The organism is Pseudomonas koreensis, assembly GCF_012986595.1.
GTDB classification, from domain to species: Bacteria; Pseudomonadota; Gammaproteobacteria; order Pseudomonadales; family Pseudomonadaceae; genus Aquipseudomonas; species Aquipseudomonas koreensis.
Window position 1 is genome coordinate 458023 of sequence record NZ_JAAQYM010000006.1, and the last position, 55071, is coordinate 513093.

Genomic DNA, 55071 nt, shown 5'->3' on the forward strand with positions numbered 1-55071 from the left:
TGCGGTAGTGCTGGGCCCTGGTGCTAACGGCAGCTTTAAGTTTGAGATTGGTTATGAGGCGGTAGTTGATATCATCAATTTGTACCGTAAGGAACTTCACAAGACTAAAGGTCGTAAGGTCGAGTGGATGGATCCTGAAGCGAGTGAATATGCGTCAGCGCTTAATGCATTGGGTGCTGCCGGGTTGAACGTAGCGATGGCGTATATGATGCGTTGGGATGTTGTGATGAGCCTATATGAATCATTAACACGTAGTGGCAAGGGCGGACCAATTGCGGATGCGATTATGGTTTACGGCGATGAACAAGCCCTTGAAGAGTGGTGTATCAATGCTATTCCTGACGCTTTGGGGCCATTACTTCGAACACTTAGTAGTCCTCCAGAAGCTTTTACGATCAAAGGATTTTCCTCTGAAAGTTCGAACAATGGTCAATCTCGCGATTATGATCAACCTCAAGCATATGCTCTCCAGCAAAAAGCCATCGCACGAATTTTAGGATGGATTGTTAATAACGCAAAAAAAACCAATACCATTGACAAAGCTCAGCGTCAATTTGAGCTAGCCTGCATGTCAATGAATGAATTTGGCGTAAAAGAAGCGAATGCAGATTTAAATTATTGCAAAAATCGCTCAATTCTTGATTCCTTTATGGCCGAAAAATCTCGAAATTTATTTTCCGACACAAGCAATACCGCCCGTGAAAACTACAGAGCTTACGTGGCACTACTTGGTGCAAATCTTTCTGATTTCTGTCAAAAAAATTACCGACCAACTCCAAGCTATTCACCTAGTGGCGCAACGGCCTACTTGAAAAGCTACTAATTGACGGCATTTTAAAATGAACGCTAAACGAACGTATTTTTTTCACATTACAGCCTTGCTAATCACATTTATATGCACTGATATGCCGGCAGCCTCCGCCTCAGTAAACTCCGAACAAAAGCCTGATGGCATTACTCTTTACAACCAACTAAAAATAAACTCCGCGATACCTCAATTAAAAGCTGAAGCAGAGAGTGGTAATTCGGAATCGCAGTATTACCTCGGGGAAGCTCTAAGAAAAAAAAATCGCTACATGACACCGGAAGCGCAACATTGGTATGAAGCGGCAGCAGAACAAGGAAACATATACGCAATGATCCAGCTAGGTCGAAGCAGTCGCGACCTCTGCCAACAAATGAACAACTGTCCTCCAACCGAAAAAAAACCTTCTGAGTGGTTTGAGAAAGCCAAAGAACTGACACTTCCGATGGCTAAAGAAGGCAATCCAGAATCTTTGTATTTAATGTATGAAATAACATTAAATCGTGAATGGCTGGAGAAGTCTGCGCACGCCGGCTACCCTCTTGCGCAATACTGGATGGCAGTGGGAGAGCGTCAAGGTAGAGGATACTTTTTTATCCCCGGAAAACGGGACGAGTCTGTTCGAAATTGGCTAAAGCTTTCTTCTGAGGGTGGTTATTCGAAAGCGATGAACGCTTACCTTGAGATCCTATACGAGGATGGAAACATGGAAAGTGTTCGTCACTGGCTTAAGGTCGCGGCTGAAACTGGCGACCAAGAAGCAGTAAGCAATTATGGTGCATACATTTCACATACTCCGGACAAAGTTGGCTATCCATTGGACCTCGTAAAGGGATACGCTCTTTTTACCCTTCTCAAAGAATTAGACGGTAATGGTGGAGTTAGAGAGTATGCCGAACAGAAAATAGAAAAAATTGCCGAAAAAATGACACCAGGACAAATAGAAAAGTCTAAAAGTGTGGCCGAAGAGTGGAAGAAAACTCATCCCCCGCTTTCTTTTTTTCCCGAAAAGCTGGGAAATTAACTCAGATAGCCAGTGCCCCTTCAAAGGCGTTATGGGTTGTCGACTGCGAGTTTATTTACTTACGGTCTACAACCATCTCCATCGCCCTATCCAGCAAAGTTTGGTGCAGTTTAAAAAAATGAAATTGAAGACCATTGTGCCAACCGTGTTAGCCCTAATATCCGGCCAGTCCTTTGCGCTCACGGAAGAGCAATTCCAAGCAAAAACCAAAGGCATACATCTCTACAATCAATATAAGGCCACTTCTGCGATTGAGCACTTGAAAATTGCCGCAGACGGCGGAGATAGTGAAGCACTTTACTACCTGGGAGAAGCAATAAGAAAAAACAATAGATACATAACTACAGAAGCACACAAGGCGTATGAAGAATCTGCCAAACAAGGCAATATCTATTCGATGATTCGACTTGCATGGGCGAATGAAGATTTGTGTGTCGTTATGAAAAACTGCTCTCTTACTGAACGCTCACCCGAAGAGTGGATGAGTCAAGCAAAACAACTGGCAACCGCACAAGCTTCACAAGGCAATGCTGAATCTATGTATCTGTTATGGAAAATAACGGGTGACGATCATTGGTTAGAGAGGTCAGCAGAAAATGGATTTTCTCTCGCTCAGTTTCGCTTAGCTACCAAATATCAGGAAGGAGGTGGATGGTTTTTACTACCCTCCTACAGAAAAGATGCTATCGAGCGCTGGATAAAAGCATCTGCAGAAAATGGTTACCCGCCGGGCATGATGGGCTTTGCAGCAGCCAGGATTGAAAAAAATGATTTATCGTCCTTCAGATTTTGGAATGAAAAAGCTGCGTCCTCAAGCTATGTATCAGCAGTTTTTGGCTACGCGTTATACATCGGCGGGATTGAACCTACATACGGATTCCCATCAGATCAAGTGAAAGCACATGCCCTACTATCAAACCTGATGGAGCTTGATGGTGGTGGCAACGTAATACGCAACGTAAACGATACGTTGCCCGACATAGAAAAAAACATGTCAAAAGAGCAAATAGAAAAAGCCAAAGAACTTTCAATAACTTGGAAGAGCTCCCATCCGCCTCTTTCTTTCTTCCCTGACAAGCTAGGGTATTAATTTTAGTGAGCGTATATTTTCGGATCTTAGCGATAGTTATTTCTGCCTTCGCTGAAACATGCGCGGCCGCAACACAAGAAAACGGATTGACCACGGGAATAGCTTTATACAACCAGCTAAAAATAGACTCCGCCATATCTGAACTGGAAAAAGAAGCACAGTCTGGGATCGCGGAATCACAGTACTATTTAGGGGAGGCTCTTCGAAAGCGCAACAGCTACATGACTCCAGAGGCACTTCACTGGTATGAGTCCGCAGCAGAAAACAACAATGTATATGCAATAATCCAACTGGGGCGATTCAAAAGTGAAACCTGCCAAAAAATACGCAACTGCTCACCATCAAAAAAAACACAAGCAGAATGGTTTAAACTAGCTAATGAGCTAGTTTTACCAAAAGCACAGAAAGGTGATCCTGAATCCCTGTACCTAATGTATGAAATCACTCTTAATCGTGAATGGCTGAAGAAATCCGCAAATTCAGGATATGCGACTGCACAATATTGGATGGCTGTAAGCGAACGCCAAGGTGAAGGTTTTTTCTTGATTCCTGGAAAACGTGAGGCCTCTGTAAAAAGATGGCTGCTACTTTCTTCTGAGGGCGGACATCCAAAAGCGATGATGGATTATCTACAAATTTTATTCGAAGAAGGAGATGTCGTAGGCATGCGCCACTGGCTCGAAACTGCGGCAGCGACCGGCGATCAAGCTGCCATAAGCAATTACGGCGCCTACATAGCGCATACACCAGACAAAATAGGTTATCCACTAGACTTGGTCAAAGGTTATGCGCTATTCACACTTCTTAAAGAGCTTGAGGACAGTGGCGGAATCGGAAGATATGTTGAGAGAAAAAGTGAAGAAATACGCGAAAAAATGACATCAGAACAAATTGAAAAATCACTAGAAGTGGCAAAAGACTGGAAAGCCACTCATCCAACGCTTTCTTTCTTTCCAGACAAGCTTAGCAATTAATTCAGAATATATTCAAACTCGTCGAAGTATTTATGGATTGTAGGCTGCCAGCATTTTCTGCCAACTTACAATCCTTATTTTTTATAGCATCCTTTTTAGCAACCTAATCCAGCTCCAACCCGACAATCTGGAGGAGCAAAACAAGATGCCGCATAGAAACCTCATGTCAACTAGAATAATATTCACTTTATTGATGTCGCTCTCAATTAGTTCCCACGCGAATACCGAGACAACGCCAGAACAAAACTCCGCAAAACAAAAAGGCATAATTTTATACAACCAATACAAAGCCACTTCTGCAATTCCGTTTTTAACAACAGCTGCAGAAGCGGGCGACCACGAAGCTCAATATTATTTAGGGGAAGCTCTTCGTAAGAAAAATCATTACATGAACAAGGAGGCTAAGAAATGGTATGAAGCGTCAGCAGGTCAGAACGATCTTTATGCCATGATCCAACTGGGCCGTATTGAGCATGATATGTGTGAAATTTCCAGCGACTGCCCTCCTTCTCAGAAGCAACCAATAGAGTGGTTAAATCAAGCAAAAAAAATAGCTCAAGAAAAAGCCGAGGCTGGAGACGCGAAGGCAATGTACATAATGTATGAAATCACGCTAGATGATACGTGGCTCGAAAAATCCGCCTCTGCGGGAAATGCATTTGCGCAATACTGGATGGCGGTCTCTATCAAGCAAGGCGATGGTTTTTTCCTGCCTTGGAAGCGAAGCGAAGCATTTGAAAAGTGGTTTAAGCTTTCGGCTGAAGGTGGCTACCCGAAGTCGATGATGGAATATGCTGCAATATTATATGAACGTGGCGATATAGAGGGCTTTCGCAACTGGAATGAACAGGCGGCGCTAGCAAGTTATGCAACTACTGTTTTCGGATACGGTTCTGACTTAGCACATGAGCCTGATACGTTCGGATATCCCCTCGACCTTATTAAAGGCTATGCACTTATATACTGGCTGTCCGAGCTAGACGGGGGTGGTGGCATGAAGGAAAACGTTGAATATACGCTACCTCGAATCGCCGCAAAAATGACCGCCGAACAAATTGAAACGGCCAAAAAGTTTTCTAAAGAGTGGGCTGCGTCGCACCCTCCCCTCTCTTTCTTTCCTGATAAACTTAGCCGTTAGCTTGTTTTATTCGAATAACAATGGCACATGAATCATACAAACGGGAGGAGTAGATGGCGTGGGGGCCGCCCAACGCGATCCTACTCCCGCTCTCATTCAAGGCATCAAACCGGCGCCTTCCAATCCAGCATCTGCTGCTGCGCCACCTGCAGCAAATCATTGCCGTCCTGCGCCAGCAGGTACAGCGCATGGGTGATGTGTGGAATGTCCTGAACATCGCCATGCCGGAAGCACACGCAATGCAGGGTTTCGAGCAGGTCGCTGCAGGCGCGAATTCGCTGGACGGCGGCTTCGAGGATGTCTTGGGGGTTGGCTTGGGTGTCGATGACCATTGGAGCGCTGTCGGTGACGCCGCTGTTGAGCGGGTGATAGCGGTTTGGCAGCGGGTTTAGTATTGGCATTTTGATTACTCGATATTTTAGAAAGTAACCGCCAGTACCGTGACCAAACAGTGGGAGGCGGCCGCATGCAGGATTGGTCAACTGAGACAACGCCAAAACTCAGCTCGCCCGAAGGCGCCCTGCACACAGCCGCCATAACAGCGCACTGCAAAGACATAGAAGTCCGCAGCGCAAATGATGGCACATCTGCAATGGTGTCGTGCTCAGGTGACCAAACCCGAATCGCTGATTTTGCAGCGACGCCAAACCATAACCGCCCCGCTCCCGCCGTCGAAAGCAGACAAAGCATCCATCCTTGTAGGAATCGGCCCCGCATCCCAGAGAAATCATCCCTCTGCCAGACAGCCGGCGTTCAGCCAGGTTAACCATCGCTTAACGCCGCAGTCCAAGACTGTACTGAACCGCACACCTCAGCCCTTGGCTGGCGCCGAGTGCGGCAGGTTCGGCCGCATTTCGCCGAACGCTCATTGCGTCGCACGGGAGTCCGATCCATGAACATTCGCATGCTGTTGCTCACCTCCGCCCTCGCCTGCACCGCATTCGCCGGGATGGCTCAGGCCAATGACACCACCGCTACCACCAAGCCTGTTCCCTACCAATACGGCATGCCGTTGCAGGTGAACAAAGTGATCTCCATGACCGAGCCGCAAACTTCGCAGTGCAAGGTCATCACCGCTGACATGAAGTACATCGACAATGCCGGTAAGCCCGAGGAAATCACTTATCGGAAAATGTCTGACGCTTGTAACTTCCAGAACTGACAGAAGGCTCTGATTTGCGGCTTTGCGGTAGGCGGTGAAGGGTTCGCGGGTTATGCTCGGGATCCCTTCTCACTGCCGCAAGGACTCGCCATGCAGTTGTCGTTTCGCACGTTGTCGATCATCACGTCTTTGTTGTGTTTTGTGCTGGCGCTTATCTGGGGCTTTTTTCCGGAGGTGTTGCTGGCGATCTGGAGTATCGAGTATTCCAGTGCTGCCGGTTTTGTTGCGCGACGCAGTGCGGTGCTCTTTGCGGCGTTGGGTGTGATGTTTTATCTGGCGCGCAACGCGCAGCCGTCGCTGGGTCGCAATGCCCTGAGCAACGGGTTTATCGTCGGTTGTTTTGGTTTGGCGGTGCTGGGTTTTGGCGAATGGCTCAACGGCCACGCCGGCCCCGGGATTTTGCTCGCGGTGCTCGTCGAGTTCGCGCTGGGCCTCGGCTTTGTGCAGGCCCGGCGCGTGACGGTCGAACTGGGTGAAACGGTGAGTTAAACAGCTCTGGATCGCAGACTGTATCGCGGCTGCGTCGTTTGCTGATTCAGGTCCGAGCGCAGTCCGGCGATCAAATCGTTGATTTCGCGGCTGCCATTCAAATGTCTGGCGTCGATGCCGCTGACGAGTAGATCGACCTGGTCAGTCTGGTTATCGCCGAATACCTTGACGGTCATCGACAGATCTGGCGACAGCGTGCATTGGCAGCGTTTAGGCAGAAAACTGCTTTCAATGATATTGCGTAGTTCCAAGGCAGACAGAAACATGGTGAACCTCTCCTTATTGATGAAACTGCCAATCAACTCTTCACGTTGACCGCTTTTGCTGCCCCTTCACGGATGTGCCCCCGCTGATTCCCTGGTGCGGCAAACGGTTGTACTGCGAAATGCCCATTGGAGTGTAGGCGCCCGAACGCGGTGCGCTGCACCAAACAGACGCATAAAGCGTGCCTTTCATCGGGTCCTTTTGACCCTCATGAAATCAAGCACTTGGCGTGGTGGCCAGTAGTTGGCCAGTTGCAAAATGCAAGATCGCCCCGCTTGGGCACTGCAATTTGCAAGTCGACAGCGGTTTGCATTCGCCACTGATGACAGTAAGAATGCCCGTCATTCACCCTACACCCGCCAGGAGGCTTTCATGGGTTCTTTACGCGCTCGCGCGACAATTGGTCTGTTCGTTGCCGGCCTGTCCACCCTCGCCCACGCGGCCAAGCTTGAAGACGTTGCGCCGTATCCCAAGGCTGAAAACGGTTTTACCCGCCAAGTCATTTATTTGCCCAAGCAGGATCAGGAGGAGAACTTTCAGGTTGAAGTGCTCGCCGGCAAAACCCTGGAAGTCGACTGCAATCGCCAGCGCCTGGGCGGTGCTCTGGACGAGAAAAACCTCGAAGGCTGGGGCTATCCGTTCTACCGCCTGGAAAAAGTCATTGGCCCGATGAGCACCCTGATGGCTTGCCCGCCCGGCAGCCAGAAGAAGCGCGCCTTTGTCCCTGTTGTCGGTGACGGCTTCATGCTGCGCTACAACAGCAAGCTGCCACTGGTGATTTACGCCCCCAAAGACGTCGAGGTGCGCTACCGCATCTGGTCTGCGTCGGACAAGGTCGGCACCGCCATCGCAGAATGACCTGAACAGGGAGCGTCAAACGTGATTACCTGCCATGTGCGATACGTGATCGATCCGTACCAACTGAGCGAATTCGAGGCCTACGCCAAAGCCTGGCTGGGCATCGTCGAGCGGTTGGGCGGCACTCATCACGGTTATTTCCTGCCCTCCGAAGGCGCGAGCAATATCGCTTATTGCCTGTTCAGTTTTCCTTCGCTGGCCGATTACGAAAGCTACCGGCACATCGCGCTGACCGACCCGGAAAGCACGGCGCTGGTGGAATCGCTGGTGCAGAAAAAATTCATCATCAGCTACGAGCGCAGTTTCCTGCGCCCTCTGCTGCCCTGAGCGTTATCACGCCGGGACGCCGCATACCGCGGCGCGCTCGGCGACGTGGCGCAGGCTGTCGAAGTTGATGTTGGCGCCGGAGTCGATCGCGACGAAAGTCTGCTCGCGAACGCCGCTGTGCGCCACGTACTGTTTGATCCCGGCCACCGCCAATGCGCCGGAAGGTTCGGTGATCGAGCGGGTATCGTCGTAGATGTTTTTGATCGCGGCGCAGAGCTCGTCATTGCTGACGGTGACCACCTCGTCCACGCAAAACCGACACACTTCGAACCCATAAGCGCCCATCTGCGCCACCGCCACGCCATCGGCAAACGTCCCGACACTGTGCAACACCACGCGCGCATCCGCTTGCAACGCCGCCTTCAGGCAGGCCGAGTGCTCCGATTCGACCCCCATGATGCGCACTTCCGGCCGCAGGTATTTGACGTAAGCGGCGATGCCGGCGATCAGGCCGCCACCGCCCACCGGAACGAAGATCGCATCCAGCGGCCCCTGATGCTGACGGAGGATTTCCATGGCCACCGTGCCCTGGCCGGCGATCACGTCGGGGTCATCGAAAGGCGAGACAAAGGTGCGTCCGGTTTGCTCGGCCAGTTGCAACGCATGGGCCAAGGCAAACGGAAAACTCTCTCCGTGCAGCAGCGCCTCGGCGCCACGACTGCGCACCCCAAGCACCTTGAGTTCGGGTGTGGTCGAGGGCATGACGATGGTCGCCGTGATCCCCAGTTCTCGCGCCGCGAGTGCCACGCCTTGGGCATGGTTACCCGCCGAGGCGGTGATCACCCCGCGTGCTTTCTGCGCATCGCTCAGTTGAACCAGCTTGTTGTAGGCGCCACGGATTTTGAAAGAGAACGTCGGTTGCAGGTCTTCGCGCTTGAGCAGGATCCGATTGCCCAGCGCCTCCGACAGCGCCGGCGCCGATTGCAACGGCGTGCGCACGGCAATGTCGTAGACCGGCGCGGCCAGGATCTTTTTCACGTACTGCTCAAGCAGGGCTTGCTGGTCGGGGCTGTATCTCATCGTCATCTCCGGTCGATCTGTGTAGGAGCTGCCGAAGGCTGCGATCTCTTGATCTTGCTTTTTGATTTGAGCAAAACAAAGTCAAAAGATCGCAGCCTTCGGCAGCTCCTACAGGGGGCCATTGTTGTTAAAACCCCGGAGACAGAAAGTAAAAACCCGCCTCTAGGGCGGGTTGGGTGCTGCAGTCGTGAGCTAGCCCGCCAAATGAGGAATGGCGGTAATAATGCTTGGCTGGCAGCGCAATACGGTGGAAGTCATGGGCCTGAAATTAGCCCGGCGGCGGCCGGCGAGTCAATGACTTATTTGAGGATGCCAAGGTAGGCTGGCGATTCTGCTCATCACCCCAAGGAAGGAATGCATGATGTCTGTCGCCCTGCCCCTCACTGCGTTGATTGCGTTTACCGGCTACACCGTGTCGGTGATGCTCCAGGCCGAACAGTCGTTGATCGACTTCGGCATCAGCCTGATGTCGCGTCCGGATACGGCGCAAGTGGTGATTGATCTTTATCTGCTGGCGACGCTGGCCGGGGTGTGGATGGTCAAGGATGCGCGGGCACGGGGGATGTCGGTCTGGTCGGTGGTGCCGTATCTGTTGCTGACGGCGGTGTTTGTGTCGGTTGGGCCGTTGTTGTATCTGGTGGTGCGTGGGGTTCGGGAGCGCAAGAAAGTCGCGACGGCCAACCTGTTGAGCTAATCCGGCCCTTCGAAGGCGGCTGAGATTGCTTTCGCGAGCAGGCTCGCTCCCACAGGTTCTGCGTTAGGCTGCGATCCCGTGCCCACCAGCGATTCAGTGTGGGAGCGAGCCTGCTCGCGAAGGCGTTCTTCGCATCACCACAAATCATCGGGCCAACCGCCGCAGCCCAAACAACATCCCCCCTGCCCCCAATAACATCACCAGCAGAAACACCGGGTACGAAATCCACCACGGCGTGCCGGCCGTCATCATGCTGAACTCCGACATCCCGCCAATGCTCGCAATCAGGTTCAACGGCAGAAACACCACGTTGATCAACGTCAGTTTGCGCAGCAGGTTGTTCATGCTGTTGTTCATCAGGTTGCCACGCGCATCGATCAGCCCGGAAAACACCGTGGAGTAAATCTCCGCCTGCTTGTAGCACTGGTTGTTTTCGATGATCAGGTCATCGATCAATCCGATCGCCTCGCTGCCGAAATGCTGTTTATCGGCATGATTACGCAGCCGCGTCAGCACCGCGCCGTTGCTGTGCAAGGCGTTGATGTAATAGATCAGGCTTTCGCTGAGGTTGAACATCTGCACCAGATGCTGGTTCTGCATCGAGGCGTTGAACTTCTGTTGCAGCTCGCGGGCCACCAGTTTGATCACCTTCAGATGGCCGAGGTAGTGGTGGATGTTGTTGAACAGCAAATCGAGCAACACATCCAACGGCGCATTCAGCGGCTGACGCGTGCCGATGCCGTGCAGCGGCGTGTCGTCGGTGGCGATCACCAGCAACTGACCGGGGGCAAACAACAGGCCGCAGGACGACACTTCAAACGCCAGGCTGCCCCCACCGGAGTAGTTTTCCGGGCGCTTCCAGATCAGAAACAAGTGGTCCGGGTGAAACTCGATTCGCGAGACTTCGTCCGGGTCCAGCGCCGAGGCCAGCGCATGTTCGTCAACCTTGTAGTGACTCTGGAGCAAGTCGCGCTCGGCGGCATCCGGGTTGCTGAACAGCATCACCTCGGCGTCCAGCCGCTCGACCCGCTGCAATGCCCCGTGACTCAATGCAAAACTGCTGATCATCGGCGCTTCACCAGGCCTGGCCGCGACGTTTGAGCTCCAGCCGGCGCACGAACTCTTCCAGTACCAGTGAATACAGATCGTCCTGCAAATAGGCGTCTTCGATGCCGGCGTCGAGGTTCGGGTTGTCGTTGACTTCGATCACCACCACTTTGTCGCCAGCCTGTTTCAAATCTACGCCGTAGAGACCGTCGCCAATCAGGTTGGCGGTCTTCACCGCCAGTTCCACCACCGCCCGTGGCGCCTCGTGAACGGCCAGAGTGCGGCACTCGCCGTTGATGTCCTGGCCCTTGGCCTTGTGGTTGTAGATTTGCCAGTGGCCCTTGGACATGAAGTACTGGCAGGCAAAGATCGGTTTGCGGTTGAGCACGCCGATCCGCCAGTCGTACTCGGTGTAGAAGAACTCCTGAGCCAGCAGCAACACCGAGTGTTCGAACAGTTCGGCGGTGGCTTCAAGCAGCGCTTGCTGGCTTTCGACCTTGATCACCCCACGCGAGAAGCAGCCGTCGGGGATCTTCAGCACCAGCGGAAAGCCGAGGCGCTCACCGACCCGCTCGAAATCTTCCGGTCGTTCCTTGTAGAGAATTTCGGTGGCGGGCATGCCCAGTTGATGGCTGTTGAGCAGGTCGGTCAGGTAGACCTTGTTGGTGCAGCGCAGGATCGACGTCGGATCGTCCATCACCACCAGCCCTTCGCTTTCCGCCTTCTTGGCGAAGCGATAGGTGTGGTTGTCGACACTGGTGGTCTCGCGAATCAGCAAGCCGTCGTACTCGGCGAGGCGCGCATAATCCTTGCGCTCGATCAGCTCGACATCAATGCCCATGCGCTTGCCGACCCGGACGAAATTCTCCAGTGCCTTGGCATTGGATGGCGGCAAAGCCTCCTGCGGATCGTGCAAGATCGCCAGGTCATAACGCGCCACTTGCGGCGAGCGCGGCACCCGCCAGACTTTACGACTGAAACCGTCCAGCGCATTGGCAAATTGATCTTCCTGATCGTCACGCAACTTGTGCAGGGCACCGGACTTAATGCCTTCGATGTGCCAACCGTTATTACGACGGAACTCAACTAACAGAATCGGGCACGGAAACACTTCAAACAACTGGCGGGCCAGATCCTGCAGGGGCTCGATATGCGTCTTGCCAAAGTAAAGTGTCAGAGTGAAGCCTTCGGTATCGCTGTAAAGGTGATGGCTGAGGGCTTTTTCCAAGGTTTTATCCAAGTCGTCCAAGGCCAGTCCGTACAATGATTTTTTCGTCAGTTCGCTGATAGTGCGCACCGATGGAATCACCTTGTGCCCGCGGGCTTCCGCCAGCAGCGAGCAGTAGTAACCGTGCCCCAGGTACTTGTAGCTGCGGCACAGGTTGATCACCTGCACACGCTTGCCCGGCTCGCTGTCACGGGTTTGCTCCAGGTATTCCTGGGCCGTGACGATGTCCTCGCTGGGAAAGTACGAGGCCCAGTCTTCCTTGCGTTCGACGATGATCAACACTTGACTGGAAGTTCTGATGGCTGGATTTAAAAAAGTTGCCGCCGGCAAACTTTGCTCGGATACTTCGCGCCAATGACCCTGTACCGCTGACATAGAGATTGATCCGTTGGAGAACAAGACCATTTCTATTAAGCACGAAGTTTTTCGAAAGTCCCGTTTCGTTACGCAACTTTTACGGTGGTCATATGAATGCTGTTTTTCGTTTGGCGGTAGTTGAAGATCTGCCGGCACTGCTGGCCCTGGAAATGCAATGTTTCACCACCGACCGGCTGACCAGCCGCAGCTTTCAATGGATGATCACCCGCGCCCATGCGCAGTTGCTGGTGGCCGAACATGAGGGGCAATTGCTTGGCTACGCACTGGTGCTGTTCCATCGCGGCACCTCGCTGGCGCGGCTGTATTCCATCGCCATTGCCGCCGAGGCGCGCGGCATCGGATTGGGCAAACAGTTGCTGCAACGCATCGAGGCTTGCGCGGTCGAGCACGATTGCGCGTACCTGCGCCTGGAAGTGCGCCTCGACAACCCCGCCGCGATTGCCTTGTACGAGCGCAACGGTTATCGGCGCTTTGCGTTGATTCACGACTACTACGAAGACCATGCCGACGCGCTGCGCCTGGAAAAGCGCATTGTTCAACATCATGATTCACGCAGCATCAAGGTGCCCTATTACCCGCAAACCACTGAGTTCACCTGTGGCCCGGCGTGCCTGCTGATGGCCATGGGTACGCTGCAACCCGGGCGGTTACTGGAGCGGCGTGAGGAACTGCAGCTTTGGCGCGAAGCGACCACGGTGTTCATGACCTCCGGCCACGGTGGTTGCAGCCCACAGGGATTGGCGCTGGCGGCATGGCGCCGGGGCTTTCGCGTGCGTCTGCAACTGAGTATGGCCGGGCCGTTGTTTCTCGATGGCGTGCGCGATGCGCATAAAAAAGACGTCATGCGCCTGGTGCACGAGGAGTTCACCGCGCAACTGGAGGAAACCGACATCGAACGCAAGATCGGCACCCATCTGGATTTGCCGCGCCTGCTGGAGGCCGGCGGCCAGCCTCTGGTGCTGATCAGCAGCTATCGCCTGACCCGCTCCAAGTCGCCGCATTGGGTGATGGTCACCGACTGCGACGAGGATTTTGTGTACCTCCACGACCCTGACGTCGATCACAGCCAGCACCGGCAACCCATGGACTGCCAGCATGTGCCGGTCAGCCATGGCGAGTTTGAGAAAATGAGCCGGTTTGGCCGCGGGAAATTGCGCGCGGCGGTGGTTTTGTATGCCCGCGCTACGCCCACTATCGTTAGGCCCTAAAGGCTTTTTTTGTGGCGAGGGAGCTTGCTCCCGCATGAGTGCGTAGCGCTCACAAGATTTTGAGGCTGCTGCGCAACGCAACGCGAGCCAGCTCCCTCGCCACAGGACATCTGTGAAAATTTGAAGTGAGGTTACTTCAGGCCGACCTTGTATAACGACCCCTCTGCCTCATCCGTCAGAACATACAGATACCCGTCCGGCCCCTGCCGCACATCACGAATCCGCTGTTTCAGATCGCCCAGCAAACGTTCCTCGTGAACCACCTTGTCCCCGTCAAACTGCAAGCGGATCAGCTCCTGACTGACCAGCGCACCGATAAACAGATTCTGCTGCCAAGGCTTGAAGCGATCAGCGTCATAGAACGCCATTCCGGAAACACCCGGTGACTTCTCCCACACATGATGCGGATCAACAGCGCCCTCGACGCTCTTGCCCTTGGCTTCCGGGATCGGCTGCAGCGAGTAGTTGATACCGTGGGTCGCGAGCGGCCAACCGTAGTTCTTGCCGCGCTCGATGATGTTCACCTCATCGCCACCACGGGGGCCGTGTTCGTTCTCCCAGACGGTGCCGTTCCACGGATTGAGCGCCGCGCCTTGCGGGTTGCGATGGCCATAGGACCAGATTTCCGGGCGCACGCCGGACTGGCCCACGAACGGGTTGTCATCCGGCACCTTGCCGTCGGGGAAAATCCGCACGACCTTGCCTTGCAGTTTGTCGAGATCCTGCGCGGTCGGCCGGTCGTTGTTTTCGCCCAAGGTGATGAACAGGTAGCCGTCGCGGTCGAACACCAGGCGGGAGCCGAAGTGATTGCCGGTCGAAAGCTTCGGCTCCTGACGGAAGATCACCTTGAAATCGCTGATTGTCTTCAAGTCATCCGACAGCCGCCCGCGCCCCACCGCCGTTCCGGCCTTGTCCCCGGCGCCACCGCCTTCGGCGTACGACAGGTAGACCAGCCGATCCTGCTTGAAGGTCGGCGACAGCACCACGTCGAGCAGCCCGCCCTGACCCTTGGCCCAGACTTTTGGTACACCACTGATCGGTTCCGAATGCTTGCCATCGACGCCAATCAGCCGCAGGTTACCCGAGCGCTCGGTGACCAGCATGCCCTGACGATCCGGCAGAAACGCCAATGCCCAGGGATGTTCGAGGCCTTGGGTGATCGTTGTGACTTCAAGGGTGCCCTGCTCGCTTTGCAGCTCCTTGGGGGCGGCGGCGAGCGCTGCAGTGTTGATCAGCGCGCCGGCACACAGCGTGGCTAGAAGGGTTTTACGCAACATGCACGATTCCTTTTGTTCGTTTTAAAGGCTGACAGGCGCTCAGGCCTGCCGTTCAACGGTTGCTGTCTGCGTCTCGTGGCGGTGGGTTGGGAATGAATTTCGGCGGTGTGCTCGGCACCGAACGTTGCTGCTGGCCGTTGCCAATGCCGCCGTTGCCGACCGTGGGTGAACGTTGCACTGGTGCCGTGTTCGGCCCGCGAATCGCCGGTGCATTGGGCTGCGTGCCTTGCATGCTGTTGGGGTTGGCCCGGCGAATCGGACTGTTGTAAGGGTTGTTGTTGGTGCCAGCGGGACTTTGTGCCAGCAGCAGCGGAGCGGACGGTGCTGCGATGTCAGCATGCGCCAGACCGGCCCCTAGGAGCAGAATGATGATGCCTGACGGAATTCGCTTCATGGGCAGCCTCTCGATGCACAGGGGATAGAGCCTTCGAGTCCACGCTACGCCGCGGGTTCGGATTTGTTAACCCATGGCCGTTAAACAACATGTAACACGGCTTGACCAGATCCTTTGAGAGCCGCGCAATCACTGGAAACTTTCGCCCCGCGCCGCAGGTCACCTGATCATCACTTGGAGAACTGACCATGGCTCGGGCAATCTGGAAAGGCGCGATCAGCTTCGGACTGGTACACATCCCCGTCGCGCTGGTGTCGGCAACGTCCTCGCACGGCGTGGACTTTGACTGGCTCGACAGCCGCAGCATGGATCCGGTGGGCTATAAACGAGTAAACAAGGTCACCGGCAAGGAAGTCACCAAAGAGCACATCGTCAAAGGCGTGGCCTATGAGAAGGGTCGCTACGTGGTGCTCAGCGAGGAGGAAATCCGCTCGGCGCATCCGGTCTCGACCCAGACCATCGACATCTTTTCCTTCGTCGATGCTGAGCAGATCCCGCTGCAGAACATCGACACGCCCTATTACCTCGCCCCGGACAAACGCGGCGGCAAGGTCTACGCCCTGCTGCGGGAAACATTGAGCAAAACCAACAAGGTCGCCCTCGCCCGCGTCGTCCTGCACACTCGCCAATACCTGGCGGCGCTGATGCCACTGGAGTCGGCGCTGGTGCTGGTCAAACTGCGCTGGCCGCAGGAAGTACGTGGCCTCGATGAGCTGGAACTGGGCAGCGAAGTGACCAAACCCCAACTGGCAAAGGGCGAACTGGACATGGCCAAGCGCCTGGTACAGGACATGAGCGGCGACTGGAGCCCCGAGGACTACAAGGACGAATTTGAAGACAAGATCATGGCCCTGGTCGAGAAAAAGGCTCATGAAGGCAAGATCGAGGATGTCGAGACCGTGGGCGGCGAGGAAGAACGCAAAACTGCGGATGTTATCGATTTGACCGAGTTGCTCAAGCGCAGCCTGGGTGGCAAAGCGCCGATCAAGCCCAAGGCGAAAGCCAAGCCTGCCAGTAAGGCTGCGCCGGCGAGGAAGACCAAAAAGGCTTCTGGGGAATAGTCAGAACCGGTTCCTGTCAGCAAGCTGACAGGTTGGCTTTGAGAGACTCATCAGCAGCAAAGGCGAACTGCGGCGGTCAGATCAGAATGAAGATCGCCAGCAAACCGCCGAAGATCGCCCACTTTTCCAGGTAGTAACGCGCGCGATTACGCTTTTTCAGTTCTTTACCACGCAGGCGAACCTTGTAGATCCTGGTAAACAGGCGGTTGATCCCACCGGTGCGGTCGCCCGCATCGTTCGGTGCACCCGCCGCCGACATCACGGTGCGGCTGAACCAGGCGTTGAACGCCGCCGCCCAGCGATATTTCATCGGGCGCTCGATGTCGCAGAACAGAATGATGCGGTTTTTGTCGGTGGTGTTTTCCGCGTAGTGGATATAGGTCTCATCGAACATCACCGCTTCGCCGTCACGCCAGTGGTAGCTTTCACCGTCGACATTGATGTAACAACCCGCATCGTTCGGCGTGTCCAGCCCCAAGTGGTAGCGATAGGAGCCAGCATACGGATCACGGTGACGGACCAGTTTCGAACCCGGCGGCAGCTCGGCGAACATCGCGGCCTTGATCGAGCCGATGCTCTGCACCAGTTCAGTGGTGCGCGGGCACAGTTTCATCGCCGACGGATGACTCTCGCCGTACCATTTGAGGTAGAAACGTTTCCAGCCACTTTTGAAGAACGAGTTGAAACCGACGTCATCGTACTGATTCGAGCGCTTGATCTCGCCGGCGCGCAGCAGGTCCTGCCCTTCCTGACGGATTTCTTCCCAGTGCGCCTGCAACGGGCTCAGGTCAGGGAATTCGGCAGGATCAAGATACGGCTTGTTCGGCTTCTTCGAGAACAGGTAGAGGAAGCAGTTGATCGGGGCCAGAAACGTCGAGTGATCGCTCAGTTGACGGCCCAGTTTGTGACGCACACGACCACGCAGGTGAACGTATGCAATCGAAATGACATAAATAGCGGCAATGATGAGTTTCACGGAAATCGTCACACGTCAAAAGTGAACAAACTGCGCGCCTGCCGGCCGGTGGCCCAGGGTCTGATGCAGTGGCATGAATACAAATACTATCCCGGTGGCACTTCCTTGAGCCCATGCCGTTGGCGGCTATTGGGTAATCGGATGGCATTTTAGCCATACTTTGTAACCAATGGTGAACCGCATCTGTGAAAAACTGTCCGCTGAATCCGCCAATCAGCAGGCGCGGCATCATCGCCCTATCGTTTAAAGAGCCAGACCAGTACAATCGCCGCCAAACTTTACGCGCCCCCCTTGGTTGATGACGGGACTGTCCCGCATCAGCGCACTTCTACTCGGGCCCAGCGCTCCGGCCGCACCCTCGCTATTTAAGAATGCTTCGCAGGAAAAACTCTTGATTTCTACAGCTAACATCACGATGCAGTTCGGCGCCAAGCCGCTCTTCGAAAACGTTTCGGTCAAATTCAACGGCGGCAACCGTTACGGTCTGATCGGCGCCAACGGTTGCGGCAAGTCGACCTTCATGAAAATCCTCGGCGGCGATCTTGATCCGTCCGGCGGTCAGGTCATGCTCGAGCCGAATGTACGCCTGGGTAAGCTGCGTCAGGATCAGTTCGCCTACGAAGAATTCACCGTGATCGACACTGTGATCATGGGTCACGAAGAGCTGTGGAAGGTCAAGGCCGAGCGCGATCGCATCTACTCGCTGGCGGAAATGAGCGAAGAAGACGGCATGGCCGTGGCCGAGCTGGAAACCGAGTTCGCCGAAATGGACGGCTACACCGCCGAATCCCGTGCGGGCGAGCTGTTGTTGGGTCTGGGCATTCCGCTGGAACAGCATTTCGGCCCGATGAGCGAAGTTTCGCCAGGCTGGAAACTGCGCGTATTGCTGGCTCAGGCGCTGTTCTCCGATCCGGAAGTGCTGTTGCTCGACGAACCGACCAACCACCTGGACATCAACACCATTCGCTGGCTGGAAAACATCCTGACCCAGCGTAACAGCCTGATGATCATCATCTCTCACGACCGTCACTTCCTGAACAGCGTGTGCACACACATGGCTGACCTGGATTACGGCGAGCTGCGCCTGTTCCCGGGCAACTACGACGAGTACATGACCGTGGCGACCCAGTCCCGCGAGCAGCTGCTGTCGGACAACGCCAAAAAGAAAGCGCAGATTTCCGAGCTGCAATCGTTCGTCAGCCGCTTCTCGGCCAACGCCTCGAAAGCCAAGCAGGCCACTTCCCGCGCCAAGGCGATCGACAAGATCCAGCTGGCCGAGGTCAAGCCTTCCAGCCGTGTCAGCCCGTTCATCCGCTTCGAGCAGAACAAAAAGCTGCACCGCCAGGCGGTCATGGTCGAAAAAATGGCCAAAGGCTTCGACGGCAAGCCACTGTTCAAGGACTTCAGCTTCCAGGTTGAAGCCGGCGAGCGCGTAGCGATCATCGGCCCGAACGGTATCGGCAAAACCACCCTGCTGCGCACCCTGGTCAACGAACTGACTCCGGATGCCGGTAGCGTCAAGTGGACCGACGCCGCGGAACTGGGCTACTACGCTCAGGACCACGCGCACGACTTCGAAGACGATGTCACCCTGTTCGACTGGATGGGTCAGTGGACCCAGGGCGAGCAAATGATTCGCGGGACTTTGGGGCGCATGCTGTTCTCCAACGACGAGATCCTCAAGTCGGTCAAAGTGATTTCCGGTGGTGAGCAAGGGCGCATGCTGTTCGGCAAGCTTATCCTGCAAAAGCCGAACGTGCTGATCATGGACGAACCGACCAACCACTTGGACATGGAATCGATCGAGGCGCTGAACCTGGCGCTGGAAAACTACCCGGGCACGCTGATCTTCGTCAGCCACGACCGTGAGTTCGTATCGTCCCTGGCCACGCGCATCATCGAGCTGAGCCCGAATGGCGTGACTGACTTCAGCGGCACTTACGATGACTACCTGCGTAGTCAGGGCGTGGTGTTCTAAGAGCAGCTATCAGTTTTTAACTGCAAGCTGCAAGCAAGAGCCCTGTCCGTGTGACGGGGCTTTTTGCATTCTGGAGTAGGCGAGGTGGTGTTGGGGATACCTTCGCGAGCAGGCTCGCTCCCACAGGGGAATACGTTTCAAATGTGGGAGCGAGCCTGCTCGCGAAGGGGCCATCAGCAACAACATCAATCCTCAGGAAAATAGTTAGCCTGCTTCCTTTTATTTCAGCGCCACGCCATGATGCCGACTCTCCTGCCGCCGCCCGCGAACGAGTCCTCATGTCTGCGCAGCAACTGCCCCCGCAAAGCTCCATGGCGATCACCCTGCAGATCGTCTCCATCGTGTTCTACACCTTCGTCGCTTTCCTGTGCATCGGCCTGCCGATTGCGGTGCTGCCCGGTTATGTCCATGAACAGCTGGGTTTCAGCGCCGTTATTGCGGGCCTGGTGATCGGCTCGCAGTACCTGGCCACCCTGCTCAGCCGGCCCATGGCCGGGCGCATGTCCGACACCATCGGCACCAAACGCGCGATTGTTTATGGCTTGTCGGGAATTGTGCTCAGCGGGTTGCTGACCCTGATCTCGACCTTGCTGCAGGACTTCCCGCTGCCCAGCCTGCTGATTCTGATCGCCGGGCGGCTGTTGCTCGGCGTCGCACAGGGTTTGATCGGGGTCGGCACCATCAGCTGGTGCATGGGCCAGCTCGGCACCGAGCACACCGCAAGGTCGATCGGCTGGAACGGCATCGCTTCCTACGGCGCGATTGCGATTGGCGCGCCGCTGGGTGTGGTCATGGTCGCCGATTACGGATTTATCAGCCTGGGCATCGCCCTGTCGGTACTGGCGGCGGGCGCCCTGATGTTGATCCGCAATAAACCCTCGGTGCCGGTGGTACGCGGCGAACGGCTGCCTTTTTGGGCGGTGTTCGGGCGCATTGCACCGTTTGGCGCCAGTTTGAGCCTGGCGTCCATCGGTTACGGCACGCTGACCACGTTCATCACCCTCTATTACCCTAACCGGGGCTGGAGTGGCGCGGCGTATTGCCTGACAGTCTTCGGCGCGTGTTTCATCCTGTCGCGGCTGCTGTTCATTTCGGCCATCAGCCGTTTTGGCGGATTCAATTCGGCGATTGCCTGCATGAGCATCGAAATCGTCGGGCTGGTGTTGCTGTGGTTGGCGCCGTCCACCGTGTTCGCATTGATCGGCGCAGGGCTGGCTGGCGTCGGCTTGTCGCTGGTGTATCCAGCGCTGGGGGTTGAAGCGATCAAACAGGTGCCCAATTCCAGCCGGGGCTCGGGGCTGGGGGCGTATGCGGTTTTTTTCGATCTGGCGCTGGCGATTGCCGGGCCGCTTATGGGCGCGGTGGCGCTGAACCTGGGGTATTCGTGGATTTTCTTTTGCGCGGCGATGCTGTCGGTGACCGGGCTGGGATTGACTTTGCTGCTCAGGCGCCGCGCCAAGACCTGAGGTCTGGCGAAATTCTTTGTAGGAGTGAGCCTGCTCGCGATAGCGGAGGGTCAGTCGACATTTACTTCACTGACACTCCGCTATCGCGAGCAGGCTCACTCCTACATTGGATCAGCGGTGTTTGTGGATCGGGTTATTGATCCGCGGTCTGCATCCCCGCCCGGCTCGGCTTGCCCAGCGTGCGCGAGAAGAACTGTCCGGCTTCGGAGATCAGGTTGCGGTGGATGTCTTCGCGGTCCACGCCGTCGGCGTCGGTGCACAGCGCCGGCATGGCGCGGATCTGCTCTTCGTTGCACGGCGCCATGAACACGAAGTGCCCTGCCCCGGCGAGCAATTTGAAGTCCGGCGCGGTCGGCAGTTTGCGCGCCAGCGCGGCGGCGTTCTTGTCGAAGGCCACCAGTTTGTCGCCGTCGCCGCTGTACAGCAGCACCGGCACATGCACGTCGGCCAGGGTGTGACGACCAAACTTCAGGCTCAGCGGCGCCATCAACAGCAGCGCATGCACACGCGGATCGGCCACTGGCTGCAGATCATCGCGATCGACGATCAATTCACCCTGGGTGTTGCAGGCATCGCGGTCGTCCGGGCGTTCCTGGCAGTAACGGCGCAGGCGATCCAGATCCGGCTGGGCGCCGGAGAGAATCAACGCAGTCTCGCCACCGGCCGAATAACCAATCACCCCCACCTGATCGGCGTTGACGAACGGCGAAAGCATCGGGTCGCCGAGGGTGGCGGTGATCGCTTCGGAAATCTGGATCGGCCGCCCGTACAGATTGCTCAGCGTGCCAAGTCGGCTGTGGTCTCTGGAGTTGTCGCCGGGATGAATCACCGCGACCACGACAAACCCCTTACGGGCCAACGAGGTGGCGAGGTCATGCAGGGCGATGGGCGTGCCGGTGTTGCCGTGGGACAACATCAGCATCGGAAAGCGGCCGATGGCGACCTTGGTGTCTTCGCCGGCCTCGACCTTGTAGCCTTCAAGCAGGCTGGTATGCTCGCGGTCGCTGGAAGGATAGAAAGCGATGGCGCGCATCGGTCGCAGGTCCAGCGGATCGAGGAATGTCATTTCGTGGTAACCGACACTCCACACGGGGTGTCGCCCGGGCGCGGCATGCACTGAACCGAGGCTGCCAAGCAGGCAAATCAGTAACGTTGCACAAAGACGCATCATGGGATGGCCCACCCTGTGTTACTCAATCGAAAGATCCTTTGTGTTCCGACACGCCCGAAACCCTGAGGTTCGGTAATCCGGCGCGGCGTTGCACTCAGACGTTGATCGTTTGACTGCATAACCCGGGCCAGATTATGCAACAGTCAGAAACAAAAAACTCCGCATCTGGCCCTTGCAGAACCAGAATACAGAGTTTTTTGAGGCGCGACCTGAACCGCAGCTGGTCTTTACGCAATGCTTACGCAGCGGCGAACAATTGCTCGCTGATCTTCGCTTGAGCAGCGCTCATCGCGTTGTTGCGCACTTCTTCACCGTAGGCCAGACCTTCGGCACGGACGATTTCGATGTCGGTGATGCCGAGGAAGCCCAGTACCAGCTTCAGATATTCTTCGTGAGCAATGCCGCTCGCCTGACCGGCATGGATGCCGCCGGAGGTGGAAACGATCACCACTTTCTTGCCACCGCACAGGCCTTCAGGACCTGCTTCGGTGTAACGGAAGGTCTGACCGGCAACGGCGACACGGTCGATCCAGGCCTTGAGCTGGGTCGGCACGGTGAAGTTGTACATCGGCGCGGCGATCACGATGGCGTCGGCAGCGATGAACTCGGCCAGGGTCGAGGCGCTCAGCTCGGCTTCGTGCTGTTGCGCAGCATCGCGCAATTCAGCGGTGGTGCCGGCGGCCACCAGGGTGGTCGACGAGAAGTGGCTGATGGCGTCGGCGGCCAGGTCGCGGTAGGTCACCACGGCGGTAGGCTCGGCGGCTTGCCAGGCTTTGACGACTTGACTGCTCAACTGACGGGAAGCCGAGTTGTCGCCCAGAATGCTCGAATCGATGTGCAGCAGTTTCATGTGGAATCTCCTGGAAAGAATCGCCGGTGGCGACGGAATGGAGACAATCCTACGGAAGAAACCAATAGCTGATTAGCCGCCGACAATGCGATAGTTCGTCCCACTGATAGAACGGTGGATTTTTCATGCAGGATCTCAACGATCTCTACTATTTCGCCAAGGTGGTCGAGGCCGGTGGCTTCGCGGCGGCCGGGCGTTTGCTGGGCATTCCCAAGTCGCGGCTGTCGCGACGCATTGCCGAACTCGAAGAACGTCTCGGCGCCCGGCTGCTGCAACGCACCACCCGCCAGTTGAACCTGACCGCCGTCGGCGAGCGTTATTTGCGCCATTGCCAAGCCATGTTGCTCGAAGCGGAAATGGCCGACGAAGCCGTCGCCAGTATGTCCAGCGAGCCCAAAGGACGCCTGCGTGTGTCGTGTCCCACCGGGCTGGCCCGGGAAATGCTGCCGTGGGTGATCAGTGAATTCCTTGGCAAGTTCCCCCAGGTACAACTGGAGGTGGTGCTGCTCAATCGACGCGTTGACCTGGTCGCCGAAGGCTTCGACGTCGCCCTGCGCGTGCGCGAACTGGGCGATGAAGATCCGCTGCTGGTCACCCGTCGTCTGCGCCAGGCACAAATGGTCGTGGTGGCCAGCCCGGCCTTTGTCCAGGGCAAGACGATCCGCCACCCGCAGGACCTGAAGTCGCTGCCGGTGCTCGGCGCGCTGGAAGCGGACCGCATGGTCCACGTGCGCTTGCTCGATCAACAGGGCAACAGCGTCGAATTGAACATGGAAGCGCGGCTGGGCATCGATGATTTCATCGTACGCAAGGCCTGCGTGCTGGCCGGCCAGGGCTTTACCCTGCTACCGATGATGTATTGCGAGGCCGACCTTGAGAGCGGCGCGCTGGTGCAACTGCTGCCCGAGTGGTCGTTGCCTGCCGGCTGGTTGCAGGCGGTGTATCCGCATCGGCGCGGGGTGATGCCGGCAGTGCGGGCGTGGATCGATCACCTGGTCGAATCGTTCAATGCGTGTGGGGAGCGACTGTTATGACAAAAGGAAAGATGAACGAAGCGGAGGTCGCCGCCTTCTGCCTGGCTTTGCCGGGCGCGCGGGAGGATTACAAATGGGGCGGCGTGCGGGTGTTCTCGATTGCCGGCAACAAGATGTTCGCCCTGCAGGGGCTGCGCGGAGATTCTCTGGCGTTCAAGGTCGACAAGGATCTGTTTCTCGGCCATTGCGACCGCCCGGGCATTCACCCGGCGCCTTATCTGGCGCGGGCGCAGTGGATCATCATGCACCCGCCCTACCCGCTGGGTGCGGAAGAATTGCGCGGGTTGCTGACGCGCTCGCATCAGTTGGTGGTGAGCAAATTGCCGAAGAAAACCCAAATCGGATTATTGCTGTAAACCCGATCTCTGTAGGAGCTGCCGGAGGCTGCGATCTTTTGACTTTGATCTTTGTAAAAGCAAGGTCAAAAGATCGCAGCCTTCGGCAGCTCCTACAGGGAATTTGTGGTGATTTAGAACAATGAAAGCAGGTTCGAACCGAGAAACAACTGGTCGATCCAGAACACCTGATGCAGCGCCACGATCGCCCAGAACAGAATCTGAAACGACACCTTGCGCGTCTTGTGCCGGAACACCTGCTGGGCAAGCAGCGCACCGGGCCAGCCGCCGGCCAGCTCCAATGCATGCAGGATGTTTTCCGGGGTGCGCCAGGCGTCGACGCGGGCCTTGCGCTTGTCCGCCCAGTACATGAAAAACGTCAATACGCTGACCACGCCATAGGCGGTCAGCGGTACCAGCGAAATTCCCTGCAGCCACATCGACAGCGCGCCGAACAGCGGCAATGCGCAGACGATCAGCAACACCGCCAGTTTCAATTTCAGATGCTGAATGCCGCCACCGGACGAGCGTCCGTCCGGGCGGCGTGAGCGGGCATCACTCATGGTTTGGCCGCCGACCAGTCCACCCAGCCGAACTGCCAGGTCGCCAGAATCACCAGACCGAAGACAATCCGGTACCAGGCGAACGCCGCGTAGCTGTGGCTGGCGATGAACTTGAGCAGACCACGCACGGCGATCATGGCGAAGATGAACGCGGTGACGAAGCCAATGGCGAACACCGGGAAGTCCGCCGGTACGAACAGATGGCGATACTTGTAGCCCGAGTACACCGCCGCACCGACCATGGTCGGCATCGCCAGGAAGAACGAGAATTCGGTCGCGGTCTTGCGCGAAAGGCCGAACAGCAAGCCACCGATGATCGTCGAACCGGAGCGTGAGGTGCCGGGAATCATCGCCAGACACTGTGCGAAACCGACTTTCAGTGCATCTTTCCAGGTGATCTCGTCCACGGTTTCGGCGTGCACGGCATGTTGCCGACGCTCGGCCCACAACATGATCACGCCACCCACCACCAGCGCGGTGGCAACGGTGATCGGGTTAAACAGGTACTGGTGGATCAGGTCGGCAAAAATCACCCCCAACACCACTGCCGGCAGAAACGCGATCAGCAGATTGGCGGTGAAACGCCGCGCACTCGGCTGGGTTGGCAAGCCGATCACTACATCGAGAATCTTGCGGCGAAACTCCCAGACCACCGCGAGGATCGCGCCGAGCTGAATAATGATGTTGAACGCCATGGCCCGTTCGCCGCCGAAGTCGAGCAGGTCGGCCACAATGATCTGGTGCCCGGTACTGGAAATGGGCAGAAACTCCGTCAGCCCCTCTACAACTCCAAGAATCAGTGCCTGAAAGGCGGTCCAAAGATCCATCAATCCCCCAAAGAGCGATGCGCGCGGGCATGCTCCGATAATATTTTTTTACGTTCACTGCGTTCAGCGTAGCGGTTTGTTGCTGTACCGATTCCGCGCGCACAGGATCCACACGAAACGGTCAAAATTCCGTGAAATATCAATTTGAATTCAGGTTTTCACGCGCGGGGCCGAAATCTTAACAGACAAGCCTTAATAGTGCTGTGGCGTTATTCGACTTGGGTCGCGTATGCCCGATCACCCAAACGTGGTTGGATGCTGGCGTTGATTTATTACAAGAAAAAGAAATCGGAGTGACAGCGTTATGAACAGCTTGCGCAGTGTGTCGATCAGCCGACGCTTGTGGCTCATTTTGATTGTGGCGGTGGTCATGTTGTTGACCTTGGGCGTATTGATGCTCAAGCAGATCCACGATGACCTGTACCACGCCAAGGCGCAGAAAACCCAGCATGTGGTGCAGACCGCCAGCGGCCTGCTGACCTATTACCACGACCTGGAAACCGCCGGCACCCTCACCCGCGACGCCGCGCAGAAACAGGCGCTGACCGCCATTCGCGGCCTGCGCTACGACCAGAGCGACTACTTCTGGATCAACGACCTCACACCGGTGATGGTTATGCACCCGACCAACCCCAAGCTCGAAGGCCAGAACCTCTCGGCGATCCGCGACCCGGACGGTTTTGCGGTGTTCAACGAGATGGTCGCGATCGCCAGAAGCAAGGGCGCGGGCATGGTCAATTACCGCTGGCCCAAGCCCGGCGCCAGCGAGCCGGTGGCGAAAACTTCTTACGTCAAACTGTTCGAGCCGTGGGGCTGGGTGCTCGGCTCCGGCGTCTACATCGATGACGTGCAGAGCGAGTTCCAGGGCCAGGTGATCAAGGCTTCGGTGATCGGCTTGGTGATTGCCGTGATCATGGCCCTGCTGGTGATTCTGATTGCCCGCAGCATCGTGCGCCCGCTGCAGGAATCGGTGAACGCCATGGCCAACATCGCCAGCGGCGAAAGCGACCTGACCCGCAGCCTCGATACCCACGGCCAGGACGAAGTCACGCAACTGGCGCATCACTTCAATGCCTTTACCGCCAAGTTGCGCCGGGTCATCGGTGACTTGCAGGTGTCGGCCAGTGCGCTGGGCCAGTCGTCCAGCGAACTGGGCAACGATGCCACCCAGGCCCAGCAACGCAGCCAACAGCAATCGCAGCAGATGGAGTTGGTGGCGACCGCGATCAACGAAGTGACCTACGGCGTGCAGGATGTGGCAAAGAATGCCGAGCATGCCGCCGCGGAAATGCGCGACGCCGAAGCCCAGGCGCAACAGGGCCAGATCAACATCGATGGCAGCCTGCAACAGATCGACAAGCTGTCCGGGACCATTGATCAGGCGGTCGAAGTTATTCGTACGCTGGCGGCGGAAAGCACGCAGATCGGCAGCGTGCTGGAGGTAATCCGCTCGATTGCCGAGCAGACCAACCTGCTGGCGCTCAATGCGGCCATCGAAGCCGCCCGCGCCGGTGAGCAGGGCCGAGGCTTTGCGGTGGTGGCCGATGAAGTGCGTCTGCTGGCCCAGCGCACGCAAAAATCGACGGCAGAAATCCAGGCCATGATCGAACGTCTCCAGAATCACTCGGAGGCGGCGGTCAAGGTCATCGGCGACAGCAGCAAGGCGTCGCAACTGACCATCGAACAGGCCGGCCTCGCCGGTGCCAGCCTCAACGCCATCGGCCAGGCGCTGCGCAATCTCAATGGCCTGAACGCCTCGATCGCCAGTGCCACGCTGCAACAGGCGCATGTGGTCGAGGACATTAACCAGAATGTGACCCAAGCGGCCGGGCTGTCCCACAGCACGGCGCTGGCGGCGGAACAGTCGAGCGCGGCGAGCGTTCGACTTGGCCAATTGAGCGAACAACTCAACCAGTTGCTGCGCCAGTTCCGCGTCTAACCGCCCCCACTGTAGGAGTGAGCCTGCTCGCGATAGCGTCGTATCAGTCAACCACAGAGTGGCTGACCGACCGCCATCGCGAGCAGGCTCACTCCTACAGGTTTTTGGGTACAATCCGCTCCCTCCTCAATTCCCCCAAGGAACCCCCATGTCCGGGCTTGAACTGTTTGCCGCCGCCCTCGGCGTGATCGCCGTCTGGCTGACGGTCAAACAGAACCCGTGGTGCTGGCCGATCGGCCTGGTGATGGTGTTGCTGTACAGCTGGATCTTCTATGACGTGAAGCTGTACTCGGACATGTTGTTGCAAGTGATCTACGCCGCGCTGCAGGTCTACGGCTGGTGGCAATGGACCCGCGCCGGGACGATGCATGACGGGCGCGATGTCACGCGTCTGGACCGGCGCTCGCTCCTGCTCGGCCTGGGCGTGGGCGCCCTCGGCAGCCTGCTGCTGGGCGCAGCCATGGCGCACTGGACCGATGCCGCGCAACCATGGCTCGATGCGGCGCTGACGGCGTTCAGTCTGGTCGCGCAATTGTGGATGGCGCAGAAGCGCCTGCAATGCTGGGCGCTGTGGTTCGTGCTGGATGTGATTTTCGTCGGCCTGTTCCTTTATAAAGGTCTGTACCTCACCGCCGCGCTGTATGCGCTATTCACTCTGATTGCCGTGCAAGGCTGGCGGGAATGGCGCGCCGATCCGGCGTTGCAGCGATGAAAGTCGTTGTTCTCACCGGTCCGGAATCCACCGGCAAGAGCTGGCTGGCTGCGGGCCTTCAGGCACACTTCGGCGGCGTAAGGGTGGATGAATACGTACGTTGGTTCATCGAGCAGAACCCGCGCGATACGTGCCTCAACGACATCCCGGAGATCGCTCGCGGGCAGTTGCAGTGGGAAGACCAGGCGCGGGCGCAGCAGCCCGAGCTGCTGATTCTCGACACCCACCTGCTGAGCAATATCCTCTGGAGCCAGACCCTGTTTGGCGCCTGCCCGGCGTGGCTGGAACCTGAGCTGCTGGCGCGGCATTACGACCTGCACCTGTTATTGTCCCCGGAGCAGATCGACTGGACTGACGACGGCCAGCGCTGCCAGCCGCAATTGATCGAGCGGATGGCGTTCTATCAGGCCACTCGCGACTGGCTGGTACAACACGGGCAACCGCTGCAGATCATTCAGGGCAACTGGGATGAACGCCGTGCCCAAGCCTTCGCCGCCGTCGCGCGTTTGTTGGCTGATTGACCACTCGAAGGGCCCCTTTAAGGGCCAAAGTGTCCATTCCTGAAACACCTTTCCCCGCGCAAAGCAGCCATTTAAATGGCCTTCATCATTTTGTCAGCCCATCTGTTACGCCGATGAAACAGCCTTCGGCAAACCCTTGTTGCAGAGCGTTGCGCCGCCCCTGACCCGGCCAGGGCCCGCGCGACTGTTTCAGCGCTGAGACAGATGATGTATCAACGCTGCACGCGCCAGCGCCAACCCATTGAAAATCAACGACAACTCAAAAGCGGCACAGCTTTCGCTCTCTCCTTCCCAACGCTGACAAGAGCCAGCCCACTGAAGAAGGAATTGCCGCCGTGGGGAATATCAATAAAGGCCTGACCTGCCTTCTGCTGATTGGATCAGCGGCCAGCACATTCATCAGTTTCAACGTTCAGGCCGAAGGCAATGGCGTGATCGTTCTCAACCGCGACGTCCAACCGATTGCCATCGGACGCAGCGGCGGCAAAGACCCCTACCCAACCACGGTCAATGCCAACCCTTCTGGTCGCATCGATCAGGCCATGACCAGCACCGAACTCAACGATGGCGACTTTGCCAGTGTCGCCAGCGGCAGTTCGATCCGCAGCAACATAATCACGCCGAATTCGAACATGCCCGGCATGAACGTCCTGACCAATCCCAACGGCCTGCCAGGCATGAGTGCCGGTCACGGCGGCGGCGGTGGCGGCACGATTTCCAACACGATCAATCGCTCGTTGAGCACCGGTCTGGCACCGCTGACCCGCATGGCTGGAGGCCAATGAGATGAATCGTTCCCTTCTGCTGCTTGCCCTCTTCGGCTGCGCCAGCGTGATGGCCGATCCGAGTTCCGTGAACAACGCCGACATCCAGGACACCGGCATGCAGTACCGCGGCAACTTCAACGTCAACCAGGCCGCCGGCGACCAGATGCAACAGACCAATACCAAGGCAATCGCCATCGGCACTAACGCCAGCGCCACGACCATCGTCAGGCAGAAGCTCGACACCCCTGCCAATCCGTCGATGAACGCCAGCGCCACCATTGGCGGCAACTCGTTCAGTAATGGCAACGGGATCCTCGGTGTGAACCAGGGTGCCGGTGCCAACAACCAGATGGCCAACGTGACGCGCGTCAGCATCAGTGCTGCCCCGCAGAGCGTTGACGACAGCGCCCTGTCGCAACAGAACGTGGCGCTTTTACCAAGCTCAGGAGCAACTGGTACCTCACCCGGCAGTCGCCAGGTCACGACAAGTGATCAGGCCTTCACCGGCAGCCGCGGGGTAATCCAGGTGAACCAGAGTGCCGGGGTGGGGAACCGAATGGCTAACACCCTGAGCATCCGGGTCGCAGACTGACCCAAACAAGAAGCAGTGCAATTAGAAAGTACCAACACTTAACCAACTAATAAGCACGATGGAGTAACACCATGAAAACTACAATGGCTCTCAAACCACTGGTTTTCGCTCTTGCAGCAGTAATGGCAATGGCGGCTCAAGCAGGCGGCAGCAATAACGGGCACGGCAATGGTCATGGCAACCATGAACCAAAAGGCCCTACCCTGGAAGAGCTGCTGCAGATCGGCGCAGGCGCCGGTGCTGCCGTACTCGACACACAAAACAGCGATGGCAACCTGGTGGGCAACCAAGGCACCAAAAACGATGCCAACGTGAATAACTCGGCCAATGGCACCAACGGCAACGTCGGCATGAACAACACCGCTGGCGATGGCAACCAACAAGACAATGCTGCCGCACTGGCGACTGCCGATGAGAGCTTCATCTTCGGCACTGCGGTGGCTGTCTCTAGCGCTACGCAGGTCAACAACAACAACGCGGTTGCCAACTACTCGACAACCAACAACGCCAGCCTCAACAACGTGGGTAATGGCGGTTCCGGCAACATTGGTGTGAACAACAGTGCCGGCAACTTCAACCAACAGAAAAACAACCTGGCAATTGCTGTATCCGGTGGTCGTGTAGCTAACGCCGCTGCTGCTGCGAACCAAAGCTCCACGGGTCTGACTGTGTCCAACAACGGCACTCAAACCTACAAAAAAGACACCCTCACTGGCACTGTCGCCGCCGTCGGCGTATTTGGCGCCGTGGGCGAAGCTACCATCAAGGGTGACAGCCACGGCGGTGGCGGTTATGGCGGCAATGACAGAGGCCATGGCGGTAGTGGCGGCAGCAAAGATCAGAAAGCTACCTTCGAAGCTGTGGGTGCCTTCGGCCTCGCTGGTGTCACCACTCAACAAGTGCTGACCCCGGATGGCTGGAAAAACCCTGTGACCAACAACGCAAACATCTCGAACGTTGGTAACAACTTCTCCGGTAACGCTGGTTACAACAACGCCGCTGGTGTTGGTAACCAACAAAGCAACTCGCTGTCCATCGCTGCAGGTTGCAAAGCCTGCATGTAATCGCGATCGAAACGAAAGCCCCGGAAACGGGGCTTTTCCTCAGTCCGCAAAGGCGTATCGATCATGCGTAAGACTGCCTTTATCGCCCTGCTTTGCCTGTCCGGCCTGACCCAGGCTGCCCAGATGCCGATCGCTGCCCTGCCCGGCGGCGTACTCGTCTACAAGGACGTGCAAAGCATCCGTGAACGCAAGTTTGCCGACATCGTCGAACAAAAAACCGATTTCAGCTGCGGCGCCGCCGCACTGGCCACGGTACTGCGCCAGGCTTATTGGCTCGACGTCGATGAAGAGCACATCATCAAAGGCATGCTGGTCAACGCTGACCAGGACCTTGTTCGTACTCAAGGGTTTTCCATGCTGGACATGAAGCGCTACATAGAAAGCATCGGCATGCGCGCCAGGGGCTACAAGATCCCTCCGGAAAAACTCGACGACGTAACAATCCCGGTGGTGGTACTGATGGAAATTCGCGGCTACAAGCATTTTGTGGTGCTGCAGCGTTCGGACAAGGACTGGGTTTACATCGGAGATCCGGTTCTAGGTCACAAACGCTACGCCCATGATGACTTTGTCAAAGGTTGGAACGGCATTGTCTTCGCTATCGTCGGCCCCGGTTATGACAAAACCAATGCATTACGCAGTCCACCGACGCCGCTGACCGCAAAGAACAAGCTGGATAACTTCAACCCTGTCAGAGATGCCGAATTGATGGACTTCGGGTTCATACAGAGCGACTTCTTTTAATCGCCGATTATAAAGAATGGGGCTGGATGTCCCGGGAGCAGCAGATGAAAACCTCATACTGGCTGGCCGCCGCCTGCCTGGCAGCGAGCGCGTCAGGCTATGCCAATGCAGGGTTCAAACCTATCGAAATCAATGATCATGAGCTCTCCGAGCTACGCGGTCGTTACGTCATGCCGGGGCGGATCATCAGCTTCGGCATTGTCATGAGCAGTACCTGGCGCAACGCCAGCGGTGATCTGATCGGCGCTGCGACGTCGATGCAAATCCAGGCCGCCACAATCAAACCGGAATTCTATGTCTCGACCATCAAGGAACAGGGCAATGGCAGTACCCCGACTCAGGGCACTGGCAGCGTCGTGGGTGGCGCGGCACTCAACAGCAGCCAGGGCGTGACCCAGAGCGTACGCGCCGCCGGTGACGGCAATACAGCCAACAACAACGTGGCAATCAACGTAAAAGAAGCCAACACCCCGCCTCCACTGGCCCCCGCACAAGGCCAGGCCCTGATGGCCGGGCAGACCATCGGCGCCAGTAACGCTGCAGGCAGCGTCGCCGTTTCGGCCACCGGCAGCGGCGTGCAGATGGCGATCCAGGCCTCGGGGAATCAGGGCACGGCCCTGCAACAGGTCGCCCAGGGTGGCCTGCTGCAGAACACGCGCCTGTTGGGCAACGCCAACGTGGTCAACAACATGACCCAACTCAATGTTGTGCTTAACAATAACGGCATCAGCCCCGGCGCACTGGACTGCAACCTGACTCAACTCAGGGCACTACGCAATATCGGATATTGAACTACGCTGAGTCTCGATCATTGGGCTTAAAGGGACGGCTTATTCATGTATCGATCAGTATCACTGCGTGCCGCTGTATGTTTGAGCACTCTTCTACCCGCGGCGATGCTGCAAGCAGCACCCGACGCAGATGTGGAGACCCTGAAACAGGAGCTTCTGGAGCTGAAGCAACGATACGAAGTGCAACAGAAGGCCCTGGCGGTGCTCGAACAACGGGTCCGTCAGGTCGAAGACCAACCGGCGGCGCCGCAGCCCAAACGGCTGGCCAAGTCGCCGTCTGACATGAAAGGCAATCCGAAAGTCGCCACCAGTACCGGGGCTCCCGGGACTGGCGCGGCGGCAGCGTCGGGGGGCGCGGCCGGAGGGAGTGGTGCTTCGTACGGCCAGTCGCTGGCAGACGATTCACAACCGGCACAGAGTGTGTCCAACCTCTACGACGAGGCCAGCGGCTTCTTCGGCGGCGGCAAGTTCAGCTTTGAGACCGGCGTGACGTACTCGCGCTACGACACTCGCCAACTCATCCTCAACGGCTTTCTGGCCCTCGACTCGATCTTTCTGGGCAACATCAACCTGGACCGGATCAAGGCCGATACCTGGACGCTGGACCTGACCGGTCGCTACAACTTCGACAACCGTTGGCAGTTCGACGTGAACGTGCCGGTGGTTTACCGCGAATCGACCTACCAGTCCGGCGGGGGTAACGGTGGTGCGTCGAACGTCACGACGGAGCAGGATGTTTCGCGCGACCCGACCATCGGCGACGTCAACTTCGGCATCGCTTACAAGTTCCTCGACGAGTCGGTCAACACCCCGGACGCCGTGGTGACCCTGCGGGTCAAGGCGCCAACCGGCAAGGATCCATTCGGGATCAAGCTGCGCCAGACCGACGCCAACTCCAACCTGTTCGTGCCTGACACCCTGCCTACCGGTAACGGTGTCTGGTCGATCACACCCGGGGTCTCGCTGGTCAAGACGTTCGACCCGGCAGTGCTGTTCGGCAGCTTGTCCTACACCCACAACCTGGAGGAGTCGTTCGACGACATCAGTTCGACCGTCAACCAGAAAACCCCGGGCAAGGTCAGCATCGGCGACAGCTTCCAGATCGGCGCCGGTATTGCGTTTGCACTGAACGAAAAGATGAGTATGTCGTTTTCGATGTCTGATCTGGTGCAACGCAGGAGCAAACTCAAACCCGATGGCGGGGATTGGCAATCGGTGGTGTCCAGTGACGCCAACGCCGGTTATTTCAACGTCGGCATGACCATTGCCGCCACGCCTAACCTGACTATCGTGCCCAACCTGTCGATCGGCATGACCCCGGATGCCCCCGACTTTTCCTTCAGCCTGAAATTCCCGTACTACTTCTAAGCAGCAGATCAGAAAAGATCGCAGCCTGCGGCAACTTCAACAGGGATTTACACCTGTAGGAGTAGCCGCAGGCCGCGATCTTTTGCTTTTAGCGAATCTGATGTTTGTGCAGCAAGCGATAAAACGTCGGCCGCGAAACCCCCAGCACCTTCGCTGCCACACTCAGATTATCGCTGTGCCGATTCAACACATCACACAATGCCTGGCGCTCGGCGCGGGTCTTGTAGTCTTCGAGCGTGCCCATCGGCGTACTGATCGAATGCTGGCTGATCAATCCCAGATCCCGGGCTTCGATCTGCCGCCCTTCCGCCAACACCAAGCCCCGTCGTACTCGGTTGGCCAGTTCGCGCACATTGCCCGGCCAGTCGTGCTTGCCCATGGCGATCAACGCATCCTCGCTGAAGCTGCGTGGACGGCGCCCGGTTTCGTGGCTGTAGAAGTGGGAAAAATGGTTGGCCAGCATCGACAGATCACCGTGGCGTTCGCGTAATGGCGCAGTGACTACTTGCAGCACATTGAGCCGGTAATACAGGTCTTCGCGAAAACGCTTTTTTTCGATGGCCGCTTCGAGGTCGACGTGAGTGGCCGCCAGCACGCGAACATCAACCGGAATCGGCTGACTGCCACCGACGCGCTCGATGTGTTTTTCCTGGAGAAAGCGCAACAGATTGGCCTGCAGTTCCAGGGGCAGATCGCCGATTTCATCGAGAAACAAGGTGCCACCGTTGGCCGCCTCGATGCGCCCGACCTTGCGCTGGTGCGCACCGGTGAAGGCGCCTTTTTCATGGCCGAACAATTCGGATTGAATCAAGTGCTCGGGAATCGCCCCGCAATTGATCGCGACAAAGGGCTTGTTATGGCGTTGTGACTGGCGATGCAAGGTGCGCGCGACCAGTTCTTTACCGGTGCCACTTTCACCACGAATCAGCACCGGGGATTCGGTCGGCGCCAGTTTGCTCAATAACTTGCGCAGCTCGCGGATCGGTTTGCTGTCGCCGAGCAATTCATGTTCAGGCTGATCGATGTGAATCGTCCCCTGCCCGCGCAAACGCGCCATGCCAAACGCCCGCCCCAGAGTCACCTGGACCCGCGAGACATCGAACGGCAAGGTGTGGAAGTCGAAAAACCATTCGCAGACGAAGTCGCCGACGTTCTGCAGGCGCAGGACTTCCTGATTCAACACGGCGATCCACTCGGTGCCGCTGCGGCTGATCAGTTCCTTGACCGCTTCGGGTCGTTCCAGATGAAAAGGCTGCAATCGCAGCAGTCCGACATCGCAACTGCGGTCGCCGGCATTTTCCAGGGTACAGCTGTCAACATCCCACCCCACCGCGCGCAGACCGGGCAACAGCCGGTGACAGTCGTCGCACGGGTCGACCACCAATAAACGTCGTAACGCAGGCGCTTCGATCATGACTGTTCCTTGGCGCCAAATTTAGGGAAATTATTGTAAAAACAGTCATTTGGCAGACCCGACTGTAACATTAGCAAGAAATTGACGGAGCCTTGTATCGATTGCTTATAGATGTACAAGCTAACGAGTTATAAGAAACGCGTTTATTAGTTAGCTATCGAGTTGAATCTTTCACCCAGCTTTCAAAAACTGTCGGAATCCTGAGCAGGCGAAATAAAGTTGAAATTTCTTTGTGTCGTGTGTGACCTGCCACCGGGTTGCGTGCATCAGTACAAGTAACCAGCCGAACGGTAAGCCCAACCGACGGCAGATCATTTGATTGGGCACGACAGAGAGAAGACCCCATGACCGCCCCGCTCCGTATCAACGAAGCTCTTTTGATTGCCAACCACGCGTTCAAACCCTTCCAGTGCGTGGCCTGGGCTCCACAAGACGGCAACGGCGAACTGAACCTGACCGTCATCGACCGGACCAACTCGCACATCGGCCGCAAGCAGATTCCGAGCAGCGCTTACTCCGATCCTGCGCAACTTGAGCAACTGCTGCAACAGGCACGTGCCGAACTGAGCAAAGAAGGTTATCTGCTGCAATCGTGGTCGATGCCAAACTAGTCAGAGGGCAACGCGGGTGACTGCAAGGTCATCCGCCCCGTTCTTCGTTAGTTATTTGCCAAGTTTTATCTCCCGGTACTTTTGTACAACTTCTTTTAAAAGCGTCAGGCGCTATTGCTTGTCTCGCTTTCATTTGGTTCAAAAAGACACTGTTCTGGCACAGTGCGACCCTCCACCTGTTAGTTATCTCAGTTGTACTTCGGCGTATTCAGGGATTGAATGTTTCGCTCATGCAGTTACCCGCCCCCTCGGGCTTGGTCAACTTGCAAGGAGAGGCATGCATGACCACCCAGGACGCCTTTGCGCTCCCGACGCCGCTGAATAACGCCGGACAACTCGACAGACGTTTTGCCCACACCGGCATCGCCCACGTGTACTTTGCCGGGAGCCGGTCCAGCATGACCCAAGGGCTGGCGCTGGATGCTCAAGGCCGGCTGCTGGTGGCCGCCAAGGTCGGCACCGCGGACGGCAGCCGTTTCGGGCTGGCGCGAATGCTCGCCGACGGCTCTGCCGATCTGAGCTTCGGTGTTCAAGGCAGCGTGATCGGCGAGTTCGCCCCCGGCTTCGAAGCCATGGGCGCCAAGGTGCAGGTCTTGGCGGACGGACGAATCCTGCTGGCGGGTCTGCACTATGAAAACGCCCATCGCACGCTGCCCGCCCTCGCCCTGTTCGACGCCAACGGCGCACCTGATCCGACGTTTGGCGACAACGGCCGAAAAGTTGTGTGCCTGCCCGGCGATCTGTCCATCGGTTCGCGTGACCCCTGGCTGCCACCCGGTGTGCCGGGCGCCGAAGCCTGCGACATCGCCGTGCAAGACGACGGGAAAATTCTGCTGATCGCCAATCACCACTTCGAACTGGCCGATCACGCCGGCATGCTGATTCGCCTGACCGCAAACGGCGCACTCGATCCGGATTTCAATAAGCGCGGCTTCGTGATGATCCGTCACCTGCTGCTCAACACTTGGCTCAACAGCCTCCTGCTACAGGAGGATGGGCGCATCATTGTCGCAGGCTCCATCGATTTCCCCCAGGAAGGCCTGGTGGCGCGTTATCTGCCTGACGGGCGTCTGGATGAGCGCTTTGCCGTGGATGGCTTTCTCGCCTTCAAGGCCCAGGGGCAAAGCGCGATGGTCAGTCAGGTGCTTTATTCGATGGAGCATCTGCACTGTTTTGGCAGCAGTCGCGATCCGATCCGCTGTATGGCGCTGAGCCTGCATTCCAACGGTCGCCCGGCGTCGCATAACTACGCTGGCCACCCACACCTGCTGGAAATCGGCCCCAGTGGCTGCCAGTGGAGCGCCGCCCAGTGCATGGCGGATGGCCGAATCATCGCGGCGGGCGCAACGATTGGCGGTATCGAGGCGGACTTCATCGTGGCGCGTTACCTGCCCGACGGCCGCCTGGACACGCAGTTCGGCAATGGCCACGGCTGGCAACGCACGCGCTTGGGCCGTAGCCTGGATACCGCCAACTCAATCGCAGTGCAGGCCGACGGTCACATTCTGGTGGGCGGCTACTCGCTGGACGGCAACTACCGGGCCGTGGTCGCGCGTTATCTGAATCAATAACCCCACAACACTTGAACTTGCCTGGCTCTTGCGGCAACTTGCGCGCTTCTTAATACAAGGAGCAACCGATGTCCGGTTCACTGGCCCAGGCGTTCGCGCACAATTTCCTCGGGCATTCGCCCCGCTGGTACAAGGCGTGCATCGTCGGGTTCCTGATCCTCAATGCCGTGGTGTTGTTCACGGTCGGCCCGGTCGCTGCCGGCTGGCTGCTGGTGATCGAATTCATTTTCACCCTGGCGATGGCGCTCAAGTGCTATCCGCTGATGCCCGGCGGCCTGCTGCTGATCGAAGCCTTGCTGCTGAAGATGACCACCCCGCAGGCGCTGTACGACGAGCTCGTGCACAATTTCCCGGTGATCCTGCTGCTGATGTTCATGGTCGCCGGCATCTATTTCATGAAGGATTTGCTGCTGTTTCTGTTCTCGCGGCTGCTGCTGGGCGTACGCTCGAAAGCGATTCTGGCGTTGATGTTCTGCTTCCTGTCGGCGTTTCTCTCGGCGTTTCTCGATGCCTTGACCGTCACCGCCGTGATCATCAGCGCGGCCGTTGGCTTCTATTCGGTTTACCACCGGGTGGCATCGGGCAACGATCCGCGCCAGGACAGCGAATTCAGTGACGACCGACACCTGCCGGCGCTGCACCATGATGATCTGGAACAGTTTCGTGCGTTCCTGCGCAGCCTGCTGATGCACGGCGCGGTCGGCACGGCACTGGGCGGGGTCTGCACCCTGGTCGGCGAGCCGCAGAACCTGTTGATCGGTCATGAAATGGGCTGGCACTTCGCCGAGTTCTTCCAGAAAGTCGCGCCAGTCTCGCTGCCGGTGCTGGCTGCAGGCCTGGTGACCTGCGTGTTGCTGGAAAAACTGCGCTGGTTTGGCTACGGCACCTTGCTGCCAGACAATGTGCGCGCAGTGCTGGCCAACTATGCCGCTGAAGACAACGCCGAACGCACCGCACGCCAGCGTGCCGCCCTGCTGGTGCAAGGTGCTGCCGCGCTGATCCTGATTGGTTGCCTGGCGTTTCACGTCGCTGAGGTCGGCCTGATCGGCCTGATGGTCATCGTGTTGATTACGGCCTTCACCGGCATCACCGACGAACATCGCCTCGGCAATGCGTTCAGGGACGCCATGCCGTTCACCGCGTTGCTGGTGGTGTTCTTCGCCGTGGTCGCGGTGATTCACGATCAGCAGTTGTTCGCGCCGTTGATCCAGTGGGTGCTGGCGCTGCCGGCGGATCAGCAGCCGGGCATGCTGTTTATCGCCAACGGTCTGCTCTCGGCGATCAGCGACAACGTGTTCGTCGCCACGATCTACATCACCGAAGTGAAACAGGCATTCCTCTCCGGGCACATGAGCCGCGAGCACTTCGAAACCCTGGCAATCGCGATCAACACCGGCACCAACCTGCCGAGCGTGGCGACGCCCAATGGTCAGGCCGCGTTCCTGTTCCTGCTGACTTCGGCGATTGCCCCGCTGGTACGCTTGTCGTACGGGCGAATGGTGTGGATGGCGTTGCCGTACACCTTTGTGATGGGCTTGTTGGGCTGGTATGCCGTGAGCTACTGGCTCTGACAAGCACTGAATAAACCTGTGGGAGCGAGCCTGCTCGCGAAGAGGGAGTGTCAGACAACAGATTCGTTGAATGACACACCGCTTTCGCGAGCAGGCTCGCTCCCACATTTGGTTTTGCGTGCTTTCAGTGAGGAAGGATGTATTTCTCGATCGCCTGCGCTACGCCGTCTTCCGTGTTCGGCGCGGTCACGACGTCGGCCTGACGCTTCACTGTTTCATCCGCCTGCCCCATGGCAATCGACAAACCCGCACACTTGAACATCGCCGGGTCGTTGCCGCCATCGCCAATCGCTGCGGTCTGTTCCAGCGCGATACCGAGGTGCGCGGCAATGGTCGCCAGCGCAGTGCCCTTGTTCGCTTCCAGCGCCGTCACGTCCAGATACACCGGTTGCGAACGCGAGACCTGGGCCATGCCGCTGACCTTGGCCAACAGGCGCGCCTCGAGCTCGATCAGCAAATCGGTGTTGTTGCTGGTGGCGACGATCTTGTCGATGCGTTCCAGGTATGGCTCGAAACTTTCGACCACCACTGGCGGGTAACCGAGGCCGTGCTGTTCGCGCGGCACCATCGGCCCGTGCGGATCCTTGAGCAACCAGTCGCCACCACTGAACACCCAGATTTCGACATCCGGTTGATCAGCGAACAACGCCAGGGCAGTCAGCGCCGTCGTCGCCGGCAAGTAATGCGCCACCAGCAGACTGCCGTCCGGATTGACGATGGTGCCGCCATTGAACGCTGCGGTTGGCAGATCGACGCCCAAGGCTTCGATCTGCTGCAGCATGGCCTTGGGCGGGCGCCCGGTCGCCAGGCTGAACAACACGCCGGCCTCACGCAACGAACGCACGGCGTCGATGGTGCGCTGACTCAGGCTGTGATCGGGCAGCAACAGCGTGCCGTCCATGTCACTGAGCACAAAACGGATCGACTGACTCATCCCAGACCATGCCAGACGCGACCATCGCGAGTCAGCAGATCATTGGCGGCTTGCGGGCCGTCTTCGCCGACGGCGTAGGTCTGCACGCTGGCGTCTTGCTGCCAGGCGTCCAGGAACGGTTGCACCGCGCGCCAGCCGTTCTCGATGTTGTCGGCGCGCTGGAACAGCGTCTGGTCGCCGGTCAGGCAGTCGTAGATCAGCGTTTCATAGCCGGTGGACGGCTGCATCTCGAAGAAATCCTTGTAGGCGAAGCCCAGTTCGATGTTGGCCATGTTCAGCGCCGGCCCCGGCCGCTTGGCCAGCAGGTCGAACCACATGCCTTCGTTAGGCTGGATCTGGATGCGCAGATAAGTCGGCTGCAGCTCGTCGACTTCGGTGTCACGGAACTGCGCGTACGGCGCCGGTTTGAAGCAGATGACAATCTCGGTGTCGCGCACGCTCATGCGCTTGCCGGTGCGCAGGTAGAACGGCACGCCGACCCAGCGCCAGTTGTCGATCATGACTTTCAGCGCGACGTAGGTTTCGGTGTTGCTGTCGGGCGACACGTTGGCTTCCTGGCGATAGCCATTCAACGCCTTGCCGTCGACTTCGCCGGCGCTGTACTGGCCGCGAACCGAATTGGCCCGCGCCTCTTCGACGGTCCACGGGCGGATCGCGCCGACCACTTTGGCCTTCTCGCCACGCACGGCATCGGCGCCGAACGCGGCCGGTGGCTCCATGGCGACCATTGCCAGCAACTGGAACAGGTGATTGGGCACCATGTCGCGCAGCGCACCGGTGTGCTCGTAAAAACTGCCACGGGTTTCAACGCCAACGGTTTCGGCGGCGGTGATCTGCACGTGATCGATGTAATGGTTGTTCCAGAACGCTTCGAACAGGCTGTTGGAGAACCGGCTGACCAGAATGTTCTGCACGGTTTCCTTGCCCAGATAATGGTCGATCCGATAGATCTGCTTCTCGGACATGACCTTGAGCAAACAGGCGTTCAACGCTTCGGCGGTTTGCAGGTCCGAGCCGAACGGCTTCTCGATCACCACCCTTCTGAACGCTTCGGGGGTTTCCTCCAGCAGTTTGGCGGCGCCGAGACGGCGCACCACTTCACTGAAGAAACGCGGCGCGGTGGCCAGGTAAAACACCGCATTGCCGGTGCCGCTGTCGGCGATTTTCGCCGCCAGCGCGGAATAAGTGCTGTCGTCCAGGAAGTCGCCCTGGACGTAGCTGATACCTTTGGCGAGCTTGGCCCACAAGGCCGGATCCAGCATCTGATCGCCCTTGCCGACCTTCGCCGCCACTTCGGTACGGATGAAGTCTTCGAGTTTTTGCGCGAAGGCTTCATCGGAGATAGCGTTGTGGTCAACGCCGACGATCCGCAGACCATCATCAAGCAAGCCGTCGCGACTGAGGTTGTACAGCGCCGGCATCAGCAAGCGCTTGACCAGGTCGCCGTGGGCACCGAACAAAAACAGCGTGGTCGGTGGAGCGGGTTCTGCCTTGGATTTTCTGCGGATCGTATGGGTCATTTCTTCGGAATCTCCACGTGGCCGCCGAAGCCGAAGCGCTGGGCCGAAAGAATCTTGTCGCCAAAGGTGCCCTGACCACGCGAACGGTAGCGCGAGAACAGCGAGTTCGACAGCACCGGTACCGGCACCGCTTGCTCCATGGCCGCCTCGATGGTCCATTGGCCTTCGCCGCTGTCAGCCACCGAACCGGAGAAACCGTCGAGCTTCGGATCGCTCGCCAGCGCATCGGCGGTCAGGTCGAGCAGCCAGGACGACACGACGCTGCCACGACGCCAGACTTCGGCGATGTCGGCCACGTTCAAGTCGAAACGCTGATCTTCCGGCAGACGTTCGCTGGACTTGGTCTTGAGGATGTCGAAGCCCTCGGCGAACGCGGCCATCATGCCGTACTCGATGCCGTTGTGAATCATCTTCACGAAGTGCCCGGCACCGGCAGGACCGGCGTGGATGTAGCCGTGCTCGGCGCGGTGATCATCGGACTTGCGATCCTTGGTGCGCGGAATCTCGCCCATGCCCGGCGCCAGGGCAGCGAACAGCGGGTCCAGACGGGTAACGGTCTCGGCATCGCCGCCGATCATCATGCAGTAGCCGCGCTCCAGCCCCCAGACGCCGCCGGAGGTGCCGACGTCGATGTAGTGCAGGCCCTTCTCGGCCAGGGTCTTGGCCCGGCGAATGTCGTCCTTATAGTTGGTGTTGCCGCCGTCGATGATGGTATCGCCGGCTTCAAGCAAGTCGCTCAGGGTGTTGATGGTGTCTTCGGTCGGCGCGCCGGCCGGCAGCATGACCCATACGGCGCGTGGCTTGGCCAGGCCGGCGACCAGCGCAGGCAGGTCGGCAACGCCGGTGGCGCCCTCGGCGGCCAGGGTGTCGACAAAGGCGGTATTGCGGTCGTAAACAACGGTGGTATGCCCGTTGAGCATCAGACGCCGCGCAATATTGCCGCCCATGCGGCCCAGTCCAATAATCCCGAGTTGCATGTGCTGATGCTCCTTACTACAGATAAATGTGTGTCATTGGTTATAGCCCAACGCGACTGATGGAGGTTAGTCCAGAGCGTTGCGATGAAGTTTCCGGGCATTGTGCCCGATCCAGACTGATAACGTCGGGAAACGTGCCGAAGACACACCGACCATGAAAAATAAAAAAGTTCCATTCATGGACAAAAGAAATCAAAATTGGCGCCGATAGCAAGTCAGTAGCCCTGAACCGGGGACGATTTGCAGTTGAGACAGCCATTTGCGAGGTGAGCAATGGGCACAGTACACACAGCAATGCCGCCACAAACCCTGTACGTCACGATCCGTCGCGATGAATTGCGCCAGTTGAAAGACGAGCGCGACCAATTGAAACAGGAGCTGGCGCAGCTGCGCTCGCTGACCCAGGGCGCTCAGCCCAAACCTCTGCCGGTTGTCCAGCGCAACCCGCACGCCTGACCTGCCCCGCCAGCTTCGGGAACGGCGCCCGTCGTTCCCGACATCATGCTCCCCTGCTCCTGATCAGCAACTAACGAACTTTTCACACAGCCTTCGTGATACTCCGACCCATTCTGGCCGTGCGTTTGCGCGCGGCTTCCGTTCGTCGGTTTGATGTAGCGTCCCGGCGGTGGTTAGTGACGATGAGCTGGAGTGCTGAATGGCATTGTTCAAACGCAGCAAAACGACTGCGACAGGTTTCGACTGGGCCGGTGTTCTCTGGCTGTTCGCGTTCTTCTGGTATTTCTCGGGCATCACCCAACTGCTGATCCAGCTGACCGGCACCTCGGGTTTCAGCGGATTCCGTCAGGCCTTCGTGATGAGCGCGGTCTGGCTCGCACCGATGCTGCTGTTCCCCAAACGCACCAAACTGCTGGCCGCATTGATCGGTATCGTCCTCTGGGCCTGCTCGATGGCCAGCCTGGGCTACTTCTTCATTTATCAGCAGGAATTCTCGCAAAGCGTCATCTTCATCATGTTCGAGTCGAACGTGTCTGAAGCCGGCGAGTACATGACCCAGTACTTTGCCTGGTGGATGATCCCGGCGTTCCTCGCCCATACCGCGTTTGCCTACTTCCTGTGGACCCGCCTGCGCCCGGTGTACATGCCGCGTGGCCGCGCGTTTGTCGCCGCGATGGCGATTCTGATCGCGGTTGTCGGCTACCCGCTGATCAAGCAGACCCAGCGCACCGGCAGTTTCGCCGGTGGCTTCGAGAAGTTCGAAGACCGCATCGAGCCGGCGGTGCCTTGGCAAATGGCCGTGGCGTACCACCGTTACCTCGACACCCTGGCCGGCATGCAAGACATGCTGCACAGCACGAGCAAGGTCCCGCCACTGCACAACCTCAAGGCTGCCGATGCCGATAAACCGTCGACCCTGGTGCTGGTGATCGGCGAATCGACCAACCGTCAGCGCATGAGTCTGTATGGTTACGGTCGCAAGACCACGCCGGAACTGGACAAGCTCAAAGACCAGCTCGCGGTGTTCGATAACGTCATCACTCCGCGCCCTTACACCATTGAGGCGCTGCAGCAGGTCCTGACCTTCGCCGACGAAGAAAACCCGGACCTATACCTGTCCACGCCGTCGCTGGTCAGCATGATGAAACAGGCGGGCTACAAGACGTTCTGGATCACCAACCAGCAGACCATGACCAAGCGCAACACCATGCTCACGACGTTCTCCGAACAGGCCGACGAGCAGGTGTACCTGAACAACAACCGCAACCAGAATGCCGCGCAATACGATGGCGACGTGATCGAGCCGTTCAACAAAGCCTTGACCGACCCGGCGCCGCGCAAGCTGATCGTCGTGCACCTGCTCGGCACGCACATGAGCTACCAGTACCGTTATCCGCCAACGTTCGACAAGTTTCAGGATCGCGAAGGCGTTCCGGCCGGCGTGCGTGATGATCAGGTTCCGACCTACAACAGCTACGACAACGCAGTGCTGTACAACGACTTCGTGGTCTCGAGCCTGATCAAGGACTACGCCAAGTCCGATCCGAACGGTTTCCTGCTGTACCTCTCCGACCACGGTGAAGACGTGTTCGACTCGGTTGGCCACAACACCTTGGGCCGTAACGAGAACAAACCGACGGCGCCGATGTACACCATCCCGTTCATGGCCTGGGCTTCGCCGAAATGGCGCGAGACCCATGACTGGAACTTCGCCGCCGACCTGCAGCGTCCGTACAGCAGCTCACACCTGATTCACACCTGGGCGGACATGGCCGGTTTGAGTTTCGATGAACTGGACCGCAGCAAGAGTCTGGTCAGCGACAGCTTCAAGCCGCGTCCGCTGATGATCGGCAACCCGTACGAGCGTGAGCAACGGGCCTTGATCGACTTCAGCCTGATGAAGCCGAAGAAGGTCGACCCAGCCGCAGCGAATGTCGTGCAGCAGTAAGCCCATAGAAGGCGCCGGTTTCGAGAGATCGCATTCGGCGTAACGCATAAAAAAGCTCCGTATCGCAAGATACGGAGCTTTTTTCGTTCAGGGCGAACAGGCTGTTCGCCCTTGCGGGCCTCTGATGCGCGGCCTGAAGGCAATCGGGACAGAAATCACGCTGCCGCATGCCTCCCCCTCGGAAAAGCAGCCAGCGCGCTCAGAGCCACCGCCAGTAAAACGCGCTGCCGGACTCCAGGGTTTTTCCAGCACAAAAACAAACGCCCCGAACAGGTCGGGGCGTTTGTGGGTGCTAACGCCTGGGTGTTCTAACACCCGTGGCGCTGCAGATCGACGGTATCAGTAAGCTTTGCCGGTCTTGTAGAAGTTCTCGAAGCAGAAGTTGGTCGCTTCGATGTAGCCTTCAGCACCACCGCAGTCAAAACGCTTGCCTTTGAACTTGTAGGCCATGACGCAGCCATTCTGGGCCTGCTTCATCAGCGCGTCGGTGATCTGGATTTCACCGCCCTTGCCTGGCTCGGTCTGTTCGATCAGGTCGAAGATGTCCGGGGTCAGGATGTAGCGACCGATGATCGCCAGGTTCGACGGCGCATCTTCCGGCTTTGGCTTCTCGACCATGCTGTGAACGCGGTAGATATCGTCGCGGATCATCTCGCCGGCGATTACACCGTACTTGCTGGTTTCCTGCGGATCGACTTCCTGAATGGCGATGATCGAGCAGCGGAACTGCTTGTACAGCTTGACCATCTGGGTCAGTACGCCGTCGCCTTCGAGGTTGACACACAGGTCGTCCGCCAGCACCACGGCGAACGGTTCGTCACCGATCAGCGGGCGACCGGTCAGGATCGCGTGGCCCAGGCCTTTCATTTCGGTCTGACGGGTGTAGGAGAACGAGCACTCGTCCAACAGCTTGCGGATGCCGACCAGGTATTTTTCCTTGTCGGTGCCCTTGATCTGGTTTTCCAGCTCGTAGCTGATGTCGAAGTGGTCTTCCAGGGCGCGCTTGCCACGACCGGTCACGATGGAGATTTCCGTCAGGCCAGCGTCCAGAGCTTCTTCAACGCCGTACTGGATCAGTGGCTTGTTTACCACCGGCAGCATTTCTTTGGGCATGGCTTTAGTCGCTGGCAGGAAGCGAGTACCGTAACCGGCTGCTGGGAACAAGCATTTCTTGATCATATAAGTCCTTGAAAGGGCTGTGTGTACGAGTTTCGGCGCAGTCTAATCAGGCGGCGTGCACCTTACAATGCCCCGCACTGGCTAACCGATGCCAACATAGAGAAATATTCTCGCCGATAGTTCCGTTGCCATCTTCGAGCGGCGAAATCAGAGTAGCTCAAAGGCGCAGAGGCGCTGCATCACCATACGCTCATCGTCCCCCAATGTGAGCATTTGTCGGTATCATGGCGCCTTTGAACCAGCGAACGAGACAGATAGATGGCCGCGGTAAAAATCATCAACGGGTATGTGATCGACAAGAAAGACGGCAAGTGGAATCTGACCACGACCAATGGCGAACACATCGCCGGGCCTTTCGACAGCGAGCAGTTGGCGACTGATGTAGCGTCGGTGTTTACCGACACCCCGGCATCGTCTAAACGCCGTGGCAAAGATCAGGACTGATCGACGCCGACACGTACCGAGCCCTGCCTTTGCGCAGGGCTTTTTTCTGATCGTGCGAAAGTTCAGTGCAAACAAGTGGCCAATCGCTATAACCTTTTCATCGCGGCGCTGTCAGAGCGTTTAGCCCCTCCCTCGCTGAAGACGACACACTTATGAACATGAACAGATTGTTGCCGCTACTCGCGGTATTGGCCCTCGGCGGCTGTGCCACCTCGCAAACCACCTACCTCAACAACGGCGAACAGGGCCTGACCATCGACTGCTCCGGCGAAGCCAACTCCTGGGCCACCTGCTACGAAAAAGCCGATGCCTCCTGTGCCGGCACCGGCTACCGCATTGTCGGGACCGATGGCACGCCAGCGCCGAAGGAAAGCGACAAGACCCTGGGGGTCGATGTCGGCAACTACAAGAACCGCAACGTGGTGGTGGTCTGCAAATAGACCCTACATGTGGATCTCGGCGAATTTGATCCCGAGCCCGCGCACGACCTCGATCAGATCGTCGAGCCGGGCGAAGGATTCGACTTCGTCGTTATCGTCCACCAGAAAGTAGCTGCGCCCGGCGCTCTTCTTGAAAAACACGATCCATTCGCCCGAATTGGCCGGGTTCTGTATCACATGCGTGGCAGAAATCAGGCCTTCTGCGTGGCGCTCCCGTACTTGCTCTCGCTTCATGCGCGACTCCAGAAATGAAAATGCCGCCACAGCATGGCTGTGGCGGCATCGGTGCTGATGACTATTAGTCTATCAGCCGGAAATACACGCATTGGCGGCGTTTTGCACGTCACGCGGACGAATCGGCACATTGGACATGCGCTCATGCAGCTTGATGCTGCTGCCGCCGGAACGGTCGTCGATATCAAACACCGCGGCCGCGCCGGTGGAAAATTTCCCGGGAACGATCACTCGAACGCCATCCTTGTGCGGCTGCATTTGCAACGCACCACGGCTGCTGGCCAGTTTTTCTGCCAGACACTGAGCATATTCATGGGGTTTCTTGCCGGAAATCACGCTCATGGTCGGTAGCGTTTCATTGATTTCGGAAACACTCGCGCAACCACCCACGGCCAATACCAACGGCAGACACACCACACCCCACTTCATACAAACACCTCCCATAAAGACCGTCGGACAGCAGTAATGCCATTTTTCTCCGAGGCTCACTCCATTAAACCCGCATCGAATCGCGAATAACTGTTTTTAATTGTCAAAGCGGCGCTCGACGGCGGGATAATAACCCGTTCGGGCTGATAAACTGCGCCAATCGCACATGCTATCGTTTTGATTTAGTAGAAAAAGCCCTTTTGGAGGCGCCCATGAAATTCATTCACCAGCGCGAGCACCTCAATGAAGACGACATCGTCGTCATCCAATGCTCGCAGACCTGCAACATCCGTTTGATGAACGACGCCAACTTTCGCGCCTTCAAGAACGGCGGACGCCACACCTACCACGGCGGCGCTTTCGACACGTTTCCTGCACGCATCACTGCGCCGAGCACCGGTTTCTGGAACATAACCATCGACACCGTCAATCGCCGCGCCATCAGCGTCACACGCAAACCGACCCTGACCCACTCGATCAAGATCATCCGCCGCTCCAGCTCCAAACTCAGCTGAGTCGGCCCAACGCAAAAGGTAATTACGCCCGTGGCCCCAACGACCAAATACGTCATCAAATACAAGCTCAACGGTGAGCGCCGCTTCGAGTTCGCACAACTGGAGAATGGCACCGTGGAAGAAGCCAAGGCTGCGCTGGACGCCATCCACGGCCAGACGGAAGATGTGATCAGCGATATCGCCGTCAGCAAAGCTCTGTAACGCAATATCCTCCCAGGCATCCTCTTCGACGACGCAACATAGGCACCATGCAGCCGACCACCTTCGACCTGTTCGCCGACCACGAACCCGCGCAAGAACCCCGTGCCGAGCAGATCGGCGAACAGTCCTGGGTGTTGCGCGGCTTCGCCCTGCCGGTGGTCGATCAGGTGTTGCCGGCGCTGGACGCCCTGCTCGCTGCCGCGCCCTTGCGCCACATGGTCACTCCGGGTGGTTTCAGCATGTCGGTGGGCACCAGCAGTTGCGGAGCGTTGGGCTGGATCACCGATCGCAGCGGTTATCGCTACAGCGCCATCGACCCGTTGAGCGGCAGGCCGTGGCCAGCGATGCCGCCGCTGCTGGTCGAACTGGCGCAAACCGCCGCGCAACGTGCCGGGTTTGCCGACTTCCACGCAGATTCCTGCCTGATCAACCAATATCTCCCCGGCGCCAAGATGTCCTTGCACCAGGACAAAGACGAACATGCCTACGCCGCACCGATCGTGTCGCTGTCGCTGGGCTTGCCGGCCATGTTTTTGTTCGGTGGTTTTGCCCGCAGCGACAAGAGCCAGCGCATTCCCCTGCTGCACGGCGACATGGTGGTCTGGGGCGGTGTCGATCGCCTGCGCTTTCACGGCGTGTTGCCGATCAAACCTGGCCGGCATCCAGCGCTGGGTGAACGGCGGATCAATCTGACGTTCCGCGTCGCCGGGTAATCTGAAAATTTGACCGCAAGGCGCGGAGTGTTGTCAGCATTGCCGCCGGTTAACCTGAATCAAACAGGTCAACGGACTACTTGCCATGAAAAAGCTGTCGCCCCTCATCAACGTTGAAACCGATCCACGCTGGGCCGCCGTTGTTGCACGGGACCCACGGGCCGACGGGCAGTTTGTCTATGCGGTGAAAACCACCGGCATCTATTGCCGCCCCAGCAGCCTTTCGCGGTTGCCCAAGCCGCAGAACGTCGAGTTTTTCGACAACGCCGAAGCCGCCGAGGCTGCAGGCTATCGCCCGAGCAAACGCAGCCGGAAGGATCAGACCGACGTCGCCGCCCAGCATGCCGCCACCGTGGCGCTGGCCTGCCGGCAGATCGAAACCAGCGACAGCGTGCCCGCGCTCAACCAACTCGCCGAAGCTGCAGGCCTCAGTCCGTTCCATTTCCACCGCGTGTTCAAGGCGGCTACCGGCCTGACGCCAAAGGGTTACGCGGCGGCGCATCGCTCGCGCAGAGTACGTGAACGGCTGGCGGACGGCGGTTCGGTGACTGCCGCGCTGTACGACGCGGGCTTCAACTCCAACAGCCGTTTTTACGCAGCGGCCGACAAGGTATTGGGCATGAAGCCCGGCGACTATCGCGCCGCCGGGCGCAACAACGACATCCACTTTGCCGTCGGCGAATGCTCGCTGGGGGCGATTCTGGTGGCACAGAGTGAGCGCGGTGTCTGTGCGATTCTGCTGGGCGACGATCCGCATCAACTGGTGTGCGACCTGCAGGATCAATTCCGCCAGGCCAACCTGATTGGCGCCGACGCCGGGTTTGAACAGTTGATCGCCAAAGTGGTGGGCTTTATCGAGGCACCCGCGCTGGGCCTCGATTTGCCACTGGACGTGCGCGGCACGGCCTTTCAGGAGCGCGTGTGGCAGGCGCTGCGTGACATTCCCGCTGGCCGCACCGCCAGTTATGCCGAGATCGCCCAGCGCATCGGCGCGCCGACCGCCATGCGCGCAGTGGCGCAGGCTTGCGGCGCCAACCGCCTGGCCGTGGCGATTCCCTGCCATCGCGTGGTGCGCAGCGATGGCAATCTCTCGGGATATCGTTGGGGTGTGGAGCGCAAGCGCCAGTTGCTGGAGCGCGAAACGCAGCCTTAGCGGATGCCGATGTAGACCGCCACGGATTCGTGGCCGGTATAGGCCTCGAAATCGGTGGCGAAGCGGCGCTTGATCTGTGGATTCTCTTCAAAGAACGTCCAGATCCGTCCCCAGGTCGCAATGACCGCATCAGGCAACGTGCCCTGCGCCTCGAACACCAGATACTCGCCCGCCTCGATCAGGACCGACTCGAAGTCCTTTGCCGGAGCATTCACGGCGACGCCGGCAATCACATCGAACGCACCCGAAGCATCGGACTCGTAAGCTGAATACACGCCATAAATCAGCGAATTGACCGACTTGCCGGGAATGGTTTCGGCCAGTTCCTGGTCGAAAAACTGCCCCCACATCGGGCCGATCTTCGCGGTCTCGGGTTGATGCTCCGCAGCGTTGGTGGTTCGCACGCGCAGGCCGGCCACAGTGAAAGCGTCGATTTGCTGTCGTTTCAAATCCATCGAAAATGCCGCTCCCTAACATAGAAGTGCGGCCACCCAGGGCCGCAATGCCCCCTACTCTGTCAGCGATTGACGTCGACCACAACCCTGCCGCGCAGCTGTCCGGCGAGCAGTTTCGGCGCCGCGTCGACGGCTTCGCTGAGGGCGATTTCATGACTGATCAAGGGCAACAGGGCGAAGTCCAGATCCCTGGCCAGACGCTCCCAGGCCTCGATCCGCCGCGCCTTGGGCTGAGTCACGCTGTTGATCCCGGCCAGGGTCACGCCGCGCAGAATGAACGGCGCCACCGATGCCGGGAAATCCATGCCTTGGGCCAGACCGCAGGCGGCGACGGTACCTTCGGCGCGGGTGCTGGCGCAGGCGTTGGCCAACGTGTGGCTGCCGACCGAATCGATCACGCCTGCCCAGCGCTCCTTGGCCAGCGGCTTGCCCGGCGCTGACAGCGTCGCGCGATCGATGATTTCGCTGGCGCCCAGTTGCTTCAGGTACGCATGCTCGGACACCCGCCCGGTGGACGCCACTACGCGATAACCCAGCTTGCTGAGCAAGGCGATGGCGAAGCTGCCGACCCCGCCATTGGCGCCGGTCACCAGCACTTCACCTAGATCGGCAGTCACACCGTTACGCTCCAGCGCCAGAATGCACAGCATCGCCGTGTAGCCGGCAGTGCCGATGGCCATTGCTTGCGCGGCGCTGAAGGCTTTGGGCAAAGGAATCAGCCAGTCGCCATTGAGCCGGGCCTTTTGCGCCAACCCACCCCAATGACTTTCGCCCACGCCCCAGCCATTGAGCAGCACTTGATCACCGACCTTATAGTCGGGATGCGAGCTGACCTCGACCGTACCCGCGAGGTCGATCCCCGGCACCATCGGAAACTTGCGCACCACCGGACTGCTGCCGGTAATCGCCAGACCGTCCTTGAAGTTCAGCGTGCTGTACGCAACCTTCACCGTCACGTCGCCTTCCGGCAACTGCGCCTCATCGATCTGCTGCAGGCTGGCGTGATAACCGCTGTCGTCTTTGTCGATCAAAATGCCGTTGAACATGGCTGCCTCTCACTCAATGGATTCAAATCCTCGCGCCTTGAAATAACACAAAGCAATACATTGCCCCACCCGACTTTGCGCCAATTCTCAAATCCGCCAGATCATTGTGAAGCGCAGACGGTCCTCATTGGCCCGCGCCCGACTGTCGATGCGCGGAAAATTCGCACTGGCCCTGAGCGCGGTTTTACTGTTAAAAAACCGACACTACCGTCCCTGCCCCGCTTCATCGTTCGGAGAACCGCTTCCATGAGCCAATGGCCTGACACCCGCATCCTTGATCTGTTGGGCATTGAACTGCCGATCATCCAGGCCCCCATGGCCGGTGCCACGAACTCGTCCATGGTGATCGCCGTGTGCAATGCCGGTGGCCTGGGGTCGATGCCTGCGGCAATGCTGAGCATCGAGCAGTTGCGCGAAGAACTGCAGACCATTCGCGAGCAGACCCGCAAACCGTTCAACGTCAATTTCTTCTGCCATCAGCCGCCGGCCGCCGATGAACAGCGAGCGCGTGAATGGAAACTTCTGCTGGAGCCGTACTACCGCGAACTGGGCGTCGACTTCGAGGCGCCGACACCGGTTTCCAACCGGGCGCCCTTCGACGCGGCAGCGTGCGCTGTGCTGGAAGAATTTCGCCCGGAAGTGGTGAGCTTTCATTTTGGTCTGCCAGAAAAATCCCTGTTGGATCGGGTCAAGGCCACCGGAGCAAAAATCCTCTCCTCCGCCACCACCGTCGAGGAAGCGGTGTGGCTCGAGCAGAATGGCTGCGATGCGATTATCGCGATGGGTTACGAGGCGGGCGGGCACCGTGGGATGTTTCTCAGCGATGACTTGAGCAGCCAGGTCGGCACCTTTGCCCTGGTGCCGCAGATCGTCGATACAGTCAACGTCCCGGTGATTGCTGCTGGCGCGATTGCCGATGGCCGTGGTGTGGCGGCGGCATTGATGCTCGGTGCCTCGGCGGTGCAGGTCGGCACTGCGTATCTGTTCACGCCGGAAGCGAAAGTCAGCGCCTCTCATCACCACGCGTTGCGCAGCGCCAAGGAAAGCGAAACCGCCGTGACCAACCTGTTCACCGGACGTCCGGCGCGCGGCATTCTCAATCGGGTCATGCGCGAGATCGGGCCAATGTCGCCCAAAGCCCCGGCGTTCCCGCTGGCCGGTGGCGCGTTGATGCCGTTGCGCGCAAAAAGTGAAGCGCAGTTCAGCAACCTGTGGGCTGGTCAGGCGTTTCCGCTGGGTGAGGAACTGAGCAGCGCTGATCTGACCCGGCAACTGGCCGAAGGCGGCCTGGCAAAACTGACTCGGCGCTGATCTGGCAAAGGGTGAGCGATGGCCGAACCTCACCCGGTTTTCATCAGCACTTCCTGTTGAGCGACATTTCGCTATATATTTCGCTATATAGCGTTTACCTCTCGCATCGGTGCAGTCCACCCTAACAATAACTGCCCTCTGCACTCGCCCATGACGGAGCTGTTACATGACCACTCGTGCCTCACGTTTTGCCCCCGCTTGCCTGGCCTCTTTGCTCGCGGTATTCGCTTGCAGCGCCGTTCAGGCCGATGAAGTGCAGGTGGCGGTTGCCGCCAACTTCACCGCACCGATCCAGGCGATTGCAGCCGATTTCGAGAAGGGCACCGGGCACAAACTGGTCGCCGCCTACGGTGCCACCGGCCAGTTCTACACCCAGATCAAGAACGGCGCGCCGTTCGAAGTGTTCCTCTCGGCTGACGACACCACCCCGGAAAAACTGGAAAAAGAAGGCGACACGGTCAAAGGCTCGCGCTTCACCTACGCCATCGGCACCCTGGCACTGTGGTCGGCGAAAGAAGGTTATGTCGACGCCAAAGGTGACGTGCTGAAAAAGAACGAATATCAGCACCTGTCCATCGCCAACCCAAAAGCCGCGCCGTACGGCCTGGCCGCCACTCAGGTGCTGGAAAAGCTCAAACTGACTGAAGCAACCAAGGCCAAAATCGTCGAAGGCCAGAACATCACTCAGGCGTACCAGTTCGTGTCCACCGGCAACGCCGAACTGGGCTTTGTCGCGCTGTCGCAGATTTACAAGGACGGCAAGGTCACCAGCGGTTCGGCGTGGATCGTTCCGGCGAGCATGCACGACCCGATCAAACAGGACGCGGTGATTCTGAACAAAGGCAAGGACAGCGCCGCCGCCAAAGCGCTGGTCGAATACCTCAAAGGCCCGAAAGCCGCTGCGGTCATCAAGTCCTACGGTTACCAGCTCTAAATGTCGCTCTCGAGTGCCGACTTCGCGGCGATCTGGCTGACCCTGAAACTGGCGTCCCTGACCACCGCCATCCTGCTGGTTGTCGGCACTCCGATTGCCCTGTGGCTGTCGCGCAGCCGTTCCTGGTTGCGCGGCCCGATCGGGGCGATCGTCGCCCTGCCCCTGGTGCTGCCACCGACCGTGATTGGTTTCTATCTGTTGTTGATGATGGGTCCCAATGGTTTTCTCGGGCAGTTCACCCAGTGGCTGGGCCTGGGCACCCTGACGTTCAGTTTCACCGGACTGGTGATCGGCTCGGTGATCTATTCCATGCCGTTCGTGGTGCAACCGTTGCAGAACGCGTTCTCCGCCATCGGCACTCGCCCGCTGGAATTGGCCGCGACCTTGCGCGCCAATCCGTGGGACACTTTTTTCAGCGTGATATTGCCCCTGGCGCGCCCCGGTTTTGTCACGGCGGCGATCCTCGGTTTCGCACATACCGTCGGCGAATTTGGCGTGGTGCTGATGATCGGCGGCAACATTCCCGACAAGACTCGGGTGGTCTCGGTGCAGATCTACGACCACGTCGAGGCCATGGAATACGCCCAGGCGCATTGGCTGGCCGGGGCCATGCTGGTGTTTTCGTTTCTGGTGTTGCTGGCGCTGTACTCCAGCCGCAAGACCCGCGTGGGCTGGAGCTGATCGATGATTGATGCACGCCTGAAAATCGCTTATCCGGGGTTTAGCCTGGATGTCGATCTGCACTTGCCGGGGCGCGGCGTGACCGCGTTGTATGGTCATTCCGGTTCGGGCAAAACCACCTGCCTGCGTTGCATTGCCGGCCTTGAACGCGCCGAACAGGGATTCATCCAGGTCAACGACGAAGTCTGGCAGGACAGC

The 55071-nt window shown here is 58.1% G+C and carries 60 protein-coding genes and 1 pseudogene (2 of these 61 cut by a window edge); 40 read left to right on the forward strand and 21 right to left on the reverse strand.

All coding sequences use genetic code 11. From position 1 onward, the window contains the following. From HBN98_RS20715 to HBN98_RS20735, 5 genes are all read left to right on the forward strand, one after another. Positions 1-823: the 3' end of a LysM peptidoglycan-binding domain-containing protein gene (locus HBN98_RS20715; RefSeq protein ID WP_083369034.1), read on the forward strand. It extends 2729 nt beyond the left edge of the window; only the last 823 of its 3552 coding nucleotides appear in the window; the start codon falls outside the window, past its left edge; the stop codon is at positions 821-823. 16 nt (positions 824-839) lie between these two features. Beyond that, positions 840-1829, forward strand: a complete 990-nt coding sequence (locus HBN98_RS20720) for a tetratricopeptide repeat protein (protein ID WP_229755008.1) — start codon at positions 840-842, stop codon at positions 1827-1829. A gap of 118 nt (positions 1830-1947) precedes the next feature. Beyond that, on the forward strand, positions 1948-2919 hold the full coding sequence (locus HBN98_RS20725) for a tetratricopeptide repeat protein (protein ID WP_229755009.1): 972 nt from the start codon (positions 1948-1950) through the stop codon (positions 2917-2919). Between the two features lie 5 nt (positions 2920-2924). Next, positions 2925-3893, forward strand: coding sequence for a tetratricopeptide repeat protein (locus tag HBN98_RS20730; RefSeq protein WP_186352859.1), 969 nt, complete (start codon positions 2925-2927; stop codon positions 3891-3893). 163 nt (positions 3894-4056) lie between these two features. Continuing rightward, positions 4057-5031, forward strand: a complete 975-nt coding sequence (locus HBN98_RS20735) for a tetratricopeptide repeat protein (protein WP_083369440.1) — start codon at positions 4057-4059, stop codon at positions 5029-5031. A gap of 104 nt (positions 5032-5135) precedes the next feature. Here the strand turns inward: HBN98_RS20735 and HBN98_RS20740 are convergent, their stop codons facing one another. Beyond that, positions 5136-5432, reverse strand: a complete 297-nt coding sequence (locus HBN98_RS20740; RefSeq protein ID WP_083369033.1) for a hypothetical protein — start codon at positions 5430-5432, stop codon at positions 5136-5138. Positions 5433-5923: 491 nt separating this feature from the next. On the opposite strand from HBN98_RS20740, the gene HBN98_RS20745 reads away from it, so the two are divergent. Together HBN98_RS20745 and HBN98_RS20750 are read left to right on the forward strand one after the other, a co-directional pair. Next, the gene (locus tag HBN98_RS20745) at positions 5924-6193 is read left to right on the forward strand and encodes a DUF2790 domain-containing protein (RefSeq protein WP_083369032.1); all 270 of its coding nucleotides are present in this window, start codon (positions 5924-5926) and stop codon (positions 6191-6193) included. A 90-nt stretch (positions 6194-6283) separates the two neighbouring features. After that, positions 6284-6682: a hypothetical protein gene (locus tag HBN98_RS20750; protein WP_083369031.1), complete on the forward strand. Its 399-nt coding sequence runs from the start codon at positions 6284-6286 to the stop codon at positions 6680-6682. Here HBN98_RS20750 and HBN98_RS20755 read toward each other — a convergent pair. Further along, a complete protein-coding gene (locus HBN98_RS20755; protein WP_083369030.1) occupies positions 6679-6948 on the reverse strand; it encodes a DUF1652 domain-containing protein in 270 nt (89 codons plus the stop codon). The genes HBN98_RS20750 and HBN98_RS20755 overlap by 4 nt on opposite strands. A gap of 370 nt (positions 6949-7318) precedes the next feature. Between HBN98_RS20755 and eco the strand changes: the two genes are divergently transcribed. Together eco and HBN98_RS20765 are read left to right on the forward strand one after the other, a co-directional pair. Next, a complete protein-coding gene (gene eco / locus HBN98_RS20760) occupies positions 7319-7804 on the forward strand; it encodes a serine protease inhibitor ecotin (RefSeq protein ID WP_083369029.1) in 486 nt (161 codons plus the stop codon). 21 nt (positions 7805-7825) lie between these two features. Continuing rightward, positions 7826-8131 (forward strand): NIPSNAP family protein, encoded by a 306-nt coding sequence (locus HBN98_RS20765; protein ID WP_064587658.1) that lies wholly within the window; start codon positions 7826-7828, stop codon positions 8129-8131. Positions 8132-8161: 30 nt separating this feature from the next. Here HBN98_RS20765 and ilvA read toward each other — a convergent pair. Continuing rightward, positions 8162-9157: pseudogene (ilvA, locus tag HBN98_RS20770) on the reverse strand (threonine ammonia-lyase, biosynthetic); the annotation flags it as partial. 352 nt (positions 9158-9509) lie between these two features. Between ilvA and HBN98_RS20775 the strand changes: the two are divergent. Next, on the forward strand, positions 9510-9845 hold the full coding sequence (locus HBN98_RS20775) for a DUF2834 domain-containing protein (protein WP_083369027.1): 336 nt from the start codon (positions 9510-9512) through the stop codon (positions 9843-9845). Positions 9846-9989: 144 nt separating this feature from the next. Here HBN98_RS20775 and HBN98_RS20780 read toward each other — a convergent pair whose 3' ends face one another. Both HBN98_RS20780 and HBN98_RS20785 read right to left on the reverse strand, forming a co-directional pair. Then, on the reverse strand, positions 9990-10913 hold the full coding sequence (locus tag HBN98_RS20780) for a magnesium transporter CorA family protein (protein WP_083369026.1): 924 nt from the start codon (positions 10911-10913) through the stop codon (positions 9990-9992). 7 nt (positions 10914-10920) lie between these two features. Continuing rightward, the gene (locus HBN98_RS20785; RefSeq protein WP_064587661.1) at positions 10921-12495 is read right to left on the reverse strand and encodes a RimK family protein; all 1575 of its coding nucleotides are present in this window, start codon (positions 12493-12495) and stop codon (positions 10921-10923) included. A gap of 92 nt (positions 12496-12587) precedes the next feature. On the opposite strand from HBN98_RS20785, the gene rimI reads away from it, so the two are divergent. Further along, on the forward strand, positions 12588-13706 hold the full coding sequence (rimI, locus tag HBN98_RS20790) for a ribosomal protein S18-alanine N-acetyltransferase (RefSeq protein ID WP_083369025.1): 1119 nt from the start codon (positions 12588-12590) through the stop codon (positions 13704-13706). A gap of 131 nt (positions 13707-13837) precedes the next feature. Here rimI and HBN98_RS20795 read toward each other — a convergent pair whose 3' ends face one another. Together HBN98_RS20795 and HBN98_RS20800 are read right to left on the reverse strand one after the other, a co-directional pair. Further along, positions 13838-14983 (reverse strand): PQQ-dependent sugar dehydrogenase, encoded by a 1146-nt coding sequence (locus tag HBN98_RS20795; RefSeq protein ID WP_083369024.1) that lies wholly within the window; start codon positions 14981-14983, stop codon positions 13838-13840. A gap of 52 nt (positions 14984-15035) precedes the next feature. Continuing rightward, positions 15036-15377, reverse strand: a complete 342-nt coding sequence (locus tag HBN98_RS20800; protein ID WP_064587664.1) for a hypothetical protein — start codon at positions 15375-15377, stop codon at positions 15036-15038. 188 nt (positions 15378-15565) lie between these two features. Between HBN98_RS20800 and ku the strand changes: the two genes are divergently transcribed. Further along, positions 15566-16438, forward strand: a complete 873-nt coding sequence (gene ku / locus HBN98_RS20805; RefSeq protein ID WP_083369023.1) for a non-homologous end joining protein Ku — start codon at positions 15566-15568, stop codon at positions 16436-16438. A gap of 76 nt (positions 16439-16514) precedes the next feature. Here the strand turns inward: ku and lpxO are convergent, their stop codons facing one another. Next, a complete protein-coding gene (gene lpxO, locus HBN98_RS20810) occupies positions 16515-17414 on the reverse strand; it encodes a lipid A hydroxylase LpxO (protein ID WP_064590004.1) in 900 nt (299 codons plus the stop codon). A gap of 391 nt (positions 17415-17805) precedes the next feature. On the opposite strand from lpxO, the gene HBN98_RS20815 reads away from it, so the two are divergent. Together HBN98_RS20815 and HBN98_RS20820 are read left to right on the forward strand one after the other, a co-directional pair. Next, entirely contained in the window at positions 17806-19392 is a 1587-nt protein-coding gene (locus tag HBN98_RS20815; RefSeq protein WP_082920316.1) for an ABC-F family ATPase, read from the forward strand. A gap of 278 nt (positions 19393-19670) precedes the next feature. Then, a complete protein-coding gene (locus HBN98_RS20820) occupies positions 19671-20858 on the forward strand; it encodes an MFS transporter (protein ID WP_083369022.1) in 1188 nt (395 codons plus the stop codon). 133 nt (positions 20859-20991) lie between these two features. Here HBN98_RS20820 and HBN98_RS20825 read toward each other — a convergent pair whose 3' ends face one another. Both HBN98_RS20825 and HBN98_RS20830 read right to left on the reverse strand, forming a co-directional pair. Further along, positions 20992-22029 (reverse strand): alpha/beta hydrolase family protein, encoded by a 1038-nt coding sequence (locus HBN98_RS20825; protein ID WP_083369021.1) that lies wholly within the window; start codon positions 22027-22029, stop codon positions 20992-20994. A 238-nt stretch (positions 22030-22267) separates the two neighbouring features. Then, on the reverse strand, positions 22268-22879 hold the full coding sequence (locus HBN98_RS20830) for an FMN-dependent NADH-azoreductase (RefSeq protein WP_064587669.1): 612 nt from the start codon (positions 22877-22879) through the stop codon (positions 22268-22270). Between the two features lie 125 nt (positions 22880-23004). On the opposite strand from HBN98_RS20830, the gene HBN98_RS20835 reads away from it, so the two are divergent. Both HBN98_RS20835 and HBN98_RS20840 read left to right on the forward strand, forming a co-directional pair. Continuing rightward, the gene (locus HBN98_RS20835; protein ID WP_064587670.1) at positions 23005-23913 is read left to right on the forward strand and encodes a LysR substrate-binding domain-containing protein; all 909 of its coding nucleotides are present in this window, start codon (positions 23005-23007) and stop codon (positions 23911-23913) included. Continuing rightward, positions 23910-24269 carry an MmcQ/YjbR family DNA-binding protein gene (locus tag HBN98_RS20840; protein WP_083369020.1) on the forward strand — a complete coding sequence of 120 codons (360 nt, stop codon included), beginning with the start codon at positions 23910-23912 and terminating at the stop codon, positions 24267-24269. Before HBN98_RS20835 ends, HBN98_RS20840 begins: the two co-directional genes overlap by 4 nt. A 113-nt stretch (positions 24270-24382) precedes the next feature. Here the strand turns inward: HBN98_RS20840 and HBN98_RS20845 are convergent, their stop codons facing one another. Further along, positions 24383-24811: a DUF1294 domain-containing protein gene (locus HBN98_RS20845; RefSeq protein ID WP_064587672.1), complete on the reverse strand. Its 429-nt coding sequence runs from the start codon at positions 24809-24811 to the stop codon at positions 24383-24385. Next, the gene (locus tag HBN98_RS20850) at positions 24808-25638 is read right to left on the reverse strand and encodes an undecaprenyl-diphosphate phosphatase (protein ID WP_064587673.1); all 831 of its coding nucleotides are present in this window, start codon (positions 25636-25638) and stop codon (positions 24808-24810) included. The genes HBN98_RS20845 and HBN98_RS20850 overlap by 4 nt, the downstream gene beginning before the upstream one ends. A 304-nt stretch (positions 25639-25942) precedes the next feature. Between HBN98_RS20850 and HBN98_RS20855 the strand changes: the two genes are divergently transcribed. From HBN98_RS20855 to HBN98_RS20895, 9 genes are all read left to right on the forward strand, one after another. Continuing rightward, the gene (locus tag HBN98_RS20855; RefSeq protein ID WP_083369019.1) at positions 25943-27577 is read left to right on the forward strand and encodes a methyl-accepting chemotaxis protein; all 1635 of its coding nucleotides are present in this window, start codon (positions 25943-25945) and stop codon (positions 27575-27577) included. A gap of 148 nt (positions 27578-27725) precedes the next feature. Then, on the forward strand, positions 27726-28289 hold the full coding sequence (gene pnuC / locus HBN98_RS20860) for a nicotinamide riboside transporter PnuC (protein WP_064587675.1): 564 nt from the start codon (positions 27726-27728) through the stop codon (positions 28287-28289). Then, a complete protein-coding gene (locus HBN98_RS20865; protein ID WP_083369018.1) occupies positions 28286-28810 on the forward strand; it encodes an AAA family ATPase in 525 nt (174 codons plus the stop codon). The genes pnuC and HBN98_RS20865 overlap by 4 nt, the downstream gene beginning before the upstream one ends. Before the next feature lie 335 nt (positions 28811-29145). Continuing rightward, on the forward strand, positions 29146-29595 hold the full coding sequence (locus HBN98_RS20870; RefSeq protein WP_064587677.1) for a hypothetical protein: 450 nt from the start codon (positions 29146-29148) through the stop codon (positions 29593-29595). Between the two features lies 1 nt (position 29596). Next, positions 29597-30169, forward strand: coding sequence for a hypothetical protein (locus HBN98_RS20875; RefSeq protein WP_064587678.1), 573 nt, complete (start codon positions 29597-29599; stop codon positions 30167-30169). Between the two features lie 71 nt (positions 30170-30240). Further along, positions 30241-31233 carry a hypothetical protein gene (locus tag HBN98_RS20880; protein WP_064587679.1) on the forward strand — a complete coding sequence of 331 codons (993 nt, stop codon included), beginning with the start codon at positions 30241-30243 and terminating at the stop codon, positions 31231-31233. A 63-nt stretch (positions 31234-31296) separates the two neighbouring features. After that, positions 31297-31977, forward strand: a complete 681-nt coding sequence (locus tag HBN98_RS20885) for a C39 family peptidase (RefSeq protein ID WP_064587680.1) — start codon at positions 31297-31299, stop codon at positions 31975-31977. 44 nt (positions 31978-32021) lie between these two features. Continuing rightward, positions 32022-32768 carry a hypothetical protein gene (locus HBN98_RS20890; RefSeq protein ID WP_083369439.1) on the forward strand — a complete coding sequence of 249 codons (747 nt, stop codon included), beginning with the start codon at positions 32022-32024 and terminating at the stop codon, positions 32766-32768. Positions 32769-32813: 45 nt separating this feature from the next. After that, positions 32814-34136, forward strand: coding sequence for a hypothetical protein (locus HBN98_RS20895; protein WP_064587682.1), 1323 nt, complete (start codon positions 32814-32816; stop codon positions 34134-34136). 88 nt (positions 34137-34224) lie between these two features. On the opposite strand, the gene HBN98_RS20900 is transcribed toward HBN98_RS20895, so the two are convergent. Further along, the gene (locus tag HBN98_RS20900) at positions 34225-35550 is read right to left on the reverse strand and encodes a sigma-54 dependent transcriptional regulator (protein ID WP_083369017.1); all 1326 of its coding nucleotides are present in this window, start codon (positions 35548-35550) and stop codon (positions 34225-34227) included. A 344-nt stretch (positions 35551-35894) separates the two neighbouring features. Between HBN98_RS20900 and HBN98_RS20905 the strand changes: the two genes are divergently transcribed. The 3 genes from HBN98_RS20905 to nhaB all read left to right on the forward strand — a co-directional run bounded on the left by HBN98_RS20905 (position 35895) and on the right by nhaB (position 39303). Further along, positions 35895-36161 (forward strand): hypothetical protein, encoded by a 267-nt coding sequence (locus tag HBN98_RS20905; protein WP_064587684.1) that lies wholly within the window; start codon positions 35895-35897, stop codon positions 36159-36161. Positions 36162-36442: 281 nt separating this feature from the next. Further along, positions 36443-37732 carry an NHL repeat-containing protein gene (locus HBN98_RS20910; protein WP_083369016.1) on the forward strand — a complete coding sequence of 430 codons (1290 nt, stop codon included), beginning with the start codon at positions 36443-36445 and terminating at the stop codon, positions 37730-37732. A gap of 68 nt (positions 37733-37800) precedes the next feature. Further along, a complete protein-coding gene (nhaB, locus tag HBN98_RS20915) occupies positions 37801-39303 on the forward strand; it encodes a sodium/proton antiporter NhaB (RefSeq protein WP_083369015.1) in 1503 nt (500 codons plus the stop codon). 124 nt (positions 39304-39427) lie between these two features. Here nhaB and HBN98_RS20920 read toward each other — a convergent pair whose 3' ends face one another. From HBN98_RS20920 to gnd, 3 genes are read right to left on the reverse strand one after another with little or no spacing between them, the layout of a single operon-like run. Beyond that, positions 39428-40237, reverse strand: coding sequence for a Cof-type HAD-IIB family hydrolase (locus HBN98_RS20920; protein ID WP_083369014.1), 810 nt, complete (start codon positions 40235-40237; stop codon positions 39428-39430). Then, entirely contained in the window at positions 40234-41757 is a 1524-nt protein-coding gene (gene zwf / locus HBN98_RS20925; RefSeq protein ID WP_083369013.1) for a glucose-6-phosphate dehydrogenase, read from the reverse strand. Before zwf ends, HBN98_RS20920 begins: the two co-directional genes overlap by 4 nt. After that, a complete protein-coding gene (gene gnd, locus HBN98_RS20930; protein WP_308425080.1) occupies positions 41754-42758 on the reverse strand; it encodes a phosphogluconate dehydrogenase (NAD(+)-dependent, decarboxylating) in 1005 nt (334 codons plus the stop codon). Before gnd ends, zwf begins: the two co-directional genes overlap by 4 nt. A 249-nt stretch (positions 42759-43007) precedes the next feature. Between gnd and HBN98_RS20935 the strand changes: the two genes are divergently transcribed. Further along, positions 43008-43190 carry a DUF6026 family protein gene (locus HBN98_RS20935; RefSeq protein WP_003225385.1) on the forward strand — a complete coding sequence of 61 codons (183 nt, stop codon included), beginning with the start codon at positions 43008-43010 and terminating at the stop codon, positions 43188-43190. Between the two features lie 199 nt (positions 43191-43389). Then, positions 43390-45138: a phosphoethanolamine transferase CptA gene (locus tag HBN98_RS20940; RefSeq protein ID WP_064587690.1), complete on the forward strand. Its 1749-nt coding sequence runs from the start codon at positions 43390-43392 to the stop codon at positions 45136-45138. 339 nt (positions 45139-45477) lie between these two features. On the opposite strand, the gene galU is transcribed toward HBN98_RS20940, so the two are convergent. Next, on the reverse strand, positions 45478-46317 hold the full coding sequence (gene galU / locus HBN98_RS20945; protein ID WP_007912230.1) for a UTP--glucose-1-phosphate uridylyltransferase GalU: 840 nt from the start codon (positions 46315-46317) through the stop codon (positions 45478-45480). Between the two features lie 258 nt (positions 46318-46575). Here galU and HBN98_RS20950 point away from each other — a divergent pair, with 258 nt between their 5' ends. Both HBN98_RS20950 and HBN98_RS20955 read left to right on the forward strand, forming a co-directional pair. Then, entirely contained in the window at positions 46576-46761 is a 186-nt protein-coding gene (locus HBN98_RS20950; protein WP_007964653.1) for a hypothetical protein, read from the forward strand. 152 nt (positions 46762-46913) lie between these two features. After that, entirely contained in the window at positions 46914-47201 is a 288-nt protein-coding gene (locus HBN98_RS20955; RefSeq protein WP_082920317.1) for a hypothetical protein, read from the forward strand. 3 nt (positions 47202-47204) lie between these two features. On the opposite strand, the gene HBN98_RS20960 is transcribed toward HBN98_RS20955, so the two are convergent. Both HBN98_RS20960 and HBN98_RS20965 read right to left on the reverse strand, forming a co-directional pair. Then, positions 47205-47435 carry a hypothetical protein gene (locus tag HBN98_RS20960; RefSeq protein ID WP_007964656.1) on the reverse strand — a complete coding sequence of 77 codons (231 nt, stop codon included), beginning with the start codon at positions 47433-47435 and terminating at the stop codon, positions 47205-47207. A 72-nt stretch (positions 47436-47507) separates the two neighbouring features. Then, positions 47508-47864: a hypothetical protein gene (locus HBN98_RS20965; protein ID WP_064587692.1), complete on the reverse strand. Its 357-nt coding sequence runs from the start codon at positions 47862-47864 to the stop codon at positions 47508-47510. Positions 47865-48076: 212 nt separating this feature from the next. On the opposite strand from HBN98_RS20965, the gene HBN98_RS20970 reads away from it, so the two are divergent. From HBN98_RS20970 to ada, 4 genes are all read left to right on the forward strand, one after another. Next, positions 48077-48379: a DUF1883 domain-containing protein gene (locus HBN98_RS20970; protein WP_024164475.1), complete on the forward strand. Its 303-nt coding sequence runs from the start codon at positions 48077-48079 to the stop codon at positions 48377-48379. A gap of 30 nt (positions 48380-48409) precedes the next feature. After that, a complete protein-coding gene (locus HBN98_RS20975; protein WP_099093332.1) occupies positions 48410-48580 on the forward strand; it encodes a hypothetical protein in 171 nt (56 codons plus the stop codon). Positions 48581-48627: 47 nt separating this feature from the next. Then, positions 48628-49293 carry a DNA oxidative demethylase AlkB gene (gene alkB, locus HBN98_RS20980; RefSeq protein WP_083369012.1) on the forward strand — a complete coding sequence of 222 codons (666 nt, stop codon included), beginning with the start codon at positions 48628-48630 and terminating at the stop codon, positions 49291-49293. A gap of 85 nt (positions 49294-49378) precedes the next feature. Further along, positions 49379-50446, forward strand: coding sequence for a bifunctional DNA-binding transcriptional regulator/O6-methylguanine-DNA methyltransferase Ada (gene ada / locus HBN98_RS20985; RefSeq protein WP_083369011.1), 1068 nt, complete (start codon positions 49379-49381; stop codon positions 50444-50446). On the opposite strand, the gene HBN98_RS20990 is transcribed toward ada, so the two are convergent. Continuing rightward, positions 50443-50901: a GyrI-like domain-containing protein gene (locus tag HBN98_RS20990; RefSeq protein WP_083369010.1), complete on the reverse strand. Its 459-nt coding sequence runs from the start codon at positions 50899-50901 to the stop codon at positions 50443-50445. The genes ada and HBN98_RS20990 overlap by 4 nt on opposite strands. A 62-nt stretch (positions 50902-50963) precedes the next feature. Continuing rightward, the gene (gene acuI, locus HBN98_RS20995) at positions 50964-51947 is read right to left on the reverse strand and encodes an acrylyl-CoA reductase (NADPH) (RefSeq protein WP_083369009.1); all 984 of its coding nucleotides are present in this window, start codon (positions 51945-51947) and stop codon (positions 50964-50966) included. Between the two features lie 246 nt (positions 51948-52193). On the opposite strand from acuI, the gene HBN98_RS21000 reads away from it, so the two are divergent. The 4 genes from HBN98_RS21000 to modC form a co-directional block, all read left to right on the forward strand. Next, positions 52194-53258 (forward strand): NAD(P)H-dependent flavin oxidoreductase, encoded by a 1065-nt coding sequence (locus HBN98_RS21000; RefSeq protein WP_083369008.1) that lies wholly within the window; start codon positions 52194-52196, stop codon positions 53256-53258. 166 nt (positions 53259-53424) lie between these two features. Next, positions 53425-54192 (forward strand): molybdate ABC transporter substrate-binding protein, encoded by a 768-nt coding sequence (modA, locus tag HBN98_RS21005; protein ID WP_083369007.1) that lies wholly within the window; start codon positions 53425-53427, stop codon positions 54190-54192. Next, a complete protein-coding gene (modB, locus tag HBN98_RS21010; RefSeq protein WP_083369006.1) occupies positions 54193-54873 on the forward strand; it encodes a molybdate ABC transporter permease subunit in 681 nt (226 codons plus the stop codon). Positions 54874-54876: 3 nt separating this feature from the next. Beyond that, positions 54877-55071, forward strand: the beginning of a protein-coding gene (gene modC / locus HBN98_RS21015; protein ID WP_083369005.1) for a molybdenum ABC transporter ATP-binding protein. 885 nt of this gene lie beyond the right edge of the window; 195 of the gene's 1080 nt are visible here — the first part of the coding sequence; it begins with the start codon at positions 54877-54879; its stop codon lies off the right edge, out of view.

Bases quoted from the DNA above. Each gene is read 5' to 3' on its own strand.
- HBN98_RS20875 (WP_064587678.1), top strand. From the start codon at position 29,597: ATGAATCGTTCCCTTCTGCTGCTTGCCCTCTTCGGCTGCGCCAGCGTG.
- acuI (WP_083369009.1), bottom strand. From the start codon at position 51,947: ATGTTCAACGGCATTTTGATCGACAAAGACGACAGCGGTTATCACGCC.
- nhaB (WP_083369015.1), top strand. From the start codon at position 37,801: ATGTCCGGTTCACTGGCCCAGGCGTTCGCGCACAATTTCCTCGGGCAT.
- eco (WP_083369029.1), top strand. From the start codon at position 7,319: ATGGGTTCTTTACGCGCTCGCGCGACAATTGGTCTGTTCGTTGCCGGC.
- ada (WP_083369011.1), top strand. From the start codon at position 49,379: ATGAAAAAGCTGTCGCCCCTCATCAACGTTGAAACCGATCCACGCTGG.
- HBN98_RS20850 (WP_064587673.1), bottom strand. From the start codon at position 25,638: ATGGATCTTTGGACCGCCTTTCAGGCACTGATTCTTGGAGTTGTAGAG.
- HBN98_RS20825 (WP_083369021.1), bottom strand. From the start codon at position 22,029: ATGATGCGTCTTTGTGCAACGTTACTGATTTGCCTGCTTGGCAGCCTC.
- HBN98_RS20735 (WP_083369440.1), top strand. From the start codon at position 4,057: ATGTCAACTAGAATAATATTCACTTTATTGATGTCGCTCTCAATTAGT.
- HBN98_RS20840 (WP_083369020.1), top strand. From the start codon at position 23,910: ATGACAAAAGGAAAGATGAACGAAGCGGAGGTCGCCGCCTTCTGCCTG.
- HBN98_RS20775 (WP_083369027.1), top strand. From the start codon at position 9,510: ATGATGTCTGTCGCCCTGCCCCTCACTGCGTTGATTGCGTTTACCGGC.
- HBN98_RS20960 (WP_007964656.1), bottom strand. From the start codon at position 47,435: ATGAAGCGAGAGCAAGTACGGGAGCGCCACGCAGAAGGCCTGATTTCT.
- ku (WP_083369023.1), top strand. From the start codon at position 15,566: ATGGCTCGGGCAATCTGGAAAGGCGCGATCAGCTTCGGACTGGTACAC.
- pnuC (WP_064587675.1), top strand. From the start codon at position 27,726: ATGTCCGGGCTTGAACTGTTTGCCGCCGCCCTCGGCGTGATCGCCGTC.
- HBN98_RS20950 (WP_007964653.1), top strand. From the start codon at position 46,576: ATGGCCGCGGTAAAAATCATCAACGGGTATGTGATCGACAAGAAAGAC.
- HBN98_RS20880 (WP_064587679.1), top strand. From the start codon at position 30,241: ATGAAAACTACAATGGCTCTCAAACCACTGGTTTTCGCTCTTGCAGCA.
- HBN98_RS20955 (WP_082920317.1), top strand. From the start codon at position 46,914: ATGAACATGAACAGATTGTTGCCGCTACTCGCGGTATTGGCCCTCGGC.
- rimI (WP_083369025.1), top strand. From the start codon at position 12,588: ATGAATGCTGTTTTTCGTTTGGCGGTAGTTGAAGATCTGCCGGCACTG.
- HBN98_RS20740 (WP_083369033.1), bottom strand. From the start codon at position 5,432: ATGCCAATACTAAACCCGCTGCCAAACCGCTATCACCCGCTCAACAGC.
- alkB (WP_083369012.1), top strand. From the start codon at position 48,628: ATGCAGCCGACCACCTTCGACCTGTTCGCCGACCACGAACCCGCGCAA.
- HBN98_RS20895 (WP_064587682.1), top strand. From the start codon at position 32,814: ATGTATCGATCAGTATCACTGCGTGCCGCTGTATGTTTGAGCACTCTT.
- HBN98_RS20835 (WP_064587670.1), top strand. From the start codon at position 23,005: ATGCAGGATCTCAACGATCTCTACTATTTCGCCAAGGTGGTCGAGGCC.
- modA (WP_083369007.1), top strand. From the start codon at position 53,425: ATGACCACTCGTGCCTCACGTTTTGCCCCCGCTTGCCTGGCCTCTTTG.
- HBN98_RS20795 (WP_083369024.1), bottom strand. From the start codon at position 14,983: ATGTTGCGTAAAACCCTTCTAGCCACGCTGTGTGCCGGCGCGCTGATC.
- modB (WP_083369006.1), top strand. From the start codon at position 54,193: ATGTCGCTCTCGAGTGCCGACTTCGCGGCGATCTGGCTGACCCTGAAA.
- HBN98_RS20965 (WP_064587692.1), bottom strand. From the start codon at position 47,864: ATGAAGTGGGGTGTGGTGTGTCTGCCGTTGGTATTGGCCGTGGGTGGT.
- HBN98_RS20800 (WP_064587664.1), bottom strand. From the start codon at position 15,377: ATGAAGCGAATTCCGTCAGGCATCATCATTCTGCTCCTAGGGGCCGGT.
- HBN98_RS20750 (WP_083369031.1), top strand. From the start codon at position 6,284: ATGCAGTTGTCGTTTCGCACGTTGTCGATCATCACGTCTTTGTTGTGT.
- HBN98_RS20920 (WP_083369014.1), bottom strand. From the start codon at position 40,237: ATGAGTCAGTCGATCCGTTTTGTGCTCAGTGACATGGACGGCACGCTG.
- HBN98_RS20780 (WP_083369026.1), bottom strand. From the start codon at position 10,913: ATGATCAGCAGTTTTGCATTGAGTCACGGGGCATTGCAGCGGGTCGAG.
- HBN98_RS20720 (WP_229755008.1), top strand. From the start codon at position 840: ATGAACGCTAAACGAACGTATTTTTTTCACATTACAGCCTTGCTAATC.
- HBN98_RS20900 (WP_083369017.1), bottom strand. From the start codon at position 35,550: ATGATCGAAGCGCCTGCGTTACGACGTTTATTGGTGGTCGACCCGTGC.
- HBN98_RS20845 (WP_064587672.1), bottom strand. From the start codon at position 24,811: ATGAGTGATGCCCGCTCACGCCGCCCGGACGGACGCTCGTCCGGTGGC.
- HBN98_RS20890 (WP_083369439.1), top strand. From the start codon at position 32,022: ATGAAAACCTCATACTGGCTGGCCGCCGCCTGCCTGGCAGCGAGCGCG.
- HBN98_RS20970 (WP_024164475.1), top strand. From the start codon at position 48,077: ATGAAATTCATTCACCAGCGCGAGCACCTCAATGAAGACGACATCGTC.
- galU (WP_007912230.1), bottom strand. From the start codon at position 46,317: ATGATCAAGAAATGCTTGTTCCCAGCAGCCGGTTACGGTACTCGCTTC.
- HBN98_RS20905 (WP_064587684.1), top strand. From the start codon at position 35,895: ATGACCGCCCCGCTCCGTATCAACGAAGCTCTTTTGATTGCCAACCAC.
- HBN98_RS20885 (WP_064587680.1), top strand. From the start codon at position 31,297: ATGCGTAAGACTGCCTTTATCGCCCTGCTTTGCCTGTCCGGCCTGACC.
- zwf (WP_083369013.1), bottom strand. From the start codon at position 41,757: ATGACCCATACGATCCGCAGAAAATCCAAGGCAGAACCCGCTCCACCG.
- HBN98_RS20935 (WP_003225385.1), top strand. From the start codon at position 43,008: ATGGGCACAGTACACACAGCAATGCCGCCACAAACCCTGTACGTCACG.
- HBN98_RS20820 (WP_083369022.1), top strand. From the start codon at position 19,671: ATGTCTGCGCAGCAACTGCCCCCGCAAAGCTCCATGGCGATCACCCTG.
- HBN98_RS20755 (WP_083369030.1), bottom strand. From the start codon at position 6,948: ATGTTTCTGTCTGCCTTGGAACTACGCAATATCATTGAAAGCAGTTTT.
- HBN98_RS20940 (WP_064587690.1), top strand. From the start codon at position 43,390: ATGGCATTGTTCAAACGCAGCAAAACGACTGCGACAGGTTTCGACTGG.
- HBN98_RS20855 (WP_083369019.1), top strand. From the start codon at position 25,943: ATGAACAGCTTGCGCAGTGTGTCGATCAGCCGACGCTTGTGGCTCATT.
- HBN98_RS20830 (WP_064587669.1), bottom strand. From the start codon at position 22,879: ATGAAACTGCTGCACATCGATTCGAGCATTCTGGGCGACAACTCGGCT.
- HBN98_RS20745 (WP_083369032.1), top strand. From the start codon at position 5,924: ATGAACATTCGCATGCTGTTGCTCACCTCCGCCCTCGCCTGCACCGCA.
- HBN98_RS20865 (WP_083369018.1), top strand. From the start codon at position 28,286: ATGAAAGTCGTTGTTCTCACCGGTCCGGAATCCACCGGCAAGAGCTGG.
- HBN98_RS20725 (WP_229755009.1), top strand. From the start codon at position 1,948: ATGAAATTGAAGACCATTGTGCCAACCGTGTTAGCCCTAATATCCGGC.
- HBN98_RS20910 (WP_083369016.1), top strand. From the start codon at position 36,443: ATGACCACCCAGGACGCCTTTGCGCTCCCGACGCCGCTGAATAACGCC.
- HBN98_RS20785 (WP_064587661.1), bottom strand. From the start codon at position 12,495: ATGTCAGCGGTACAGGGTCATTGGCGCGAAGTATCCGAGCAAAGTTTG.
- HBN98_RS20990 (WP_083369010.1), bottom strand. From the start codon at position 50,901: ATGGATTTGAAACGACAGCAAATCGACGCTTTCACTGTGGCCGGCCTG.
- HBN98_RS21000 (WP_083369008.1), top strand. From the start codon at position 52,194: ATGAGCCAATGGCCTGACACCCGCATCCTTGATCTGTTGGGCATTGAA.